Origin of the sequence: Clostridium sp. 1001271st1 H5 (assembly GCF_005845215.1) — a bacterium.
Lineage (GTDB): Bacteria > Bacillota > Clostridia > Lachnospirales > Lachnospiraceae > Enterocloster.
Window position 1 is genome coordinate 1 of sequence record NZ_SPHO01000023.1, and the last position, 57671, is coordinate 57671.

Sequence of the window (57671 nt, forward strand, 5' to 3'; positions counted from 1 at the left end):
GCTTCCAGTCTACACCATGGGTTCTTTCTTTACAAGTTAGCCTCTGAACAGTAACCTTTTGCATGGCGCTTTTATCAGGCTGCAGGGATTTTAGGAGGATATTGCTGCATCTGTATTGCATCGCCAGGTAATATCTGGTATAATGAAAAACAGTTGAATGTGAACGCGATAACATTAAAGGGGACATTTGTCCCCCATATAAGTATGAAGGAGGTATTTCAGATGAATATTCTTAGCACTGACAAGGCGCCGGGCGCCATTGGACCTTATTCCCAGGGATACGAGGTAAATGGGGTAATTTATACGTCAGGACAGATTCCTGTGAATCCGGCGGACGGAACCGTTGCAGAGGGAATCGCTGCTCAGGCCGAGCAGAGCTGCAAGAACGTGGGGGCAATCCTGGAAGCAGCCGGCAGCGGTTTTGACAAGGTGTTCAAAACCACTTGTTTCCTGGCTGATATGAATGATTTTGGAACGTTTAATGAGGTGTATGCAAAGTATTTTATGTCCAAGCCAGCCAGAAGCTGCGTGGCAGTCAAGACACTTCCAAAGGGTGTGCTCTGCGAGATTGAGGCAATTGCTGTAAAATAAGTGATGAGGAAAGCCGGGAGGTTCCGGGTTTCTGTAATATCTTAAATGAATTGTGTAAGGCCGCCGGATGTTTTCCGGCGGCCTTAATGCTGTCAGTTATCTGATTTTTTATCTGTTATGCAATGGCACGGAAGTTGGTACTGTCACCCAGGCGGACGACGGTAAGGGATGCATCCTCAAAGGAGAATCCTGCGTCGCTGGCCACAACCTCCAGGGTTCCTGCGCCGGTTACCGGGAACGGTGCATTGAAGGAAAGGGTTACCTCCTCATTGGAAGCAGTGAAGGTGTGGCGTGCAATTGCTCCGGTTATGGGAGTTCCGTTCAGCGTAAGCTGGACTGTAAGCGTGGAGGGTATGGTGGTTCCTGCATCAATCAGGGCTGTGCCGGTAAAGAACGCCTGATAGATACCGGGCTGGGTAATCTGCACGTCGGGAGAACCGGCCGTATGGGTAATGGAAGTGCCGGATACCAGTGGGGTTTCAGTGAAAATCAGGGCGCCGTTAGCCGAAGTGGGCTGTGTGGTGGTGTCCACGGTTGCCAGAACTTCCGGTGCTCCTCCTCCTCCGGGTTCCCCGCGGGGAATGACGAAATTAAAGACTGCGTCTTCTGCGGTACCGGAATTGGTTACGGATGCTTCTGTGCCAGGGTCGCCTGTAGTAACGGTTCCTATTGTGATGGTTGCAGCGGCGCCGGTAGGCCCTGTTTCACCGGTTGGTCCGGTAGGCCCTTCTGTTCCGGTGGCCCCGGTTGCGCCTGTTTCACCGTCAGCGCCTGTGGCGCCGGCAGGTCCCTCCGGCCCCGTGGCCCCAGCAGCCCCGTCCGCGCCTGTCGGTCCGGCAGGGCCTTCTATTCCTGTGGCTCCGGTAGGTCCGGTGTTTCCGGTAGGCCCGGTGGCTCCGGTTGGTCCGGTTGGCCCAGTCGGGCCAGTGGCCCCTGTGGCGCCGGTAGTGCCTTGGGAGCCTGCGGGGCCGGTTGCCCCACGGGGTATGGTAAAATCAAGCACATGATTGGGTCCGCCGGTTACATCTGTGACGCTGGCAGCAGTACCGGGTTCACCTGTGGTGGTATTGCGGATGGTTATGGTTGGGGATTCTCCGGTGGCTCCGGTTGCGCCAGTGGCCCCGGTAGCTCCTGTGGCGCCAGTAGCTCCAGTTGCGCCAGTGGCCCCTGCCGGTCCAATGGGTCCGGTTGCCCCGGTAGTGCCGGTGGGTCCCTGTGGTCCGGCAGCGCCCGTAGCGCCGGTTGCCCCGTTCGTCCCTGCAGTTCCTGTGGCCCCAGTGGCGCCGACAGGTCCTTGCGGCCCGGTTGGTCCGGTGGGCCCGGTGGGTCCAGTGATTCCCTGGGAGCCGGAGGCGCCTGCAGGTCCGGTAGCTCCAGTTGCGCCGGTAGCGCCGGTAGCTCCGCGCGGAAGATAGAAATCCAGAATATGGTCGGGGGAACCGGTTATGTCTACAACTACGGCCGGAGAACCGGGTTCGCTTGTAGTGGTGTTGCGGATGGTGATGGTTTCAGAGGCGCCGGTGGGGCCGGTGGGTCCCTGCGGTCCGGTGGGCCCGGGTATGCCCTGGGCTCCCTGTGGTCCGGTAGGTCCGGCAGTGCCGGTTGCCCCGGTTATGCCCGGAATTCCTTGCGGTCCAGTGGGTCCTATGGGCCCGGTGGGGCCTACATAACCCTGAGGTCCCATGGCTCCGGTGGGCCCGGTAGGGCCAGGTACTCCGGGGCAGCCTCTGGGCCCCATTGGTCCCTGAGGTCCTTGAGGCCCCATAGGTCCTGTGGGCCCGGTCTGCGGGCAGCAGCTGGGGGGCTGGCATGGGCTGCATGGGCCGCACCAGCATCTGTCCCTGTGTCCGCCGCAGTTATCCGGGCGGAAGCCTGTTTGGGGTGGTGCACAGCTGGATTGCTGCGGATTTATATTATCTGGATAATCATAATACATAATGGTCTCTCCTTATGATTTTGATGGATATACAGGTCCGGCATTATGCCAGCCGGATGACGACAAGTGAGGCTCCTGTGCCGGCCTGAAGGACAGCAGTGCCCAGCAGACCAAAGAGCTGAAGCTCCAGTGTATCTCCTGCGGTAAGGGTGTTGATTCGTGTTGCTGAGAATTGGCCGGTAGCAACTGCCGGAGCATCGATGGTACCTGCCATGGGTGCATTATTCAAAAGAACACGCGAGGACATGAGCAGGGCGGCTGTTGTCTTAATGGTATAGGTGATAAGGTAAGTGCCGGTTACCGGCACCGTAAATATGGTATTGGCAGCATTTACAGTGAAACGGTTGAGTATCTGGTCATTTGGGAGCGGGACCGCTGTTCCGCCTACAATAACAGCGATGGCGGCTGCAGCTGTATTCTGGGCGTTCATGTTGTCAGCAGTGACAGCGAGCCCTGTGGCCCCTGTGGCACCAGTGACGCCGGTAGCTCCGGTAGCGCCTGTGGCTCCGGTAGCCCCAGTTGCCCCTGTAGGCCCGGTGGCTCCGGTAGGGCCCTGAATTCCGGCAGTTCCGGCAGCCCCGGTAGCTCCGGTAGCCCCAGTTGCTCCGGTAGCCCCGGTGGCTCCTGTTGTTCCGGCAGGCCCCTGAATGCCGGCAGCACCCGTGGCTCCGGCAGGTCCCATTGGTCCGGTAGGCCCGGTTACGCCGGCGGGTCCCTGAACGCCTGCAGCGCCCGCAGCTCCGGTAGGTCCAGAAGGTCCCATGGGCCCGGTCATGCCGGTAGGCCCGGTTACGCCGGCCAGTCCCTGAGGTCCTGTGGCTCCAGTGCTGCCCTGAGGTCCTGTGGCTCCAGTGCTGCCCTGAGGTCCCTGGGGCCCCTGACTGCCCTGAATGCCCTGCGGTCCGGCAGGTCCTGTGGCTCCCTGAGGCCCTTGAGGTCCCTGGCTTCCGGCAGCACCTGTATTTCCAGCTGTTCCCTGAGGTCCCGGAATTCCCTGAGGCCCCCGGGGGCCTTGGGCGCCTGTATCACCGGTAAAACCTCTGGGTCCCATTGGCCCTGTGGGCCCTGTGGGGCCTACATAGCCCTGAGGTCCCATTGCTCCGGTCGGTCCGGCAGGTCCCTGTGCTCCTGGGCAGCCTCTGGGTCCCATTGGTCCCTGTGCTCCGGTTGGTCCGGCAGGTCCCTGGGGACCTCTGGGTCCGGGACAGCCGCCTGGGAAGCAACTGCCCGGGAAGCCCCCGCCGGGATTGCCGCAGCCAGGATTACAGCTGCCGGGATTGCCGCCCGGAAAGCCCCCTCCTGGATTGCCGCAGCCGGAAGTATTTACGCCGGAAAAGCCGTTGTTTCCCGGCCAGCCATTGTCGTCTGCTGCTATATTACTGTCCGGGCAGCCGTCGTCAACCGGAAACACATCGTCTTCCGGGCATCTTCCCTGACCCGGGAAACCATTGCCCCCGGGGCAGCCTCCATTACCCGGAAAACCGTTGTTTCTGGGGCACCCACATGGTCTGCGTTGTTCCATATTATCATTTCGATTCATTCCGTTTGGAAAATTAAAATACATAATAACCTCTCCTTATTTTATTGTGCGGAAGGCTGCCCCTCCGCCGGCTGTTTCAGTATGTGCTCAAAGTAGGTCTGGTTCTGCCTGACAGAAGGGTGCTCAGGCTTAAGCTTTTGTGATTTCAGGTGATAATGCCATGCCCTGCGGTGGTCTCCCAGGCGGTCGTAGCACACGCACAGCTGGATGGCGGGCAGGAAACCATAACAGTCTTTTTGTATAAAGGCGCCTGTCTGTTCCGGCGGCTGCGACGACAATGCCTGCGTATACCAATAAGCAGCCTCCTTGTATTTTCCTTCCGTCATTTTCATCCGTCCCAGTTCACAGCAGGCTTCACCCCGGGGCCTGTCATACAGGAAGCTTTTAAAAAGTGCCTCCATGGCTTCTTCCGCATTTTCAAGCTGCTCCTCACACAGTGCCAGATGGAGGCAGGCATCTATTTTGTTTTCCGTCCAGCCCTCCGGTTCCAGGAGAAATGCCCTGAAAGCTCGTACCGCATCTTCATAGCGCCTATGATAATACAGCTCCCTGGCATAATAGAACTGGTGCCTGGGTTCCAGAAGTTCCCCTTCCTTCAGCATGGTTTCGTATATCCGCAGGTTGCGGTCCTTATCTCCGGCGCCTTCCTTCCGGTGCTGAATCTCGATATCAGTGTAGAGGATGCTGCCGGAAGGGGACACTGCCTCATGGACCCGGCCCTGCCACTGGAAGCCCTTGCGGTTCTTTAAGAGGCGTTCCCTGTAATAGGAAAAGGAGGTCCTTCCGTTTGCGTCAAAACCAGTGAGATATTTCATCATCACCACATCCACAGAGGGGTCCAGGGTTTCCTTCAGTTTCTTTAAACGGGCAGCGTGTTCCGGTTCCATCACATCGTCAGCATCCATCCACATCCAGTAGTCCATCACCGCCTTACGGCAGGCAGCGTTTCTGGCAGCGGCAAAATCATCCTTCCATGGGAAATCGTAGACTTCATCCGTGTAACGGGCAGCGATTTCTTTTGTCCGGTCCGTGGAGCCGGTATCCATGATTACTATCTGGTCGGCCACCTCGGACATGGTCTTAAGGAGCCGTTCCAGCACGGCCTCCTCATTCTTTACTATCATACAAAGACTAATGGTTATCAAAAGCAATCCCCCTGTATCTGTTTCTTTATAGGCCGGATGTCCATTCACATCCCCGGCATACTATACTATATGAAAATGGAACAAGTTTGGTGTGCAGGAGGATGGCAGAAGACTGTGATATGTGCTATAATAGGGAAACAGACAAAAGCGGGAAGGAGGAGGTTCAAATGAGAAAAAGAGGGGCATGTGCCGTGCTGGCAGGGGCAGCTCTGATTATGACCTGCGCACTGTCCTTTACAGCCTTTGCAAAGGAGGAAAGGACCCCGGTGGGGAAAATCAAGCTGAATTTCACATCAGATATCCAGGCAGGAGAAATCGGAGGCAGCGTGGACGTGACACTGGAGGATGGGGAGTGTTCCATTGAGAGCGTGGATATTATTAACGAGGGCGATAACTGGGTAGGCGGGGATAAGCCTAAGGTTGAGATATGGCTTTCCGCTGACAGTGATTACTACTTTAAGAAATCAGGAAAGAGCGCATTTTCATTTTCCGGCGATACGGTCAAGTATGTATCCAGCTCCACCAAGAGCGACAAGGAAGAAATGGTTCTGGTGGTAAGGCTGGATAAGCTGGATGAGGATGATGAGGACCTGGATGTAAGCGGCCTGTTGTGGGATGAAGACAATGGGGTGGCTCACTGGGACCATATGAGCCTGGCGAAGAATTACAAGGTCCGTCTGTGCCGCAGAGGCGGCAATTCCTATGAGGACGGCATTGGCGCCACCTATACGGTAAAGGAAAACAGCTATGATTTTTCCGGCAAGTTTCCAAAGGCAGGCACTTACTATTTTAAGGTAAGGGCCATGGATTCCAGGAATAATGCCGGAGACTGGCAGGAATCGCCTTATATCGAGATAACAGAAGAAGATTTGGCCAGGGTGAACGGCCAGTGGCTCAGGGATGACCGGGGCTGGTGGTACCAGAAAGGTGACGGCACCTACACGGCAAACGGATGGCAGTACATTAATTATAAGTGGTATTTTTTTGACCAGGACGGATATATGAAGACCGGCTGGATATCCTGGGGTGATAAGCTCTATTACTGTGACCCGTCGGGAGCCATGCTGGTATCCGCTGTTACGCCTGATGGATTTACCGTGGGTGCGGACGGGGCCAGGACGAATTAAAAGTGCAAAGACTTTCCATACATAAAATGTTAAAAAATGGCTATCCTTATATCAATGATAAGATTGATATGAGGAGGTCATTTTTTTATGGTAAACGAATTGGAGATAGAGGCTGTAACCGGCAGGGAGATACTGGATTCCAGGGGGAATCCCACGGTGGAAGTGGAAGTGTGCCTGACAGGAGGAGCTGCAGGCAGGGCTGCTGTCCCCTCCGGGGCTTCCACCGGTAAATTTGAGGCAGTGGAGCTTCGGGACGGCGGGGACCGGTACAACGGACTGGGAGTACGGAAAGCCGTGGAACATGTGAATACAGTGCTCAGCGAGGCAGTGCTCTTTGAAAGCGCTCTGGACCAGCGGCGCATAGACCGTCTGCTTCTGGATGCGGACGGTACGGAGAACAAGGGAAAGATGGGGGCCAATGCCATACTGGGCGTGTCCATGGCAGTGGCCAGGGCCGCAGCCAATGAGCTTAGGATGCCTCTCTACAGGTATCTGGGCGGAATCCATGCATCCACTCTTCCCATTCCCATGATGAATATTCTCAACGGAGGAAAACACGCTGACAACACAGTGGATTTGCAGGAATTCATGATTATGCCCTACGGGGCCTGCTGCTTTGCGGAGCGTCTGAGGATGTGCGCAGAGGTCTATCACACATTAAAGAAGCTTCTGAAGGAAGAAGGGTACAGCACCGGAGTAGGAGATGAAGGAGGCTTTGCGCCGGACCTTAAGGACTCCGAGGCGGTCCTTGAATTTCTGGTAAGGGCCATGGAAAAGAGCGGGCTGAAGCCGGGCACGGACATGAAGATTGCCATTGACGCTGCGTCCAGCGAGCTCTACGACGAAGCCAGCGGCATGTACCTGTTTCCGGGGGAAAGCCGTATGGCGGGAAAGGAAATCCGCCGCAGCGCACAGGAGATGGTGGATTACTACAGACGCCTTGTGGATGCGTTTCCCATTTGCTCCATTGAGGACGGACTCCAGGAGGAGGACTGGGTGGGCTGGAAAATGCTTACCAGGGAGCTGGGTGACCGCATCCAGCTGGTAGGGGATGACCTGTTTGTCACCAATACAAAGCGGCTGTCAAAGGGCATTGAGCTGGGAGCAGGAAATGCCATCCTGGTGAAGGTAAATCAGATAGGTACGCTGACAGAGAGCTTTGAGGCCATTGAGATGGCTAAGAGGGCTGGTTTCGGCACCATCATATCCCACCGCTCCGGCGAGACAGAGGATTCCATCATTGCGGATATTGCAGTTGCAGTCAATGCAGGGCAGATTAAGACCGGCGCTCCCTGCCGTTCTGACCGCGTGGCCAAATACAACCAGCTGCTGCGCATTGAGGAAAACCTGGAAGGCTGATTGCACCTGAGGAAAAGCGGGGAGGCTGGTACGGACAAAAATTCCCGCTGGTGAAAGGCAGAGGGGAGGGAATGTATCCGGGCGCTGTTTTGCCCGGAAAATCCCCTCCCTGTCCCATTTAATTCTTGACAACCGGAAAAAGCAGGGTATGATGTAAGAAGATGCATTGATTGCATCAAAAGGGGAAAAATAAGGAGAGAGACATGAGAGAATTACTGTTTATGGAACCTGTTTTTAAGGAAGCCATCTGGGGCGGCACCCGTCTTAAGGACGTGTTCGGTTATGATATCCCCAGCAGCAGCACAGGCGAGTGCTGGGCCATAAGCGCCCATAAGAACGGGGATTGCCGTATTGCCGGCGGGACATGGAAAGGACAGAGCTTAAGCTCCCTGTGGGAGAGCCACCCTGAGTGGTTTGGGGCTGCGGCAGGCTGTCATAAGGAATTTCCGCTGCTGGTTAAAATCATTGACGCCAAAAGCGATTTAAGCATACAGGTCCATCCGGACAATGCCTATGCTGCGGAGCATGAAAACGGCTCCCTGGGTAAGACTGAATGCTGGTATATCCTGGACTGCGACCCGGATGCAACCATTGTGATTGGACACCATGCAGGAAACAGGAATGAAGTTAAGCAGATGATTGAGGAGAAGCGCTGGAAGGATTTTATACGGGAAATACCTGTCAGGAAGGGCGACTTTTTCCAGATTAATCCCGGATGCGTCCACGCCATAAAGGGCGGCACCCTGGTGCTGGAGACGCAGCAGAGCAGCGATATTACATACCGCGTCTATGACTACGACAGGCTGTCCGGCGGAAAACCCAGGCAGCTCCATGTAAAGGAAAGCATTGATGTGATAGAAGCGCCTTTTAAGGAGGACCCGGACGCCAAACCGGCAGTTGTGAAGGAAACGGACAGCGGTAAAAAAGTACATCTTGTAACCTGTGCTTACTATACTGCAGATAAGATAGACATAACAGGCCGCTGGACGGAGAATTACGGGGACAGCTTTGCAAATGTGAGTATCCTGGACGGAGAGGGAAGCGTCAACGGTATCCCGGTTTCAAAGGGGCAGCATTTTATTGTCCCCGCGGGATTTGGGGATGTGATTTTCGAGGGAACCCTTTCCCTCATTTGTTCCCAGGCAGTCTGAACCCGGTTGGCGCAATGGGCTGCGCGGCGTCTTACCTATAAAAATATGGGAAAACAGGTTGTGTTTTAGGACAAAGTATGATAAAATACCTTTGTTTGACTATAAGAAAATGGAGAGGTGCAGGCGGATGTCAGTAATACACGTTATTTTGTCAATCATATATGTAATTCTTGGTGTTGCAATATCAGTGGTTATCCTGATGCAGGAAGGTAAGTCCAACGGACTGGGGAGCGCAATTGGCGGTATCTCCACAGACAGTTACTGGAGTAAGAACAGAGGCCGTTCCATGGAAGGTGCGCTGGAGCACTTTACCAGGTATGGAGCCATTGCATTCATGCTCATTACCATTGCCCTGAACGTGCTTCTTAAGGTCCTGGGGTAATTAAGATAACAGAAGGATAAGTGACAAAAACACCCTTGTATTCATATAAGGGTGTTTTATTTCATTCAGGCGGATTTTGGCCTGTTTCAGGACAGGCCGGATATTTTTAAGAAAGAGGTCATATGGAAAAAGAAATATTGGAACAGCGGGGAAAGATGCTGGAGGAAGTGATGAGTGACAAGTCCTATGTGCCAATGAAGGCAAAGGAGCTGGCCATGCTTCTGGGGATTCCCAAATCACAGAGAGATGAACTGACCCAGGTACTGGATTATCTGGTGTCAGAGGGAAGAATCGGAATTTCCAAGAAGGGGAAATATGGAAAACCGGAGGTGTTTTCCATTAACGGCATATTTTCCGGACATCCCAAGGGCTTTGGCTTTGTGGCTGTGGAAGGCATGGAGCAGGATGTGTTCATCCCTGAGGACAGGACAGGCGCGGCCCTTCACGGGGACAAAGTCCAGATTGTGGTGGAATCCCAGGGACCGGGAAACGGACGCAGGGCTGAAGGCTCTGTGCTTAAAGTGCTGGAGCATGCCAACAAAGAGGTGGTTGGGTATTACCAGAAGAGCAAGGGCTTTGGATTTGTGATTCCGGATAACCAGAAGATTTCCAAGGATATTTTCATTCCCCAGGGCTGCGATATGGGAGCTGTCACCGGACATAAGGTGGTGGCCCGGATTAAAGATTTCGGGGATGCATCTCATAAGCCTGAGGGCGTTGTGACCGAGATTCTGGGCCATGTCAATGACCCGGGAACAGACATCCTTTCCATTGTCAGGGCCTATGGACTGCCGGAGGAGTTTCCGCCGGAGGTCATGGACGAGGTGGAGGGCTGCCCGGATGAAGTGGCGGTGCCTGGCCCTTCCGGGGACGAGAAGACCTGGGACGGACCTTACGGCATTGGGGATTTGACTTCACCCCAAGACTGGACCGGCGATTTGGCGGGCCGTCTGGATTTAAGGGGACTGCGCACAGTCACCATAGACGGAGAGGACGCCAAAGACCTGGACGATGCAGTGACCCTGTGCAGAGGCAGACAGGGCGGGTATATCCTGGGAGTCCACATTGCGGATGTAAGCCATTATGTAAAGGAAGGCCGCCCGCTGGACAAGGAGGCGTTAAAAAGGGGTACCAGCGTCTATCTGGTGGACCGGGTGATTCCCATGCTTCCCCATAAGCTGTCCAATGGAATCTGTTCCCTCAATGCAGGAACGGACCGCCTGGCTTTAAGCTGCATCATGGAACTGGATGAACAGGGGAATGTGCTGGACCACAAAATTGCGGAAACCGTGATTCACGTGGACCGGCGGATGACTTATACGGCAGTGAATGCCGTTGTCACGGATGAGGACGAGGCGGTCATGGCTGAATATGAGGGATTTGTGCCCATGTTCAGGCTGATGAAGGAGGTATCCGATATCCTCAGGGAAAAGAGGAGAAAAAGGGGGGCCATTGATTTTGATTTCCCGGAGAGCAAAATTCTTCTGGATGCCCAGGGAAAGCCGCTGGAAATCAAGCCCTATGAGCGCAACGCCGCCACAAAAATCATCGAGGATTTCATGCTGGCAGCCAATGAGACAGTGGCAGAGGATTATTTCTGGCAGTCTCTTCCATTCCTCTACCGGACCCATGATAATCCGGACCCGGAGAAAATGAAGCAGCTGGGGACCTTTATCCATAATTTTGGATATTTCATCCGGCTTCAGCAGGGGGAGATTCATCCCAAGGAACTGCAGAAGCTTCTGGACAAGATAGAGGGCACGCCTGAGGAGGTGCTTCTCTCCAGGCTGACCCTGCGTTCCATGAAACAGGCAAAGTATACCACCCTGTGCTCCGGCCATTTTGGCCTGGCTGCCAGGTACTATACACATTTTACTTCGCCTATCCGAAGATATCCGGACCTACAGATTCACCGCATTATTAAGGAAAGCCTGAAGGGCGGGCTGGGGGATAAGCGGGCCAGCCATTATGAGGCCATTCTGCCGGGCGTTGCCATGCAGACGTCAGCTCTGGAGCGCCGGGCGGAGGAAGCGGAGCGGGAGACGGACAAGCTTAAGAAATGCGAGTATATGTCCGGGTTTATCGGTCAGGAGTTTGACGGCGTTATATCAGGCGTCACCAACTGGGGCCTGTATGTGGAGCTGCCCAACACGGTGGAAGGGCTGGTGCGCATAAGCGAGCTGCGGGATGATTATTATATATTTGATGAACAGCATTACGAACTGGTGGGAGAGATGACCAGGAAAACATTTAAGCTGGGCCAGCCCATACGGGTCCAGGTGGCGTCCACGGACCGTCTGCTCCGGACAGTGGACTTTATCCTGTCCAGGGACTGGGATATAAGCCCGGGCAAGGGTGCTTCCGTGTAAGGCTGTAAGTCATACAGGCAATCATGACTAGAAAGAAAGGGAAATACCATGGGGAAGGAAAGTATTAAACTGGTTGCGAACAATAAGAAGGCATACCATGATTATTTCATTGACGAGAAATACGAGGCTGGAATCGAGCTCTTTGGCACAGAGGTAAAATCCATCCGGATGGGGAAATGCAGCGTAAAGGAAGCCTTTGTGAAGATTGACAGAGGCGAGGTGTATGTGTGCGGTATGCACATCAGCCCTTATGAGAAGGGAAACATATTCAATAAGGACCCGCTGCGCGTCAGAAGGCTGCTGCTGCATAAATACGAAATCATGAAGCTGAACGGTAAGATTGCGGAAAAGGGCTATACCCTGGTTCCTCTCCAGGTGTACTTCAAGGGCAGCCTGGTAAAGGTGGAGGTGGGCCTGGCCCGCGGTAAGAAGCTCTATGACAAACGGGCAGACATTGCCAAGAAGGACCAGAGAAGGGAACTGGAGAAGGAATTCAAGGTGAAAAACCTATATTAAGGATTGGAATGAGAAGGTGCTATGAGAAGCTGCGGCGAGGGATGTTTCGAGGGAAAGGCATATACGGATTTCATAAAGGAGGCTGAGGGACTTAAGTCCACTTTGCGCACAGCCTGGACAGCAGAGGGGCGGCAGGAGAGCACAGCAGAGCATTCCTGGCGTCTGGCTCTGTTTGCCGGGGTGCTGTGCAGGGAATTCCCGGAACTGGACCGGGAAAAGGTGCTGATGATGTGCCTTGTCCATGACCTGGGGGAACGGTACAGCGGAGATATATCAGCTGTACTGAGGCCGGATGCAGAAGATAAGCTGAACCAGGAACGGGCCGATGTACAGCGCATATGCAGGTTCCTGCCGGAAGGAGGAGCCGGGGACGAGGTGGCCGGGCTGTGGGAGGAATACAGCCGGGGCATTACCCCGGAAGCCAGGTTTGTAAAGGCCCTTGATAAAGCGGAAACCATCATCCAGCACAGCCAGGGAAGAAATCCGGCCGGATTTGATTATGGATTCAATCTGAACTACGGAACGGAATACTTTGACCGGGACCAGCGTCTGGAAACCCTGCGCGGACTGGTTGATGCGGAAACACGGAAACGGATGGAAACAGAGGGAAAACAAAACAACGGTTGTGCGAAGGACAGATAGCAAAACACAACAAAAAAACAAGCAGTTCATTCTGCTTGTTTTTTCATGACCTGACCGGGAATCGAACCCGGGTTTACGCCGTGAGAGGGCGTCGTCTTAGCCGCTTGACCATCAGGCCTTGTCTGCATATCTCAGCGACAGCTTGTTTATCATACCATATAGTTTTTAGTTTGTCCAGTACTTTTTTGAAAAAAATTAAACTATTTCTGAATATTCGTGGATTGTGGAAAAACAAAAAGCAAGCAGTAAAAATCTGCTTGCTTTCATGACCTGACCGGGAATCGAACCCGGGTTTACGCCGTGAGAGGGCGTCGTCTTAGCCGCTTGACCATCAGGCCTTATCTGTGCATCTCAGCGACAGCTTGTTTATAATATCATATAGTTCTTAGTTTGTCCAGTATTTTTTGAAAAAAATTATACCGGGCAAACATATGCCGGAAAATAAAAATCAGCAAAGTAAAATGACCAGTCGGGGAACTGGTCATTTTAGGAGAAGGTATTTCGTTTCTTATGGGGTGTAACAAAAACTATATAATGTATTGGGGGGGTTTACGTTAATTATAATAGCATATGCCATGAAAAAAGTGTGCACAAAGTTTGAAGAATGGAAAAAAGTATTTTATGCATTCTTACAAGGCTCTTGTGAAAATGAAATAAAAAGGCTCTTTACAGGCTGCCGGACATAGCACTATGAACACAGCACGATAACCCGGTTGGGAGCTGTCTGTGGCGGTATGCTCTTAGTGGCAGCCGCATAATATACCAGCAGGAAATGATTTGCCGGGAAACAGAAATAGGGCTGACCGTTTAGGGTTGACAATACAGTGGACTGATACAGGTTCAGCTTCAGCGATTGGTCGGATGCAGTGAGGGTTTCATCAAACCAGGAAAGGTTTACATCCTCCTCCGGCCTGACAACGGCAATTAATTCAGCCTGGTATTGCGGCGGATAGATAAGGGGAACAGGCAGGGTGCTGTCATAAAATGCAGCCACACGCATGCCCGGCATCAGCCGCATGGTGTCCACCACAAAGGTTTCATTGGATAAAATCATATTGACGGGCTGGCCTTCCACACCCAGTGTTATGACCTGGGTACAGCAGTCCCCTTCCTGAGTAGAGATGTTGGTAATGACTCCGACTATGGGAGTCAGATTTTCATAGTTCATAAAAAATATCCTTTTTTAATTATCATATGCCGGGAACGTAAAAAGAATCCAGAAAGTTGAATAAAAAGGAGGAGGCCGGAAGGACTTCATCCCTCCGGCCGAGTATTATGAAAAAAAGTTTTATTAGCATTAGCTCTTTACATAAATTAGTATATCCATAAAATGTGAGGAAAATTTTATGATTCTGTAACGGAATTATGAACATTATGTGAGAAGTTTGTGAATGACCGGACAGGGGAAGGACAGCGTTATATGTAATTATATGGAATCATATGGAATCCGAAGCTGCTATGTTATTGTTAATTTTCCGCCATTGTATTGTAATAAGGCTAAATTGTGATAGACTGGATTTAGACAATACATAGAAGGAGGTATAATATGAAATTTTATATTTGCAATCACTGCGGCAACATAATTGCCTATGTGAAGAGCAGCGGCGTACCGGTTGTCTGTTGTGGGGAAAAGATGCAGGAGCTGGTTCCAAACACCACAGACGCGGCAGTTGAAAAGCATGTGCCTGTCATCCGCACAGATGGGGCCAAGGTGACTGTCACAGTCGGGTCAGCCGAGCATCCTATGATTCCGGAACACTACATCCAGTGGATTGCTCTGGCTACCAGGCAGGGGAACCAGAGAAAAGAACTGCAGCCAGGACAGAAGCCCCAGGCAGAGTTCATGCTCTGTGAGGGAGATGCGGTTGAGGCTGTATACGCATATTGCAACCTGCATGGTTTATGGAAGGCAGAGCCGTAATCTGCCCGGCATGATATCCGGGTGAGGTGTATCCGGCTTTATAAGATGCAGCAGGATATGATATGCAATCAGACATAATCAAAGGAAACAAACAGCATTTCGGCCGTTGGGGTACGAAATGCTGTTTTTTAGTTGCAAAACAGTGTGGCAGGATAATTAGCAGGATTTTTTTATTGGATGCAACTTTTATGAAAGCTCTCCCGTCTAATCATATGAAACCGTATGGAATATGAAAGAATTAAGATGAAAAGGAGATTTACCATGAAAAAACATTTAGCTGCTGTTACCATCTGTACCCTGGCTCTGACCAATGCCATTCCTGCCGTGCCTGTTTACGCTGCCGCCGGAAAACCGGCTGCCGCTTATTCCGCGAGGCAGAGGCGTGAGGGACAGAAAAAAGTTAAGGATGCGGCATCCAGGGTCAAATCAGCTTTTAAGAAACAGGACCTGAATGCATTGGCAGATTTATGCAACTATCCGCTCACCATATCATACGCATCCGGCGAATTGGTTGAGATCAAAAACAAGCAGGAGCTGCTGGCCCTGGGTTCCGGTCCTGTTTTTACGGCTGGAATGAAGTCCGCCATTGCATCCACGGATGTCTCCAAGCTGAAAGAGGTAGGGGATGCAGGGGTGCAGATGGGCGGCGATGCAGGTCTGAGTCTGTATAAGTTTGGAAAGCAATGGAAGGTTAACAACATTTACAGTGATTACGGCAGCCAGTCAGGCAGCGCCTCAGGGGCGCTCAATATCGGCAATCTGGAGGAAGCAGCCACCACGGTCCAGAAATGCTTTTCTTATAAGGATATAGAGACTCTTTCCAGGATTTGCAATTATCCGGTGAATGTAATCTATGCAGATGGAACATCCGCAGAATATAGCGATGCAGCCACTTTTATAGCCAAATGCGGCGACAGGCTGTTTACGGACCGTCTGTGCAATTCCGTCACTGCCACGGATGCATCCCGGCTTCAGGCAGTAGGCAACGCCGGAGCACAGCTGGGAGCGGATTCCGGGCTGGCCATGTACCAGTTTGGAGGTTCCTGGAAGGTGAATAATATCTATCAGTAAAGTTTCCGGAAGTTTCTGGCTGGATAGTCCGGCCCCCTGCCGCCGTTACCACAGAATCTGACCGCGGCAGAGGAAGTCAGGAAATCCAATGTATCCCTGGAAAATAGCGGAACAATGCCCTGGCCGTGATATCCTCTTCCGGGACAAAGGGGTCTGGCCATTCCCGGGCGTCACTGGAATGGTTCCGGTTATCTCCCAGCATCAGATAACAGCCTTCCGGCACTTCGAAGTGGTAGTCCTCTGATTCCATGGGCTCCGGCAGATAGGGTTCATTCAAGGGTGTTTCCGATTGGTTGATGTATATTTGGTTATCCCGGATATCCACGGTCTCTCCGGGCAGCCCAATAATCCGTTTGACCAGCCTGGTCTTGTCCCTGCCGGGTTCCGCCTTATGGTTGAAGAGGACGATATCCCCTCTTTGGGGTTGGGCGCCGAACGCGTATGAAAGTCTGGAGCCGATGATTCGGTCCCCTGTCATGATGGTATTTTCCATGGAACCGGATGGTATATAGCTGTTGGCAATGACAAAGGTGTTGAGGACAAAGGCAATGGCAATGGCGGCCAGCAGTATCCTGACCCATTCCAGCAACTCTTTTTTTAGGCCGGAGCTCCCGGATGATTTATTATTAAGTGATTTGTTCATGAAATTCTCCTTTAGGATGCAAATTGAATTTGGAAAAGAACGTATGCTGTGTATCAGTTTAGCATTTACAACTTATAAAGTCTTTATTATTTGTTAATATGTAAGAATAATTAATAGTTTATTTATTAAAAAATTCTTCCCGTGATGTTATTCTATGAATAAGAATGAAGCAAGGGAGTGGAATATGAAACGAATCATACGTACAATAAGCATCATACTGGCTATTCTGTTAGCCGCAGCCGGCGGCTACTATGGGGGAAGAAGGAGCGTCAGACCCATGGTTGGAATCACATTTTACGCTGTCATAGAAGAGATAAGGGAGAACCGTATCCTGGTTCAGGGATTGGAGATAAATGATATCAACGGGCGGGGCGCCTTTGAGCTGACCGTGGGGGATAAAACAGAATTTATTTGGAGAGGGGTGCCCATTACAGCGGAAGATTTGAAGGTTGGAAATACCATATCAGTCACATACACAGGGGAAGTGCTGGAGTCGTATCCGGCCCAGGTCAGGGATGTGCTCCGGATTCAGTTGCTGGACGATGAGACACCCTACTAGGTAATGCCTGACGGACAAAGTAAAATGACCAGTCGGGGAACTGGTCATTTTAGGAGAAGGTATTTCGTTTTTTATGGGGTGTAGCAAAAACTATATAATGTAATGGGGGGTTACGTCTATTATAGTATCACCTGATGCGGAAAAAGTGTGCACAAACTTTTTTAGGGATAAAAGTTTGTTTTGTATACTTTTTTTAGAAGTAATCATGTTTCACATCTGATGGGGGACAATGGGCCTCCGGGTTGGGCAGTATGTTGCGGGAGGAGGATGAAAACGCTGTTCCGGTACCGTGTTTCGATGTAAGAGGATATGATATGCATGAAAGGAGATTTATATGAGTGAAAAAAGATTTTCCATACCAGTCATGTTAGCTGCCGTTATATTGACGGCTTTCTTCACTGCAATTGCCTCCCGATGGTATTTTATCAATCAGAAGGCAGACGGATACAAATCACAGCTTACGGTATGTGTCCCCTCATACTGAATGGAGGGATTTATTTGCATTGGAAGAAAGCCAGAACATACCCGATGTATTGGCAATTGCCAGGCTTGAGGACGGCGAGTCCGGAAAACCCATTGATTTTTTCGACCCCAGCCTTACGGCAACTCCATAAGATAGGCTAAGGGGCTTAATAACTGAATAAGATAATTCAGGCTGGAGCGTGCATTGTATTGGATTCTCCGGCCTTTTTATGTATACTATTTTGTATTTTTCCAAATTTTCATAAAATCCTATTTTGTTACCTGGTTGTAACCAAAATTTGATAGACTGGAACCAGTTGGTAATTCACTTAGTCCGTTAATATGGGCTATGGAGGTAATGAGAGGAGTGACTGTATGAGCAGCAAAAAAAGGTTTGGTATAAGAAAGAAAAAATTATATGATTTACAGAAACGTTGGATTGCAATTTTGCTGGCGGCAGCTATGGTACTAACCAATGCAGGTGCTGGGATGACTACTGTTTATGCAGCAGATTCAGCAGATACTGTTGTATTTACAATGGACGGTATTCAGTTGCTGGAGTCAATCCAAGAATCCATTGCCAGCAACAACGAAGTGACAATTGGTGACCTTGATTTTACAAATGGTAAAGTTACGGACTTTGAACGTCTGTTTTTTGGAGAAGGAAAACTAATGGAAGTATTCCCGGAACCAGAAGGCGGAAGTGTGGACGCGGAGTTAAGAGTGTTCATACGATTGCCGGAAGATGCCGATGATATGTATATGGTAACTGGTGATGAAGAGATTATTTTCTTATATGTGAATAACGGGGACGATACCATTAGCTGTACCACGAATATCATAAAGATGGATGACGGAGAAGAGAAGGTCAAAAAAACCAAACGGATTAACGTTAAAAACTTTGATGCAGCATATGGGGATGAAGAGGTAAATTATATTTCAAAGCCAGTTGAAGAGACTGCGGAATTCATACCGGACGATGGAAAAGGAACAGATAATAAGGAAACCGCGGCACCGGAAACATTGGCTCCAACGGAAGAAGGGACTATTGAGGAAGCAACCTCGGTTAACCCGGACAAGGATGATGCAGCCAATGATTCTACAGAAGTATCAATAGAAACTTCTGTAGAAAACCAGAAGGATGCTGAGGATACAGAGAAGGAAAAAACAGAGACAGCAGAGACGGAGAAAGAAGCAGAGACAGAGCAGGAAGCCCAGCCGGAGAAAGAAACGGAGCAGGAAGCCCAGCCGGAAAAGGCAGCAGAGCCGGAGCAGGAAGTCCAGCCGGAAAATACAGCAGAGCCCGATAGAGGAGCCGATGGCCAGGTGGCATCTATTATCCGTCATTACGCGCCGGTGGTTGGTGACATGGAAGACAGGGATGTTCCGGAACTGCCGAAGGCAGAATCAGTAAGAGAACCGGAGACAGAGCCTGCAATAGATAAGGAAACAGAATCTGTTGACAAAATAGAAGAAACCGCAGATAAAGCAGAGGAACCGGTTATCAAGGAAGAAACTGGACATACAACAGAAGAAACAACAAATGGGACACCGGATGAGACACCGGCAGTCCAGGATGAAACTACAGATGAAGCCGCTGATACCACAGAAGAAACAACGGCGGTTCCTGAAGAAAGTGGCGGCAGTGAAACGGAAGAAGAAATTACCAGGGAAACAGAAGCACCGGAAAAACTGCCGGTCGCATCGCCATCCAATGGCACTGAAAATGAGATAAAAAATGATGCAGGAAAAACAGGTTCCAGTGGTTTGGTAGGCATTGGAAACTGCGCTACGGCAAAAGCATATATTACAACGCTCAGTAAACTGAATATTATGGAAGAAAGAGTAATGGTTTCCACGACGGCAGACGACGGAGCTGTTATAGCGGTATCTGGTTCTGAAAAGGCTATGAAGAATATTGTGGATGTCAAAGCGGAAGCCATGAGCGATATAGACAGCTTTGTGGAAAGGCTAAACACTGAATTGGCCGGCAACGGTGAAAAGGTTGACCGAATTGCTGTGTATGATGTAACTGTAATAGATAACGATGGAAATGAAACGCAGCCAAATGCCGAGGTTAAAATTTCTATTGAAGCGCCTGAGATAGTAGACAATGAAAGCGAGGTCAGTGCATTCCACGTAAAAGAATTTAAAGAGGGCAGCCAGGAATATGAGATTGAGATAAAGGATGCGGTTGTAAACGAGTCACAGGGAATGGTCGTGATGGGGACGGACAGCTTCTCTCCTGTAGGCGCTTTCTCTGTGGTGCCGGCTGCAGATACAGGCTCTGCCTATAAATCATGGGAAGACGGCAGCTGGAAGACCGAACCGATTATACTTGGGCCCACATCAGACGGAATTGATTTCTCCTATGAAATATTAAATTCAAATTATAAGAACTTTGAGGCAGTCATAGAGGTCACTATAGGGGAAGATGTGGATGCCGATGAACTGAATATTAATCTAGATGATTACATTATGGAAGAAATCATACCTAATATAGATGATTACATGTGGAATCAGACACAGGGCGGTGATAAGTACCAATTTAATGTAAAAATCATAAATAAGTCCCAGGTTGATTATCAGTATAAAGATAACAGCTTTGTTTATACGATTCTCAATAATGGTGAGAACACTGGCTTCTATTCATATACTGGTCAGGCCATTCCAAAAGGTACTGTGATATGGAATATGGGGAATACGGCCATGGCATCTCTGTTTAACTGTATGGTAGACAGGGTTCCTTCCTACAGCAAATGGAACCTGAATGAATTCCGTTTTACGGATTCAAAAGGAATGACCCATGATTATAATGGAACTGGTGATTTGGTTCAGTATTACCTTGACTTTTACAATGACAGGTATGATTTGCAGGCAAAACAGCTTGACCAGTTTCCGGATTATGTCATAGCTGAGATTATAGGATTCAATCCGAATCCTAACTGGGATACAGGGTTTCAGGGCCAGACATTGGGTGGACGCGCATCGGATTTTGAATTAGCTGAAGCGGCATATAACTTTTTCTATAATTCATGTCTGCGGTTATTTGTCAATACAGACAGCTATAACAGGGACGGATTGGACCAGTATTATAAAGACAGCGTGGATTCTGCAACCTATTCTCTTGGAAGCCATATGCGCAGCTACAATGAGAATGGCACAACGGTTATGGAGCCATACTTTTCAAGTGCATTTTCCACCATTAAATCCGGGTCTTCCAATGCACTGGAGAATAATATAGTCATGGCTTTGGATGGCGACTATACGACTGATGCATATCAGGTCAGCTTTTTTGGATTTACATTTGGTTTCCAATTGCAAAAACCAGCGCCGGCAACAGGAACCGTTCTATTTAATGGTGAGAAAGTATTATCCGGCCGTGAGTTTACGGCGGAGGATGAATTTACCTTTTCCTTGAAAAAGAATGGTTCTGAGGTTGACAGAATTACCATTAAGCCGTTAGAAAGCGCCAGGTTTAGATTGACGGATAACCTTGCAGCGGACGAATTGGGAACACAAGCAGTGTACTCTATCTCAGAAGTGGGCGGCGGTACCACGGTCAAAGAGGTTTCTTACGATAATACGGTTTACCAGGGGACGTATGATATTACTCTGGATGAATCAAATAACAGATTGATTGCCGTGCATGTTGGCGGAAGTAATCTGGACCAGGGAGTGGTTTTTACAAATGTTTACAGCCATAATTCCACGCCGGACACCCCTGGGGGAGGCGGAAGCAGCGGCGGCGGAGGCGGCGGCAACTCAGGCGGTCACCGTACCACTCCGGAAACCGGCGGCCCGGGAATAACCATTAATCCGGAGGAAGTGCCGCTGGCATCCCTTCCAGATACACCTGTTTTCATTGACGAAGAAGAAGTGCCGCTGGCTCCATTGCCGAAAACCGGTCAGGGTTCTGCGGTAACCACATTTACCATGTTGTTGTCTGGTTTGCTCCTGGTTCTGACAGCTTTAGGTAAGAAAAGAAAAGAAGAATCGGTCTGATGTCTTGGCAAAGGCGGTGGAGTAGGTGGTTTCAAGCCAGGAGCGGTACTAAGTGCGTAAAGAAATGTCTGTAAATGCGAATCTTTTAAGATAATAACTGGGCTGAAAGTTCCTTTTTGGGCTTTCAGCCCTTGCTTTATATATAACACCAACTACAGTTGCATGTTAAGGGACAATAGACGGGCTTTCCTTTGCCAGCTCCATCATATTATCTGTAATACGCTCCATCAAAGTATAGCGTTCAAATTCGGCAACCACTGCAAATAAATGACCTAAAAGAAATATTTCCGACGTGGAAATAATATTGAAAACTTCAGACCTAAATTGAGGTTCATGATTGCATATGATATACTGAGCGTAACATGTGTAATGGATTTTGCTGCAACAAAAGAGAGAAGATATGCCTTACGTTTGGGTGCACAATAGACGATATTATGGAAATCACACCAAGCATAGAAGATAGATGAAATTTTTATTGAGCTGTAACGACATAAATTTCAGGAGATACAAGGAATGGAATTAGGATGGATTGATTTTTCAAAAACAGAGTGAAGTAAAGTTTTTGATTATGTGAAATCCACTCCATATCTTATGTCATTTATGCGTGATTATCAGTTAAAACGCTATATTGAAAAATACTTTGCTTAACATCCTGATGAAATCAACAAAGTTAATAAAGATACTTTTTGGCTTAAGAGAAGAACACTTGACCGATATGATAAAGTATCGAATAACAATGCCCGGCTTGAAAGAGTTATGTCACATATATTTAAAGATAATGCAGAGCTTCTTTTGTGGGTTCCTCCGGCACGTCCGTATTATCAGCCGCAGGGTGTATTTAATGGGGGACCCTTAAAGGCCCCTCATTTATTAACTTTTTGTTAGATTTCATATTGTGGTTCGTGTTGTGCCTTATCATAAAAACGCACATTTTTCATTAGATTTGCAACATAATATATGTGATTAAATAAATGAAAAAAGTACGTATTTACGTTGTTTTCCGCAAATACGTACTTCTCAAAAAATGGAGCTGAGGGGAATCGAACCCCTGTCCGAAAATCAATTCCCTGTTCTTCTACTATCATAGTCCTTTATTTGACATTCCCTCTGCCATCAGAGAAAGGACACCCGGATGGTTTCAGTAGCTTCATGATACGCCCATATGCTCAAAGCTTTGCATACGTCGTTTCCCACATAGTCGATGCCAGGGTCTTAAAGTGCGGGTGCTCTAAGTCTGACAGCTGCCATTAGGCAGCGATTGCTAATTCGTCGTTAGCGTTTATATTTATTTTTGCCATTTAACCCATCGCATGGGGATAGCTTCACCAGCTGCATGACCCCCGTCGAAACCAGTACAACCCCTGAATACTCAGTGCTGCGCTTACCTGGTATGCTAACGAAATCCTGCGCTCACTCTATATTAGCAGTTTCCGGCGCCGCTGTCAAGGGCAGTGATGAAATATGATAGATATGGACAGTCTGGATAACAATGGCTGCCTCAGGACAGATATGGCCGGAGCTCCGGATGGGGCCGGACATAAATTCGTATAAACTTTGTAATGAAACATACCCCTATAATTAAGAGAAAAGAAATACCAGAATCCCCTCTTTCTGGTAATATAAGGATAGGGCATATTTGTATGCTCCGCATCATATGAATAGATTCCGGTGATAACGGAAAAGAGGGAGGCAATCATGAAACATAATATGAAGAAGACAGTATACGCAGCAGGACTCAGTGCGGCAGTGGCGGCCGCAGCCTTAGGGCTTGGCGGCTGTGCGGCCGGGACACAGATTCCGGACACCCTGAAGGTGCAGAATATTGGCGCGGCGGAGAATGTAATTACAGTAACAGGCCGCGAGGAGGTAAAGGTGGTGCCGGATATGGCACAGATTGAGTACGCTGTCTATACCAGGGAAGATACGGCTGCTGCATGCCAGGAGAAGAACGCCCAGGACCTGAACGCAGCCATTGAGACATTGAAGGGACTTGGGGTTGAGGAGACTTCCATACAGACATCCTCCTATGGTCTGAGCCCCATCCGTAACTGGAATTCCGATAGACAGGAGATAACCGGCTATGAGATGACCACCAGCCTGACTGTGTCCGACATTCCCATTGACAATGCAGGTACCATTATCACAAAATCAGTGGCAGCAGGCGTCAATGGCATTAATTCCGTCAGCTATTTTTCCAGCAGCTATGATGCCAGCTACCAGGAGGCGCTGAAGGGAGCCATGGCTGTTGCCCAGGCCAAAGCACAGGCCCTGGCAGAGGCCAGCGGGAAGACACTGGCAGGCGTGGTTCACGCAGAGGAATTTGGCTATCGGCCGGAGACACGATATGCCTCCTATAATTCAGGCGGCTCTGCCAAAATGGCGGCGGCAGTGGAAGATGCAGCTGCTCCTGTTATGCCGGGCCAGGTCAGCGTGGAAGCCCAGGTAACGGTTTCCTATGAGCTGAACGAATAGATTATATTGAATCTGCCGGATGAAAAATAAATAAAGTGTTGCAGCGGATATACCCCGGAATCAGTATCATATAACATGATGCGGTACTGTTTCCGGGGATATTTGTCATTGATATTTAGGCATAAATATATTATTATTATTTTATAGTCTAATGAAGACAGGGGTACTATGAGATGACAACTGCAGATTGCAGAGGAAATGGCCGCAGGGATACGCTGCTTCCTATCATACTGTGTTTATGTTTTATTGCCAGCAGTATTATTTTTCTTGTACAGATGATTCTGAAAAGCCAGAAGGAGAACGTGGCATACCTGTATGATGCCGCGAATCAGACAAGGACATCCATTATAAAACAGATTGAGGGAGACTGGCAGACACTGGAGGGACTGGCTGTAAGTCTGAGGGATTTGGTAATCCTGGATGAGAACCAGATTATGACCATATTAAAGGATATAAATGAGGAGAATGCTTTTATCCGGATGGGCTACGCGGATGTCCGCGGCAATGCGCGCATGGTGGACATGAACGGCAATGTCCAGGAGGTTAATCTCAGCGGAATGGAGTTCTTTGAGAAGGCTCTGCAGGGGGAAAAGAGCATATCCGATACATTTGCGGACCCGCAGGATGCCAGTGGATATATCAATTACTTTGGTGTCAGGATTAATGACAGTAAAGGTAATGTCAGAGGCATACTCTGTGCGGTCCATTCAGCTGTCATACTGAGGGAGATTATCGACGCGCCGGTTCTTAAGGGGGCTGGTTATTCCAATATCCTGGATGACGATGGTAATTATGTGCTTAAGACCATTAAGACATATGAGGGAGACATCCTTCCTGAAAATAGAACAAAGATTGCAGAAGTCATAAAGAAAGAGGGCAGCGGTGATTTTATTCTTACAGACAGGCAGGGAATCAGGCAGATGCTGGTTATCCTTCCCATTATTGAGGGGCAGTGGTACCAGGTAAGCATGGTGCCTGTGGATGTGCTGCGTTCCAGCTACATCCAGACAGCAGGAGGTATCATGACCATTATCGTGGTGGCCTGCGGCCTGTTTATATGGCTGATGAGCAGACAGCAGAGGATGGCTGTGAATAACCAGAAGATGCTGATGAAGCTGGCTTACAGCGATTCCCTTACAGGTCTGCGCAATTTTGCGGGCTTTAAGCGGGAGGCGGAGATACTCCTTAACCGTCCTGAACTGGCCCGTTCTGAGCTGCCCGCCTATGTGCTCTGGTATGGTGACCTGAGGAATTTCAAACTGATTAATGATGTGCTTGGGTATGAGGAAGGGGACCGGCTGCTCAGGCTGGTGGCGGAATTCCTCAGAACAGTGGAAAGCCCCGACCGTATCAGCTGCCGCATAGCAGCTGATAACTTTGCCGGCATAACCCGGTGCGTGGATATGGAAGCGCTGGACAGAGGGCTTTGTCAGCTTAAGGAGTATATGAGAAATTCGGGTATGGACGAGCAGCCCTTCATGGAGATTCCCGTGGGCGTCTACCGCTTCCGTCCGGGAGATGAGAAACAGTCCCTGGATGTGCTGGTGAATTATGCCAACATGGCCCATAAGATAGCAAAGGAAAGACCGGGAACCTCCTATGTGTTCTATGATGACGGCATCCGCAGGCGCATGCTGGAGGATTCCGCCCTGGAGTCTGAGGCTGAGGCAGCTATGGAGAACCAGGAATTCATGCTCTATATGCAGCCCAAGATTGATATACAGAACGGGAACCGGATTACCGGTGCAGAAGTGCTGGTCCGCTGGCTCAGTCCAAGACGGGGGCTGATACCGCCCGGTGATTTCATCCCATTGTTTGAAAAAAGTGAGCTTATTGTAAAACTGGACCGCTATATGTTCGAACATGCATGCCGCTGGTACCGGATTTATCTGGAACAGGGCAAAAGGCCAGTGAGCCTGGCAATTAATGTATCAAAGGCCGGTCTGTTCCAGAACGACTTTGTGGATTACTACACGGGCATCAAGGACAAATATTCTATACCGGATGGTTTTCTGGAACTGGAGTTTACGGAAAGTATCCTGGCTGCTGACACGGAATTATTTGCGGAACTGGTGGTTAACCTGAATGCGCACGGTTTCATCTGCTCGCTGGATGATTTTGGCTCGGGATACAGTTCCCTTAACCTGCTGAAGAACCTGCCTATCGACGTGCTGAAGCTGGACATCCTGTTTTTCCACAAGAGCCGGGATATCAGGCGGGAGCGTATTGTTGTGTCCAATGTCATTAACATGGCCAGAGAATTGAATATAAAGACCATTGCAGAGGGCGTGGAGGATATGGACACCGTGGAATTCCTCAGGGATGCAGGCTGCAATGTGATTCAGGGGTATGTTTTTGCAAAGCCCATGCCGCAGGAGGATTTTGAACACCTGCTGACGAAATACCAGGACGGGCCTTTTGGAGGCATGGATGATAAATAGATAGGATAAATCAAATGAAAAACGGACCATCCCGCCAGGGGACAGTCCGTTTTTCATTTATACCATTACAATAGCAGGATTAATTCTTTTTTACTTTACCGGTATCCTTCGGAAGGGTGACATTCAACAGGATAGCCACCAGCGTAGCGATGACAACCGGAGATTTTCCGAAGATTGTGGTAACCCATGTGGGGAATGCGGACAGGGATGCGGATGCCTGTGACACGCCCATTCCCAGGGCAGCTGCAAGACCTACAATGGAGGTATTGCGGTAGTTCATATCTTCCGTCATAACCAGCTTCATACCGGTCATGGCAATGGAAGCGAATACAGATACAGTCGCGCCGCCTAAGACCGCATAGGGAATCGTGGTCAGCAGGGCGGAGAATTTGGGGAACAGTCCGGCAACCAGTATAATCAGTGCGGAAAGCCCTAAGGTCACGCGGTTAACAACCTTGGTGGTAGCCACGATACCTACGTTCTGGCTGTAGGTGGCGGTTGGCAGACATCCCAGGAATGCACCTATGATGTTTGAGAAGCCATAGCCCAGGATAGCGCCGTGAAGCTCATTTGTGGTGGGCTCCCGGTCCAGACCTCCTGCCGTGGTGGCGGAGAAGTCACCGATGGCCTGCACGGAGTTGATGACAAACAGCAGTCCCAGGGCCACGCAGGCAGACGCCTCAAAGCTGATGCCGAAATGCATGACCTGAGGGAGCTGGAACATGCCGGATTCAGCCACATTGCCAAAGCTTACCATGCCAAAGAACATGGAAAAGATATAACCTGCAATCATGCCCATAAGGATGGACGCCAGTTTCAGGAATCCCTTGGCAAAATGGTTCAGCACAGTAACTACCACCAGAGTGAAGATGGCAACCACCCAGTTCTGCCATGCGCCGTAGGTGGGCTGGCCCGCGCCGCCTGCCATGTAGTTGATGGCAGTGGGGTAGAGGGACAGACCGATGGTGAACACAACCGTGCCTGCAATCAGAGGCGGGAAGAACTTTCGTATCTTCTTGATGGTAAGGCCTACGAGAATGGCGCAGACACCGCCTACAATCTGGGCTCCCAATATGGCCGGGATGCCGGACTGCTCCGCAATGGCCTGCATACTGGGAACATAGGCAAAGCTTACGCCCAGGATAACAGGAAGGCCGGCGCCCAGATGGAAACTGTTCTTATTGCCTATGGGAAAGAGCTGCAGCAGGGTGGCAAGGGCGGATACAACCAGGGAAGCCTGAATCAACAGAACCCTGTCTGCCGTGTCAATGCCTGCTGCGCCGGAAATTATGATGGCCGGCGTTACACAGCCCACAATCATGGCTACTACGTGCTGCAGGGCCAGGGGAATTGCCTGGCTCATTTTTGGCACACCATCCAAATCAAACAGGGATGCGTGCTGTTTCACTGTATTGTCTGTATTCATATATCATTGCCTCCTTTACGCTAAATGGATATGAGTACCGGTTTTTCCCTGGATACCGTCTTTTGCTTTTTCCAACAGCGTAATGAGGGCAGTGCGTCCTGGTTTTGATTCAGCAAATTTAACAGCAGCCTGAACTTTGGGAAGCATGGAACCAGGGGCAAAATGTCCCTCTTTGATATATTCTCTTGCTTCTTCTGTGTCCAGGTCATCCAGCCACTTTTCTTCCGGCTTTCCGAAGTTAATAGCAACCTTTTCAACTGCAGTGAGAATAATCAGGAAATCAGCATTCAGATTCTCAGCTAACAGTTCACTGGCGAAGTCCTTGTCGATAACAGCGCTTGCGCCCTTTAAGTGGTTTCCCTGACGGGTAACCGGGATACCGCCGCCGCCGCAGGCAATTACCAGCTGTCCTGAGTCTACCAGGGAGCGGATAGCGCCGATTTCAACGATTTCAGCAGGCTTTGGAGATGCCACCACACGGCGGTAGCCGCGTCCGGAATCTTCCTTCATAATGTATCCGTACTTTTCCTCTGCAATCCTGGCCTGTTCTTCTGTCATGAAGTGGCCGATTGGTTTGGAAGGAGCCTCAAAGGCAGGGTCGTCTGCATCCACGCGGACCTGGGTAATCATGGTTGCAACCGGAATATCATACATTTCGCGGTTATAGAGTTCCTCTCTCAAGGCATTCTGCAGGTCGTAGCCAATATAGGCCTGGCTCATAGCCACACAGACGGAGAGAGGGGTGTTTGGCTGGTTTGCGTCCTCGCGGCTCAGTGCAGCCATTGCATTGTTAATCATACCCACCTGAGGGCCGTTGCCATGGGCAACGATGACCTCGCAGCCTTCTTCAATAAGGTCTACGATGGCCTTGGCCGTAATCTTGACTGCTTTCATCTGCTCAGGAAGGGTATTGCCCAGTGCATTGCCGCCAAGGGCGATGACAATACGTTTTTTCTTGTTTTCCATAGTGATTTTCCCCTTTATAGGACGGGATATGAGGGTATCCCGCCGAGTTTTTGCATAATTTGAGACAAAAAGGGCTGCAGGACTCAGTCCGGCAGCCCTTACATTGTATTACATGGTAAGATGAATGGTTTATTTGAATACTCTGGGTGTTCCTTTTTCTTCCAGCTTCTTTAAGATATCAGCCGGGTCAGCGAACTTAGCCAGCATAATCATAGCAGCAATTACGTATGGCTTGTAGCTTGCTTCTTTGTACAGAGGGTCACGGTAGCGGTCAAATACAGTTGCCTCAACCTCGCCGTCCTTGCAGCTTACATCGTTGATGTCAGCCGGTAAGCAGTGCAGGTACAGAGCCTTGCCGTCCTTGGTGGTCTTCATCAGTTCCTCTGTACAGCACCAGTCTTTGTGCTCTGCGTTCTGAGCCAGCAGTTCTTTCTCCAGAGCCTTGATGCCCTCGGAATCGCCTTCTGCGTACAGGTTGGTTCTCTTTTCCATAGCTGCAAATGGAGCCCAGCTCTTTGGATATACAATGTCGGCATCCTTGAATGCGTCTGCCATGTCATGGGATACGCGGAAGGAACCGCCGGTCTTCTCAGCGTTCTTTCTGGCAACTTCCTCAACCTCAGGCATGATTTCGTAGCCTTCCGGATGAGCCAGGACAACTTCCATACCCATACGTGTCATCAGGCCAACAACGCCCTGGGGAACGGAGAGAGGCTTGCCGTAGGAAGGAGAGTAAGCCCATGTCATGGCTAACTTCTTGCCCTTTAAATTCTCTACGCCGCCGAACTCATGGATGATGTGCAGCATATCAGCCATACACTGGGTTGGGTGGTCGATGTCGCACTGTAAGTTAACCAGGGTTGGCTTCTGCTCCAGGATGCCGTCCTTGTGGCCCTGTGTAACAGCGTCAACAACTTCGTGCATGTAAGCATTGCCCTTGCCGATGTACATGTCATCGCGGATACCGATAACGTCAGCCATGAAGGAAATCATGTTAGCTGTCTCACGAACAGTCTCGCCGTGAGCAACCTGGCTCTTGCCCTCGTCCAAATCCTGAACTTCCAGACCTAACAGGTTGCAGGCAGAAGCAAAGGAGAAACGGGTACGGGTGGAGTTGTCGCGGAATAAGGAGATGCCAAGGCCGCTCTCAAATACCTTTGTGGAGATGTTGTTCTCTCTCATGTAGCGGAGAGCATCAGCCATGGTCCAGACTGCTTCCAGTTCTTCGTCTGTTTTCTCCCAGGTCAGGAAGAAATCGTTCTCGTACATTTCCTTGAAGTTGAGGCTGTTTAACTTATCAATGTAATCCTGTAATGTTTTCATTTGATTGACTCCTTTAATATATTTAATTTTTAATTTGGGTATCGTTGTTAGAAGTTACAAAATAATAGGGACATCCATTCCACCAGTACCTTGGGCCTGAGCCGTTCCGGCGGCCTTCAGCATAGACCGCCGGAACCAAACAGGTCACTTAGGACTTCATGGAAAATGGTTTACGAATGAGCAGTGCGAAAATAAAATGTAAGTGCAGCTGTAAAGAGTTTTCTCTTATAAGGATGCAGTTATATTTTATTTTTCATAGGGCGTATGCCCTATGTTTCCTGGCCGCCCCCCAGGCCAAGAAGACGGCACTGCGGGCCAGCGGGCCGCGGCCACAACTGTATGGCAGCCAAGAAATCACCCCGCGGACAATAAACGAATTAAAACAAACACCTGCTGCAAAATTACTTACAGTACACGCTAGGCAGAGCAGCATAAACAGCCGCACAGGTAACCAAATCCTGCTTCCATGTAATCTCATTGGGAGCATGGGCCTGAGCTTCAGCGCCAGGACCAAATCCGATACAAGGAATGCCGTTGCGTCCCATGATGGAAACGCCGTTGGTTGAGAAGGTCCACTTATCGGTGAGAGGACGTGCCTTTCTCATCTCTGCTGTGGCATCAACGCCGATACGCTCGTCGCCGAACAGGTTCTTATAAGCTTCCTCCAGGGACTTGGTAACTTTGTGGTCCTCCGGGATAACCCAGGTTGGGAAGTAGCACTCGATTGGATATGTAAGGCCCTTATAGGAAGGACGGGAATACTCATACATGGATACGGTAACGTCGTCGCCGTATTTCTTAACTGCAGGAAGAGCACGAATCTCATCCAGGCAGCTCTCCCAGGTCTCGCCTGCTGTCATACGGCGGTCAAGGGATACGGAGCAGGAATCAGCAACTGCGCAGCGGCTTGGAGAGGTGAAGAAAATCTCGGAAACAGTAACCGTGCCGCGGCCTAAGAAGTTAGCCTCCTTATACTCCGGATTGTACTTCTCATCCAGCATCTTCACAAGGCCCTTAACTTCCTTGTCATCAGCTGCATCGTTTTCGTTCAGTGCGCGTACATCCTGAAGGATGTCAGCCATCTTATAGATAGCATTGTCGCCGCGCTCAGGAGCGGAACCATGGCAGGAAACGCCCTTAACGTCAACGCGGATTTCCATACGGCCTCTCTGTCCGCGGTAGATACCGCCGTCTGTAGGCTCTGTGGATACTACGAAATCGGGACGGACCTTATCCTCGTTGATGATATACTGCCAGCACAGACCGTCGCAGTCCTCTTCCTGAACCGTACCGGTTACAAGAACCGTATACTTGTCGCTTAACATTCCTAAATCCTTCATGATTTTAGCGCCGTATACAGCAGATACAATACCGCCGCACTGGTCAGACACGCCGCGTCCGCCAATCTCGGTGTCATTCTCATAGCCCTCGTAGGGGTCGAAATTCCAGTTGCTCTTGTTGCCGATGCCAACTGTGTCGATGTGGGCGTCAAAGCCAATGAGGGTTTCGCCGGTTCCCATGTATCCCAGAACATTGCCCATTGGGTCGATTTCAACTTTGTTGAAGCCCAGCTTTGTCATCTCCTCAGCAATGCGGTCGATGTGAGCCTTCTCATCGCAGCTCTCGCCTGGGAACTTAACAATGTCGCGTAAGAACTTGGTCATGTCTTTCTCATAGTTCTGTGCTGCTTCTTTGATTTTTGCGTAATCCAGATTCATTTCTTCGTTTCCTCCATTATACATTGATATTTGGTTAAGGTGTGATATAGGTGATTGTTTGTGCTTTATTTGTCCAGACCCTTCCAGACAATGTTCTTGTAGCGCTCAGGGTCTGTATCGCCTTCGGTGGAGAAGAGCAGTACCCTGGAATTCTCATCCAGGCCAATGTCTTTCCTTAAGTCTGCGTATTCATCCATGGACATGACGGCTGCCAGTGCGCCGAATGGAGCTGCGCCGGATTCTCCGGAGGTAACAGGTGCGTCGCCCTTGATGGGAGCGCCTAACATACGCATACCGGTTGCGGCTACCCAGTCAGGAGCAGCGATGAATACTTTGACATGGTTCTTTAAGATATCCCATGAAATGGTGTTGGGCTCGCCGCAGGCAAGACCGGCCATAATGGTTTCCATGTCGCCGTCCACAATGCGGATTTGTCCGTCACCGGCAGCAGCGCCCTTGTACAGGCAGGCAGCCGCCTCAGCTTCCACAACTACAAATGTAGGAGGATTATCAGCATAGAGATTGGAGAAGTAGCCTACCACAGCGCCTGCCAGTGAACCAACGCCTGCCTGGACAAAGATGTGGGTAGGACGCTGGCAGCCGTAGTCTCTCAGCTGTTCGCCGGCCTCCATGGCCATGGTTCCGTAACCCTGCATAATCCAGGATGGAATCTCCTCGTAGCCGTCCCAGGCTGTATCCTGTACCATAACGCCCCTTGGCGTCTCGTCGGCTTCCTTGGCTGCCAGACGTACGCAGTCATCGTAGTTCATCTCCTGGATGTCTACTGCAGCGCCTTCCTTGGCAATGTTCTGCAGACGTGTCTGGGTGGAACCCTTAGGCATATGTACCACTGCCTTCTGTCCAAGACGGTTGGCTGCCCATGCAACGCCGCGTCCGTGGTTGCCGTCTGTGGCGGTAAAGAAGGTAGCCTGGCCGAATTCTTCTCTTAACTGGTCAGAAGTGAGGACTGAGTAGGGAAGTTCGGATACGTCCCTGCCTGTCTCCTTGGCAATGTAGCGGGCCATGGAGAAGGAACCTCCCAGAACCTTGAACGCATTGAGGCCAAAACGGTAGGACTCATCCTTTAAGTAGATTTCCTTTACTCCCAGGTAAGCTGCCATATTGTCCAGCTTGGTGAGTGGTGTTTTGGTGTACTGGGGGAAGCTTTCGTGGAATGTCCTTGCCTTCGCAATCTCCTCCAGTCCCATAATCGGCAGGTTCTTGTCATCTGTCTTAGGCATATGATTGACCGCCCATAGAATCTTCTGGTCCATGTTACATAATCCTCCTTATAATCATCACGCTTTTTTATCTTCCGACTTGCGGCTGTTTACATCAATGTAGCTGTACAAAGTAAATTTGGAGATTCCGAAGTACTTGGAAACCTTGTCCCCTGATTTTGTTATAAGGAAGGCGCCTGCATCGTTCAGGAACTGGATGGCAGTCACTTTTTCCTCCTTGTTCATCAGGGCGGCCGGCTTGCCGATGAGGGCCACCGACTGCTCTATCAGGGTATCCAGCAGGTCGTTGACGTTGTGGACAATCTGTTCGGGCTGCTGCTTCACGTCCGATTGGGGTTCGGTGTCGATGAGAGCTTTAATGGAACGGTCCACGGTCATCAGGCCTGTGATGTCGTAATTAATGGACAGGAGGTAGTCAATGGAATCCCCTTCCTCATTACGGATGTAAATGGTGCTGGACTTCAGTATCTTGCCGTTGGATGTACGGGTCAGGTATCCGAGATGGTCTTTCAATGAAGCCGGGTCCTTGTGAAGGGTTTCCAGGACTACTTTTGAAGGTCCGTCCCCCTCCTGGCGGTTTGTCACATGACCATTGTTGATGTGTACGATGGAATGCTCCAGGTCGTGTTTCTCAAGGTCGTGTATGACAATCTCACAGTCAGGTCCGAACTGTCTTGCAAGGCCATCAGCAAGCTGTTTCAGTAAATCTAGTGTGTATGACATGGCTTTAACCTCCTTTTCCTCGGACTCTTCAAACCTTTCCCCGGCTGCTGCCGGGGACTTACCGTTTATGGTGACTTTGTACAATAAACATTTCGCAAAGTTGTGATGCGTTGTTTATGATTCCATCATAGCACAAAAAAAAGGAATTGCAAGAGGTTTTTACAAAAAAATTTTGAATATCTAAAAATTTTTGCATTTTCTGCTTGCAAATGGATTTGTATGGTGTTAGTATAGGGGTACAGGAAGTCCTGTTCTATCTTATTAGAGTTTATGAATTCCGGATGGTGTTTAGGACAAAATCCAAGAGCAGGTACATAAAATCATAAAATGAAAGAAAGAAAAGGAGAGAGGTTATGTTAGTGATTGGGAACGGTCGTCTGGTTACCAGAGACCCAGAACAGCCATTTTTTGAAAATGGGGCAGTGGCAATGGACGGTACCGCAATAAAGAAGGTGGGTACGCTGGAAGAGATTAAAAAAGAGTTCCCTGACGCCGAATATGTGGACGCAAAGGGGGGCGTCATCATGCCGGCCTTCATCAACACACATGAGCACATCTACAGCGCCATGGCAAGAGGTCTTTCCATAAAAGGATATGACCCCAAGGGATTTCTGGATATTCTGGACGGCATGTGGTGGACCATTGACCGCCATCTGACGTGCGAGCAGACCCGCCAGAGCGCAAGGGCCACTTACCTGGATTCCATTAAGAACGGAGTCACCACTGTATTTGACCATCACGCCAGCTTTGGCGAGATAAAGGATTCCTTATTTGCCATTGAGGACGCTGCAAAGGAAATGGGCGTCAGGACCTGTCTCTGCTATGAGGTTTCCGACAGGGACGGCATGGATAAGGCAAGGGCGGCTGTGATGGAGAATGCGTCCTGGATTAAACATGCGCTGGCAGATGATACGGATATGATTGCCGGTATGATGGGTATGCATGCGCAGTTCACCATCTCAGATGAGACGATGGAGCTGGCGGCAGCCAATAAGCCGGCTGAGGTGGGATACCACATCCACGTTGCAGAGGGCATTGAGGACCTTCATGACTGCCTTAAGAAGTACGGCAAGAGAATCGTGGACCGTCTTATGGACTGCGGTATTCTTGGGGAAAAGACATTGCTGGCACACTGTATTTACGTGAATCCCCATGAGATGCAGCTGATTAAGGATACGGACACCATGGTGGTGCATAACCCTGAGTCCAATATGGGCAATGCATGCGGATGCCCTCCAACCATGGAAATCGTCCACAGAGGCATTCTCACCGGTCTGGGAACCGACGGCTACACCCACGACATGACAGAGTCCTTTAAGGTGGCCAATGTTCTTCACAAGCATCACCTCTGCGATGCCAATGCAGCCTGGGGCGAGGTTCCGCAGATGCTCTTTGAGGGCAATGCAAAGATTGCGAACCGCTATTTCAGAAAGCAGTTAGGCGTATTGAAGGAAGGGGCTGCGGCTGATGTGATTGTCACGGACTACATCCCGCTGACGCCCATGGACGCCTCCAATGTCAACGGCCACATCCTGTTCGGCATGACCGGAAGAAGCGTGGTGACCACGGTGTGCAACGGAAAGGTTCTGATGAAGGACAGGGAGCTTGTGGGAATGGACGAGGAGAAGATTCTTTACGAGGTAAGGGAAGAGGCAAAGAAGCTGGCCCATTCCATCAACGGTTAATTGCCGGGGCAGCAGCCGGCAGAAGCAGGAAAAGCCTTCCAGGGATGGCTGGCTTTTCCTATATATAAGCAATACAGGCACAATGTATAATTTATAAGTGATATCCGATTGCAGGGCGGCGGGATTTGGCACCCCGGGATGATAGTATCTCCCGGGCGGCTGAGCCGGATGGAGGACCTGCGGACATGGTCCGCGGTATCCGGTGCTGGGACCTGGTCTGGTTATAAAGGAGGATAAGAATAATATGAGCGACATTATGACCCCGATTCCATTTGGAAAACTGATGAACTGGATTCTCGAAGAGAACAAAAAGGGTGCTGTATTCGGCATCAGGAGGCCATTCATTGCAGACCCGGACAAAACCTACGAGATTTTTGGCCGTAAGCTGGAAACTCCCTTTGGACCCGCAGCAGGACCCCATACCCAGCTGACCCAGAATATCGTGGCTTCCTACGTTGCAGGCAGCCGTTTCTTCGAACTTAAGACCGTACAGAAGCTGGACGGCGAGGACCTTCCCGTATCCAAGCCATGTATCAAGGCTGACGACGAGTGCTACAACTGCGAGTGGTCCACAGAGCTTTATGTGCCCCAGGCATTTGACGAGTATGTGAAGGCATGGTTTGCCTGCAAGGTGCTGGCGAAGGAATACGGCCTGGGCAGTCCTGACGGCTTCCAGTTCAACATGTCCGTCGGATACGACCTGGAGGGAATCAAAACAGAGAAGATTGACCGCTTCATCGAGGGCATGAAGGATGCCTCTGATACCGCCATTTTCAAAGAGTGCAGGCAGTGGCTTTTAGACAATCTGGACCGCTTTGAAAAGGTATCAAAGGAGGATGTGGAAGCCATTTCACCAGAGGTGTGCAACTGCGCAACCCTTTCCACCCTTCACGGATGTCCTCCGCAGGAGATTGAGCGCATCGCCAGATACCTGATTGAGGAGAAGAAAGTACATACATTCATTAAATGCAACCCAACCCTTCTTGGATATGAGTATGCAAGGAAAATCATGGACGATATGGGCTATGATTATGTTGCCTTTGGCGATTTCCACTTTAAGGATGACTTACAGTACTCAGACGCTGTTCCCATGCTCCAGAGGCTGCAGGCCCTGGCAGATGAGAAGGGCCTGGAATTCGGCGTAAAGATTACCAACACCTTCCCGGTGGATGTAAAGCAGAACGAGCTGCCCAGCGAAGAGATGTACATGTCCGGAAAGTCCCTTTATCCCCTGTCCATGTCCGTTGCCGGGAAACTGGCTGAGGACTTTGGCGGGAAGCTGCGTATTTCCTATTCCGGCGGTGCTGATTACTTCAATATCACGGATATCGTGGACGCAGGTATCTGGCCGGTGACCATGGCTACCACCATGTTAAAGCCGGGCGGCTATGAGAGACTGGAGCAGATTGGACAGCTGTTTGCAGCCAGGGAAGCAGCTGCCTTTGACGGCGTGGATGCAGGCAAAGTAACCGGTCTGGTGGAGGCGGTGAAGTCCGACAAGCATCACGTTAAGGCAGTGAAGCCTCTTCCTTCCAGGAAAATCAGGAAGCCGGTTCCGCTGACAGACTGCTTTATCGCTCCCTGCCAGGAAGGATGCCCCATCCATCAGGATATCACCAGATACCTGCAGCTGGCCGGAGCAGGCGAGTTTGAGAAGGCACTGGAGGTCATTCTCAATAAGAACCCGCTTCCATTTATTACCGGAACCATTTGCGCCCATAACTGTATGAGCAAGTGTACCAGAAATTTCTACGAGTCCCCGGTGGATATCCGCAGGACCAAGCTGGAGGCGGCAGAAGGCGGATTTGATGCTGTCATGGCAAAGCTCAAGGCTCCCGCAGTCACCTCTGACAAGAAGGCAGCCGTAGTGGGCGGCGGCCCTGCAGGACTGGCGGCAGCTTATTTCCTGGCCAGGGGAGGCGTGAAGGTGACCCTGTTTGAGAAGGAAGATAAGATGGGCGGCGTTGTCCGCAATGTGATTCCCGGTTTCCGTATCAGCGACAGCGCCATTGACAATGACGTGAAGCTGGTGGCGGCCATGGGAGTGGAAATGGTAAACGGCAGGGAAATCACGGACATAGAGGCGCTTAAGAAGGATTACGATTATGTTGTCCTGGCAGTGGGCGCATCCGAGCAGGGAAGGCTTAAGCTGGAGGCAGGGGATACCATGAACGCCCTGGATTTCCTGGCCCGGTTCAAGGCAACGGACGGAAAGGTGGAATTAGGAAAGAACGTGGTTGTCATCGGCGGCGGCAACACAGCCATGGATACAGCCAGGGCTGCCAAGAGAAATGCCGGTGTGGAAAAGGTTTCCCTGGTATACAGAAGAACCAGGCGCTACATGCCTGCGGACGAGGAAGAACTGGTCATGGCTGTGGAGGACGGCGTGGAATTTGCTGAACTGCTGGCCCCCGTGAAACTGGAGCAGGGAGTCCTGTACTGTAAGAGGATGGTGCTGGGCGACCTTGACGACAGCGGACGCCGCAGCGTGGTGGAGACAGACCAGGTGGTGGAGGTGCCTGCCGACACTGTGATTGCAGCTGTGGGTGAAAAGGTGCCGGGCGCATTTTACGAGAACTGCGGCATTGCCCTGGACAGCAGAAGGCGTCCCCAGGTGAACCAGGAGACACTGGAAACCTCTGTGAAGGGCGTATATGTTGCCGGCGACGGTCTCTACGGTCCTGCCACGGTAGTGGAAGGAATCAGGGACGGCAAGATGGCGGCGGAGGCTATAGTTGGAAAGGCTCTGGCAGAGGACCTGTTCAGGCTCTCTGACGCTGACGCCATCTACGGACGCAAGGGCAGGCTGGCTGAAGAGAATGACCAGATTGTTGACAGCACACGCTGCTTATCCTGCAACAGCTACTGCGAGAACTGTGTGGAGGTATGCCCCAACAGAGCAAATATTTCCCTGGTGGTTCCGGGCATGGAGAAGCATCAGATTATCCATGTGGACTATATGTGTAATGAGTGCGGCAACTGTAAGAGCTTCTGTCCGTGGGACAGCGCTCCTTATCTTGACAAGTTCACCCTGTTTGCCAATGAGGCAGACATGGAAAACAGCAAAAACCAGGGCTTTACGGTACTGGATGCAGCTGCCGGCGCCTGCAAGGTAAGGCTTCAGGGCAAAGTCATGGATTACACGGTTGGTTCCGAAAACCAGGATGTGCCGGACGGCATCCGTAAAATCATCAAGACAGTTATCAGCGACTATTCATATATGCTGTAGATAAATGTGCGAATTGCCGTACAAAGGAGTCCTCAATGAAAATGTGGGGACTCCTTTAGCAAAGGTTTGTTAAAAAAGTAACGTTATTCTTTTTGGAGAATAATGAAAGGAGAAGAACAAAATGGCACAAAAGCGCAATAAAAAAGTAGCTGTGGTGCAATGCTTTGGGGGCTGTCATGCAGAGGCAGACATTTTGCGGGAGGACCTGACAGGGGATTGCCGGCAGGTTATGGCAGAGCATCCGGAAGGCATACTGAAATGTAAATGGGGATGTCTGGGTATGGGCAGCTGTGTGGCGGCCTGTAAGCTGGATGCCATCCATATAAACGGCTTTGGGGTTGCAGAGGTGGACCGGGGCAAATGTGTGGGCTGCGGGCTGTGCGTAAAAGCCTGTCCCCAGAGCCTGATACGCATTACCACGCCGGAATATCCGGTTTACCCGGCATGTGTGAACCAGGATGCAGGGGTGCAGACAAAGAAGGAATGTTCCGTGGGCTGCATTGCCTGCGGTATCTGCGTGAAGAACTGTCCGGCGGATGCAATCAGGATAGAAAATAACCACGCGGTCATCGATGAAGCAAAGTGTATCGCCTGCGGTATGTGTGCAGTCAAATGTCCAAGGGGAATCATACTGGATGCCGACGGCATTTTCACAGTAAAGGCGTAGAGGCAGGAGGCATAAAATGGGAGAGAACTATTGTTTTACAGTGAATGGAGTGGAACGCTGTACCAGCGAGGACAAACCGCTTCTGCGTTATCTGAGGGACGACCTTCACCTTCATTCCGTCAAGGACGGATGCAGTGAGGGAGCCTGCGGAACATGTACCATTGTGGTGGATGGAAAGGCAGTCAAGTCCTGTGTCCTGACCACCAGAAGGGCGGTGGGAAAGAACATTATTACCACGGAGGGATTAAGCGACGCTGAAAAGGAGGCCTTTGTGTACGCCTTTGGGGCAATGGGCTCCGTGCAGTGCGGATTCTGTACACCGGGCATGGTGATGGCCGGAAAGGCATTGATTGACCGTGTGCCGGACCCCACTGAGGAGGAAATCAAGGTTGCCCTGAAGGGAAATATCTGCCGCTGTACCGGATATAAAAAAATCATTGAAGGCATCCAGCTTACAGCAGCCATCCTGCGGGGGGATGCCAAAATTGAGGAGTCCCTTGAAAAGGGAGATGAGTACGGCGTAGGGAAGCGGGCATTCCGCCTGGATGTGCGGGAAAAGGTGCTGGGCTACGGCGAGTACCCGGATGACGTGGAGATGGAGGGAATGGTATATGCATCGGCTGTCCGTTCCAAATATCCCAGGGCGCGGGTGCTGGATATCAATTATGAGAAGGCCGCGGCACTTCCGGGGGTGCTGGCCGTGCTCACGGCCCAGGATGTCCCCAACAACAAGGTAGGCCATCTCCAGCAGGACTGGGATGTAATGATTGCAAAAGGGGAGATTACCCGCTGTGTGGGCGATGCCGTCTGCCTGGTGGTTGCCGAGTCCAGGGACATCCTGGAGAAGGCAAAGAGGATGGTGAAGATAGACTATGAGGAGCTGACGCCTGTGTGCTCCATCCGGGAGGCCATGGCAGAGGATGCGCCCAAGGTCCATGAGAAGGGCAATTTGTGCCAGAGCCGCCATGTTACCCGCGGGGATGCGAAGAAGGCCCTGGAGAACTCCAAATACGTGGTGACACAGTCTTACCGCACGCCCTTTACCGAGCACGCTTTCCTGGAACCGGAATGCGCAGTTGCATTTCCTTACAAGGATGGAGTGAAAATATATTCCACGGACCAGGGGGTCTACGATACCAGGAAGGAAATTTCCATCATGCTGGGCTGGGACCCGGACCGTGTGGTGGTGGAGAACAAGCTGGTAGGCGGCGGCTTCGGCGGCAAGGAGGACGTTTCCACGCAGCACATAGCAGCTCTTGCAGCCCTTAAGGTGGGAAGGCCGGTAAAGGTGGTATTCTCCAGGGAGGAATCCTTAAATTTCCATCCCAAACGCCATGCCATGGAGGGCACCTTTACCCTTGGATGCGATGAGAACGGTATCTTTACAGGATTGGATTGTGAGATTTATTTTGATACAGGCGCCTATGCGTCCCTGTGCGGACCGGTGCTTGAGAGGGCGTGCACCCACTCCGTAGGACCTTACTGCTATCAGAATACGGATATCCGGGGATTTGGTTACTATACCAATAATCCGCCGGCAGGCGCGTTCCGCGGCTTTGGTGTATGCCAGAGTGAGTTCGCTCTGGAATCCAACATCAACCTTCTGGCGGAGAAGGTGGGTATTTCCCCATGGGAAATCCGCTACCGCAATGCCATTGAACCGGGAAAGGTGCTTCCCAACGGACAGATTGCAGACTGCTCCACAGCCCTAAAGGAAACCCTTCTGGCTGTAAAGGACGCCTATGAGAGCAATCCCGGCAGGGCCGGAATCGCCTGCGCCATGAAGAACGCAGGCGTGGGCGTGGGCCTCCCTGACAAGGGCCGGGCAAAGCTGGCTGTCCATGACGGAAAGATTGAATTGTACAGCGCTGCCTCCGATATCGGTCAGGGATGCGCCACCGTATTTGTGCAGATGGTTGCCGAGGCAACCGGCCTTGGGAGGGAACTGGTCAGGAATATGGGAGCCAATTCCGAGGTGGCCCCTGATTCAGGAACCACATCCGGTTCCCGTCAGACCCTGATTACAGGCGAGGCAATCAGGATGGCTGCGGCTGATCTGAATGAAGCGCTGCAGGAAGCAGGTGGGGACTTAAGCCAGCTGGAAGGCCGTGAGTTCTTTGCGGAGTTCTTTGACCCCACCGATAAGCTGGGCGCGGATGTACCCAATCCAAAGAGCCATGTGGCCTACGGATTTGCAACCCATGTGGTGGTGTTGGACGACGACGGAAGGGTAAAGGAAGTGTATGCTGCCCATGACTCCGGAAAGGTAGTGAACCCCATTTCCATCCAGGGCCAGATTGAGGGCGGCGTGCTCATGGGACTGGGCTATGCCCTGACCGAGGACTTCCCGTTAAAGAACGGCGTTCCCCAGGCAAAATACGGCACCCTGGGACTGATGCGCTCCACCCAGATTCCGGATATCCATGCAATTTATGTGGAGAAGGAAGAACTGCTGCCCTTTGCCTACGGTGCAAAGGGAATCGGGGAGATTGCCACCATACCAACTGCCCCGGCGGCACAGGGAGCTTATTACGCAAAGGACCATGTGCTGAGGACAACGCTCCCCATGGACGACACGTATTATTCAAAGAAAAAATAAACATAACACTGGAAATGAACGGCGAAAGGCAGTCCACCTGCTTTTCGCTTGTTCCACATAAGGAGATGACATCATGGACAACACCCTTGGCGGAACAGGGCGTGGGATGAAACATGAAGGTACGGACAGGGCCATTGAATTCCGGTTTGCAGCGCCTCAGGATATACCCATGATTCTCAGGTTTATAAAGGAACTGGCTGATTACGAGGGAATGCTTAACCAGGTGGTGGCTACAGAGGAGCTGCTGAACCAGTGGCTGTTTGAGAAGGAAAAGGCAGAGGTGATTCTGGGAATGAAGGACGGGGAGACAGTTGGATTTGCGCTGTTCTTCCATAATTTCTCCACCTTTTTGGGAAGGGCCGGCATTTATCTGGAGGACCTGTATGTGCGCCCCGGGTACAGGGGCCGCGGCTTCGGCACCGCCTTTTTAAACCAGCTGGCAGCCATTGCGGTTAAACGGGGCTGCGGACGTCTGGAGTGGTGGTGCCTGGACTGGAATAAACCCAGCATTGACTTTTATCTGGGAATGGGAGCCCAGGCCATGAGCGACTGGACCGTGTACCGGATTGACGGGGAACGGCTGGAGGCTATGGCGGCGGATGCCCACAGGTGACAGGGAAAAAGGGAAATAGGCCGGAACATATGGTTAGATTGACAGAGAGAAACAGAACAGGAGAGTGATATATATGAAGAAGGTATTAAAAGGCGGAACCGTTGTTGGCGGAAGCGGCAGTGTCCGGGCGGATGTGCTCATTGACGGGGAAAAGGTGGCGGCAGTGGGAACCAGTGGGGAAATGGAGCGCCTGGCGGATGAGGATACACAGATTGTGGATGTGGAGGGCTGCCTGCTCTTTCCGGGCTTCATCGACGCCCACACCCATTTTGACCTCCATGTGGCCGGAACGGTTACGGCAGATGATTTTGCCACGGGAACCAGGGCGGCTGTCAGGGGAGGCACCACCACCATCGTGGACTTCGGGACCCAGTATGAAGGGGAGAGCCTGGCGGACGGACTCAGGAACTGGCATGAAAAGGCGGACGGCAAGTGTTCCTGTGATTATGGATTTCACATGTCCATATCGGACTGGAACCCATCGGTCAGCAGGGAGCTTAACGACATGATGGAAGAGGGAATCACCTCCTTTAAGCTGTACATGACATACGATACCCAGGTAGACGACAAGACTATCTTTGAAATCCTGCGCAGGCTTAAGGAGGTAGGTGGAATCACCGGGGTCCACTGTGAGAACAGCGGCATGATAGCCGCCCTTCAGGCAGAGGCAAAGGCTGCCGGAAGGATGGGCGTGGAGAGCCACCCAGCCACCCGGCCCGCTGCGGCCGAGGCCGAGGCCATTGACAGGCTGCTGAGGCTGGCTGAGGTGGTGGATATCCCTGTGATTGTGGTGCATCTTACCTGCCGTGAGGGCTATGACGTAATCATGGAAGCCAGGAAAAGGGGCCAGAAGGTATATGCGGAGACCTGTCCCCAGTACCTGCTTATGGATGACAGCCTGTACGGCCTTCCCGGCATGGAAGGGGCCAAGTATGTATGCGCTCCGCCTCTGAGGAAAAAGGAGGACAGCGCCTGCCTGTGGAAGGCCCTGGCGGACGGAACCATCCAGACCGTGTCCACGGACCACTGCAGCTTTACCACTGAGCAGAAGGCACTGGGGAAGGATGATTTTACCAGGATTCCGGGAGGCATGCCCGGAGTTGAGACAAGGGGAACGCTTCTCTACACCTATGGCGTGGACGCGGGAAGGATTACCAGGGAAAAGATGTGCCAGCTGCTGTCGGAAAATCCTGCCAAGCTCTATGGAATGTATCCTGAAAAGGGAGTTATTGCCCCGGGAAGCGACGCGGATATCGTTGTTATGCGAACCGGCGTGGAGGACAGGGTTGCGGCAGCGGACCAGGTGCAGAATGTGGACTATGCTCCATTTGAGGGAAGGAAGCTGACGGCCCGTATAGAGAGCGTGTTCCTGCGGGGTACCCAGGTGGTGAAGGACCATCAGGTGGTGGTGGAAAAGGCAGGGAAGTTTGTGAAGCGCGGGAAGTATGGGCTGTAGGCAGCAGATGATATTCTCCTGGTACAGATGAAAATATAAAAATCGGATGGTAAAGGACTTACAAATAAAACCAGCAGTCATGTTCTCTGATATGGGGCATGGCTGCTGGTTTATTTGTATTTTCTGTATATCTTTTGCGATTCCAAACAACCACTGCATTGTTTGGTCAGCGGGGGCGGAGTGTGTTTTGTGTTCATTTGCTCAGAAGAATCTCGCGGAATCCCTTTGCCAGCGGAGAAAGCGCTGCATCCCTGACCCATGTCAGATATATTCTCTGGATTAGGGGAACATTGGTAGCAAGGTGAAGCTCCGTAAAGCCTAAGCTTCTGAACTGCTTATAAAAAGTGCGGGAAACAATGGAGATGCATTGGTTGGAAATAACCTCATTAATCAATCCGTAATCATTATAAGCAGCTGTAAGGGTTTTCGGCCTGAAACCTGCTCCTTCGCATATTTCATAGAGCAGGCGGTTGGTGCCGTTGGTGCTTACGTTGTAGACAGCAAAGGGTTCGTTTTTCAGTTCCTTGGGCTCTACCAGTTTTCTGCATGCCAGGGGATGCACTCTGCTTATGACAAATTTTACTGGTTCCGTATAAAGAAGGATTTTTTCCAGGCTGGCATACTCGGATTCATTGTCAAACTCTCCGCATAAACCAAGGGTACTGGTATAATTGAGCACATCCTTGATGATGGCTGTGGTATATTTAAAGGTTATATTCAGGCTGCAATCGGGATAAGCAAGTTGGAATTGAGCGCTTTTCCTCGGCAGAAACGTGGTATTGATGGAGCATAGGGCAGATAGGTCAACCGTATTCAGGTCGCTGTTGACCTGATGCTTTACAGCGGATATTCCATGGTTGATTTCTTCCAGGGAACGTTTTGCATAATCAAAAAAGATACTTCCGTATTTTGTCAGTTCTATGTTCCGGCCCCGTTTCATGAATAGCGGGGCGCCAATCTCTTCTTCAATCCCAAGTATAGCCTTTGTAAGAGTAGGCTGTGTGATATGCAGATGTTCAGCGGCGCGCGTGTAGTGCTGGTATTCAGCGGCCTTTAGAAAGTATTCCAGATGTTGGTAATTCATACGCCCTCCCATTTCCAAAAGTTATTAATCGTTAAAAAAAAGTAATTAGTAATAATTGCATAAATATGGTTGAATTATATTAGATAAATCAGTAAATATACTCAAGTGTACCTTAATTATAGATTAAATTATGAATGGATTCAAGCAGGTGGGGGAGTGATTGGACAAATATTAGGAAACAGCAACGGGAATCACATTTTTATAAAAAAGGAGGAACAAGAATGAAAAAAACAATGAAGAAAGTGATTGCAGCCATGGTTTCAGCCGCAATGCTTCTGCCGTTAGCGGCTTGCGGAAACTCAAATGCCACAAGTGCCACGGCGCCAGCAGCAGCGGCTTCGTCTGACGGAGCTGCTGCCGAAAAGAAAGGCGGTGACGGGACCGGAAGCCCGGGCGGTGTGGACCACACCCAGGGGGCGTCTTTTAAAATCCGTTTTGCCACCAATTCATCGGCAGGGGACGTTGCCGGAGAGGGAATCAGCCAGACCGGAAAGGGAATGATTTATTTCTGCAAACAGATTGAAGAACGCAGCGGCGGCCGCATCACCACCCAGATATTCACGGACGGACAGCTGGCTTCGTCCACCCAGGAATACATTGGCGGCGCGCAGAACGGCGCATACGAGATGTTCATGCTGAACTGCGGTTCCTGGGCAGATTATACACCGGCCTATGCTGGGCTGAATATTCCATATCTGTATATGGATTACGACGATGCTTATGCGGTCCTGGATTCGCAGATACGTCAGGAATGGGACCAGCGTGCCCAGGCTGATACAAAATGCATACCCCTGGCCCATCTGGATATTGGCTTCCGCCAGCTCACGGCCAACAAGGAAATTCACGCTCCTGCAGACTTAAAAGGTGTGAAAATCCGCACCATGGTGGACCCAATCCAGATGAACTGCTGGGAAGCCTTTGGCGCCAGTGTTACTCCCGTTCCCTATGCGGAGCTGTATACCGCCCTTCAGCAGAAACTGGTGGATGCCCAGGAAAATCCGCCGTCCAATATCGTCTCCTCAAAACTTTATGAGATGCAGAGTTACTGCATGAAGACAAACCATAACTTTACAACTACCATCATGGCTGCCAGCCCGGTGTTTTGGGATACGTTGTCAGAGGAAGACAAGGTGTTCCTCCAGGAGCTCTGGAAAGAAACAGAAATGTATGTCCGCTCCCTGACAGAAAATTTGTCTGACGGATTCTTTGATGAAATGCAGTCAAAAGGTACAACGGTTGTGGAACTGACAACAGATGAGCTTAAGGTGTTCCAGGACGTAGCCAAGTCAGTATGGCCGCAGGTGGAGGAACAGATGGGTTCGGAGGCGTACAATAAACTGGTTGATTTTGTCATGGATTATCAGGCGAATAAATAAGCAGGATTAAACGGAGGGTATCGTATGAAAGATGGAAAGTTCCACTTGAAAACGTTTCTGGATAACATAGAACTGTACATATCTGCTGTTTTGTTCATAGGCCTTACAGTCCTGCTGTTTGCAAATGTATTCTGCCGCTATGCACTTAAGCATTCCTTTGCATGGGTGGAAGAGGTTGCCACCATTGCATTTGTCTGGATGATATGGTTTGCCATGTCGGCAGCTGTAACAAAGAGAAAGCATCTGTGCATTGATTTTGTGCTGGAGATGGTTCCGTTCAGAGTCAAAAAGGGAATGCTTGTTATCTCAAATGGGGTTTTTGCGGCTTTTGACATATACCTGCTGTATGTGGTGATGACAATCATCGGGAGACTTGGGAACAGCCAGACCACGCTTCTGAGACTTCCCCAGCAGATGGTGTATTCTATCATTCCCATAGGCCTGGTGCTGAGCGTGGTGAGAATTGTACAGGATACAGTTAAGCTTATACATGAAAACGAGGCCAATCTTGGCGCTTCCAAGCCTGCAATGGACCTGGATGAATGCGAACGGATTTATCTGGAAAAGAGGGCTGCAAAAGAGGCGTCTGCAGTGAAAGGAGGGATGCAATAGTGGCTACAGGTATTATGTTTCTTGTAATGTTCGGCCTCATGTTTCTGGGAGTGCCGATTGCGGTGGCCATGTTCATCAGTATGTTTGTACTGATTCATATTGACCCGGTTACCACCAGCTCCTTTATTGCGCAGACAACCTATGGCGGCGTTGCAAGCTTCACCAATCTGGCGCTTCCGTTCTTCATGATATCAGGAACCATTATGGAGACAGGCGGCCTGTCCAGACGGCTGGTGAATGCGGCCAATTCTATCATAGGCGGCGTCACGGGTTCCCTGGGTATGGTTACTGTCATAGCATGTATGTTCTTTGGCGCGGTTTCAGGTTCCGCACCGGCTACCGTGGCTGCCATTGGAGCCATCATGATACCCATGATGGTCCAGGAAGGTTATAACAAATATTATGCGACCGCCCTTGCCTGCTGTGCCGGCGGGCTCGGCGTTATCGTGCCGCCCAGCTATCCCCTGGTTCTGTATGGCGTTACCTGTAACCAGTCCGTGGGGGACCTGTTCATTGCGGGCCTTCTGCCGTCTTGTGTGGTGGGTGGAATCCTTATTCTTATCAATTACGGATACTGTAAAAAGCATAAGCTGAAGGGAGAGAAACGTTTCCGCATTAAGTCGGCACTCAGCGCCTGGTGGGATGCCAAATGGGCCTTAGTCATGCCGGTCATCATACTGGGAGGAATCTACGGCGGATTCTTTACCGCAACCGAGGCAGCGGTAGTGGCTGTTGTATATGGTATCTTCATAGGCTTTGTGGTATACAGGGAGTTGAAAGTTGAGAAGCTTTGGGCCGTATTCCGGGACAATGCCGCATTCATAGCGGGCACCATGTTCATTATGTGTCCAGCGAAGGCCACGGGCTCTGTGTTTGCTTACCTGAATATCAACCAGACCATAGCGGATTTTATGTTCGGCATATCCAGCAATTATTATGTGGTCATGTTCATGATTTTTATCATCATGTTCCTTGTGGGAATGTTCATACAGACCACACCAGCCATTATCATTCTGGCTCCCACCCTTTTGTCGGTTGTTACCCAGGTGGGATGCGACCCGATTCACTTTGGCATTGTGCTGGATTTAGCCCTTGCCATCGCATTTGTGACGCCGCCTGTGGCCATCAACCTGTTCGTGGGTTCGTCCCTTACAGGCATCAGCATCGACAAGATTACCAAAGCAGAGATGCCCTTGCTGCTCGGTCTGATTGGCGCATTCTTCGTAGTGGCATTCGTGCCGGCGATTTCACTGCTCCTGCTTGGCCGGGTATGATGCCGGATATCCTGCCTTGACCGGAGAAACTAAACTAAGTATCAGGAGGGAACATGGATATCCTATATCTTTCCATTGTGTTTCTGGTAATTGTTGTAATCATATGGCTGAAGAAGCCCTTATTTGTAGCAATGACAGGGGGAATAGCAGCCACTATCATTTTATTCCGCGTAAATCTGAAGGATGCAGTCATGGTTCTGGGGCGGCAGACCGTGGCCTGGGATACCATAGACGTATTGCTGAGCTTTTATCTCATTATATTTCTCCAGCTCATGCTTGAGAAAAGAGGGAAGCTGGCAAATGCAAAGGATTCTTTCAGCCGTCTGCTCAGAAACCGGCGGATGAATACCATTGTATCACCTGCAATCATGGGACTTCTTCCGTCAGCAGCGGTTATGACCATCTGCGCAGATATGGTTGACAAGACATGCGGGGAATACATGGACGCTAAAAATAAGACCTTTGTATCATGCTATTACAGACATATACCGGAGATGTTCCTTCCAACCTTTCCGGCTGTGCTTCTGGGACTTACACTCAGCGGACAGAATGCTGGCCTGTTTGTACTGGCCATGGTTCCTATGGCAGTTGCAGCATGCGCCGTGGTATATGTGACACATTTAAAAAAACTGCCAAAGGAAATGCCGCAGATGGAGGATGCAGTTGACAAACGGGCGGAAATCGTCCATCTGGTAAAAAACCTGTGGACCCTGATTGCTGTGCTGTTCATCATCATTGCATTTAATTGGTCCGTGTGCATGGCAGCGCCTTTGGTCATCGCAGCGAATTATGTACTTGACCATTTCAGCATAAAAGAACTGCCGGACCTTATGGTACGGTCGGCGGAACCCATACTGCTGGGCAATATGTATCTCATCATGCTTTTTAAAGGCATATTGTCCCACACCGGCGTCATAGGACTTCTGCCTTCCTTTATAGGCCGGTTTCCTATTTCGCTGACCATGTCCTTCGGCCTGCTGTTTTTTATCGGCACGGTCATAAGCGGCTCCCAGACAATCATTGCACTCTGTATGCCAATGGCGTTTCTGGCATTTCCCCAGGGAGGGATTCCTCTCCTTGTCATGCTCATGAGCATTGCATGGGCCGCAATGCAGATATCGCCCACTCATGTCTGCTCCTTTGTTGCAGCGGATTATTATCACACCACACTGGGAGACATTGTTGTGAGGGCATTTATTCCGGTTATTGTATTTTCCATTATCTCGTATGGATACGGAGCATTGCTTGGAAGGATTTTTTATTGAAGGAAGCCGCCGGAAAAAACTATGCCATTGAGATATGTATATAAGGCACAGTGAAACCCGTCAACAGTTATATATGGATAAGGAGAAAGATTTATGAAGATAGCAAGCGCAAAATTATTTCTGACTGAGTATAACCGCTCCAATACGCCCGAATTTCCAAAGAAAAGCAAGGTGGTGGGAATCCGCATTTACACGGATGAAGGTATTTACGGGGACGGCGAGGTGGCAGGAATCCATGCAACCTTCGGGGCCTTCGGCGTCATAAAGGATATGTGGCCTTTTATTGCAGGGAGGGACCCCTTTGAGAATGAGGTACTGTGGGACCAGCTGATGCTCAGAACCTTCTGGGGACAAAACGGCGGCGCGTTCTGGTACAGTGCAATCAGCGCCATTGATATTGCACTTTGGGACATCAAAAGCAAGGCCCTGAATGTACCGTTATATAAACTTCTGGGCGGTAAGCGGCGGGATAAGGTGCGCTGCTATGCCTCGCAGCTGCAGTTCGGATGGGGGCCTGCTGATTCACCGGCCATAACCGTACAGGACTATGTGGACAGGGCCAGGCTTGCCCTTGCGGATGGCTATGACGCCATTAAAATTGACTTCCTGAACTGGGATGAAAAGGGAAACATTTTAAATGAAACCAACCGTCTGGGCCTGCTTGCGCCGGAGCTCGTACAGGTTTTCTCAGACCGCGTTCACGCTGTCAGGGAGGCAATCGGGCCAAAGACAGACCTTATTATTGAGAATCATGCGGGTACCAATTCCAATTCCGCAATCCAGCTGGCGGCAGCTGTCCAGGACTGCAATATTTACTATTTTGAGGAACCCAACACACCTGTATTTTACAATAACAAGTATGTAAAGGATAATGTGAAGATGCCGCTGGCCCATGGGGAGCGCGTGTTTGGCCGTTGGGAATACATAAGGTATTTCCTGGACAATTCCATCCAGGTCATCCAGCCTGATATCGGCAATGCGGGCGGCATCACGGAAACCAAGAGAATCTGCGATATGGCGTATACCTTTGATGTGGGGGTCCAGATTCATACGTGCGCATCCCATCTGCTGACGCCGCCGTCCGTGCAGCTGGAGGCTTGTATACCCAATTTTGTTATTCACGAACAGCATATGCGCAGTATGAATCCTTCCAACATGGAACTCACAACAAAGATTGTGCTGCCAAAGAACGGGTATCTGGACGTGACCGATGAGATTGGCATTGGAAACCAGTGGTCTGAAAAGGCGCTTGCATCCGAAGACCAGATAACGCTTAATTAAAGGGGGAATCATAAGATGAAGATTACAAGTGTGGAATGCTACAAAGGGGCGTTTATTACAATTAAGGTGAATACGGACGAGGGTATCAGCGGTTTTGGTGAAGCAGGGCTTTCTTACGGCAGCTGCCAGAATGCAGCGTGGGGAAACTGCCAGGATTTCGCCAAAATGGTCATTGGCATGGACCCCTTTGACACGGAGAAGATTTATGAACATCTCCACCGGCATACGTTCTGGGGCATGAATGGAGGCGTCACGGTATCCGCCGCCATGGCCGCCATTGACATTGCCTGCTGGGATATCAAGGGCAAGGCCCTGGGGCTGCCTGTTTATAAGCTTCTGGGGGGCAGGACCCATGATTCGCTCCGGGCATACGCATCCCAGCTCCAGATGGGGTGGAGGACCCTTATCACAAAACTGGACCGGTCCGAGCTCCAGTTTGAGCCAAAGGATTACTATGACGCTGTAAAGGACGCCATGGCGGACGGATATGACGCTGTTAAGATTGACCCCTGCTTTGCCGGGCTTTCCAGGGAGGATTTTAACCAGGCTTATTTAAAAAGAGGTGATAACCTTAAGGGGGCTTACCCGGAGGCACTGAGAAAGATTGCAGTGGAGCGTATTGCGGCTGCCCGCGAGGCGGGAGGGGACGAGCTTGACATTATCATAGAGATTCATTCCACCCTTGACGCCAACACGGCTGTGGTTTTAGGCAAATCCCTGGAGCCTTACCGCATCATGTACTATGAGGAACCCACCATGCCTTCCAATCCGGAGGTCTTCAAGCATATCAAACAGAAATGCGACATCCCCCTTGCAACCGGAGAAAGGAGCTACACACGCTGGGGATTCAGACAGTTTTTTGAGGACAGGACGCTCAGCATTGCACAGCCCGACCTGTGCAATACAGGGGGGATTACAGAGGTCAAGAAAATCTGCGACATGGCGAATGTTTATGACATCGGCATCCAGCTTCATGTGTGCGGCGGTCCCATTGCAACGGCTGCAGCCCTTCATGTGGAAACCGTCATACCTAATTTTGTTATTCATGAGGAACACTGTGCGAATTTCAAGACGGATTACCAGAAGGCAGGCAAATATGCCTGGGCTCCGGTGAACGGCAGCTATGTGATGAACGACCGGCCGGGAATCGGACAGGAGATGAGCGAGGAGGCAATGGAGTCCTATGCCAGGGTAGTGGTTGACTAGATTTGGGAAAGCAGGCGGTAAAATGCCTGCTTTTCCTTGTGGGGGACAGGAATGAATTCTGCTTTTCAGAGGGTGCTTTTCTGTGAGGAATGTGATAAAATAACTAGAATATCAGATTAACATACAAAATTCCGGAGGTAACAGCATGAATAAGATGGAACAGATAACCGTTGTATATTTCAGCCCCACGGGCGGCACCAGGAAAGCCTGTCTCAACCTGGCCATGGAGATGGGGAAGAAGGTCAAGGATGTGGACCTCTGCAGCCTGGACGGAGCGTATTCCTTTGGGCCGGAGGATACCGTGATTGTGGGCGTGCCTGTGTTCGGCGGCAGGATACCCGGGTATGCGGCAGAGAAGCTTACATATCTGAAGGGCAACGGGGCAGTGGCTGTAACGGCTGCTGTCTACGGCAACAGGGCTTTTGAGGATGCCCTTCTGGAACTGGACGACTGTTTAAAGGAGCAGGGATTTAAGATTGGAGCAGGGGCAGCGCTGCTGGCAGAACACTCCATGGTCCGGGATATTGCGGCCGGAAGGCCGGATGGCAAGGACCAGAAGGAAATGGCATCCTTTGCAGCAGGGATTCTTGAAAAGCTGGAAGGGGACGGCTGGCAGGAGCCTCAGGTGCCCGGAAACAGGCCCTACCGCGACTGGAAGCAGATGCCGGTGATTCCGCTTACCAATGCATCCTGCATATCCTGCGGGCTGTGTGCTGCCAGATGTCCTGTGCAGGCGATTCCTGTGAGCAATCCTTCTTCCACGGACCCGTCACGCTGCATTCTGTGCATGCGCTGTATCTCTGTCTGTCCGGTAAAGGCCAGAAGCCTGCCTGAGCAGGCATGCGCCATGCTGGAGCAGAAGCTTTCTCCTGTCAGGGATATCAGACGGGAAAATGAGCTGTTTTTATAATCCCCCTATTGAATCCCGGTGCATTTCGGATTATAATCTTAAGATGTACTTGTAAAAGGATGGAAATATATGATGGGTGATGGAACGGACAGGCTGGCTGTTATTGGCATGGGATGGATTGGGGAGTATATGGTTCCCTGTTACAGAAGCCTGCTGGGGGAAGGATATGAAAGGCGGATGTTTGCAGTAAAGGCCAGTCCGCGGGGACTGGAGCAGCTGAGGGACAGATACGGCTTTGAAATCATGGCAGGCGGTTGTCTGGATAAGCTGAAGGAATATAGGCCCGCCACGGTGGTGCTTTCCGTCAGGCCCCATGAGGTGGCGGGGGTGGCGGAGGATACCATAAAGCCTTATGCAGAGTACCGCAGGGAACTGGGGCTGGGCGGTCTGCTGCTGCTTTCTTTTGCACCCAGTCCCCGCCCGGAATGGTATACCAGGACTCTGGGAAAGGGCGTGAAAACCGTGTGCATTCTGCCTGCCATGGAGACTGTTATCGGCGGGCTGGATGTGTATTCGCTGGCGTTCAATAAGATTACATATGACCCTGCCTGTCCTCCCGGCCGGAAACAGCTGGATGATGTCAGGCGTTTCCTCAATCCTCTTGGGCAGGTATTTGAATGTACGCCGGATGAATCCCTGCGCCTGCTGTCCATGAGCATTACCTATCATATGCTGTACCTTTTATGCTTTGGCCTGGAACCGTATTATGGGGATAAGGGCGGCAAAGACGGTACAAGCAGTAAAAACGGCTGTGCCCTGGCTGCTGCTGTCCTGTATGCGCTGAACCGCCGGAGACTGGGCCTGCCCGGTCTTATTACGCCCGGTCCGGCGCCGGACCTGCAGCAGATGGATGAACTGGCCTGGCTGGAAAAAGGATGGTATGAAGGCGCTCTGGCATTTGCCTGCGGGGAAACAGGTGAAGGAGCCGGAACCAGGGCCCGGGGGGAATGCGGTGGGAGAGCCGGGAATGCAGACATCATTGCCCCCAGATCCTTTGAGCTGCACCTTCTCTCGCTGCAGCTGGAGACCAGGGAATTCCTGGAGAACAAGCTGAAGGACCACGCCACGCCGGGAGGCATGACAGAGGAAGCGGTCAATGGGTTCAGGCAGCTCTGGGCAGAAAAAGGCTGGCTGGAAAAGGACTGGCCGGGAAAAGACGGGCCAGGGAAGGACTGGCGGTATGGGGATGAGTCCATAGCCTATGAGATATCCTGCAGGCTGGCGGAACGGGTTTACAAAAAAGGGAAGGCATTGGAGAAAAGAAGATGAAGACAAAGAAGACCCTGAAAGAAACCGTGGTGGAGGGAATCTACCGGGAGATAGAAGAAGGCATTTATAAGCCCAACGATATCATCCATGAAGGGGAAATCATGGAGAAGTATGCCATGAGCAAATCACCGGTGCGGGAGGCCCTTATTGAGCTGTGCAAGGACAATGTCCTGAAAAGTATACCAAGGGTGGGGTACCAGGTGGTACCGGTGACCCTGAAGGAGATACTGGACCTTCTGGAATTCAGGATTGATGTGGAAACCGCCAATCTGAGGCGGCTGAGCCAGAGGATTAGCCCTGAGGAGATAGAGCGGTTAAGACAGCTGGATACCATCACAAAGGATAACCATGAGAGGATGGTGGCCATCCACTGGAACCGCAACACGGATTTCCACTTAAAGCTCTGTGAGATGGGAGGTAACGGCTATATCTGCGATGTGATTGCCGCTGCCCTTCAAAAATCCTGTTCGTATATTTCCCAATATTTTCAGACAGCCTGGAAAAAGAACGCCGAATCCAACAGCTTTTACCACAGGGAAATCATTGAGGCCCTGGAGAACCGCGATACGGAGCGGGCCGTGGAAATGCTCCAGAAGGATATACTGAATGTGAAGGAGCAGATTCAGGAGAATTATTCCCTCTAAGGAACATGGTCCGGGGATATGGATGAAAATGCATAAATACTAAGGATGTAAGATTGATACTGTCAATTTTACATCCTTTTTTTGAATAATAATCGGATATGGTGTGAAAATAAACAAAAACAACGGGGGATAACAAAAATATTTTAGAAAAATGGTTAAAAATTATTTGACACGGCCTGCCAATGGTGCTATAATCGCTATTAGTAAGATTACTAATCACATCAGTAGTATGATTAATGGAGGAGACAGCCATGACAAAAAAAGAGAGAGTGATAGCAGCCATCCGGGGAGAAGAAGTTGATAAGATACCCAGCGGCTTTTCCCTGCATTTTCCAAAGGAAACAGCGTTTGGGGATGCAGCAGTAAAAGCTCATCTGAAATTTTTTGAGGAATCCGATACAGACATCCTTAAAATTATGAATGAGAACCTGGTACCCTATATGGGCGAGATTAACAAGGGTTCCGATTACAGCCTGGTAAAAGAGATGACCATGGAAGACGGCTTTATGCAGGACCAGGTGGAGCTGGTTAAGAAGATTCTGGCTGGATGCGACAGGGATGCATTTATTCTGGGCACCCTTCACGGCATCACGGCATCATCCATCCATCCGCTTGAGAAGATGGACCCCGGCTATACATATGACCAGGTAAGGGAAAAGCTTTGCCGCCTGTTGCATGAGGATACGGATACGGTCCTGGCAGGTATGAAGCGCATTGCGGATGTGATGTGTGAGCTGGCAAGGACATACATTGAACTGGGTGTGGACGGCGTATATTATGCGGCTCTGGGCGGAGAGACACGGTTCTTCACGGATGAGGAATTTGAGCAGTGGATTAAGCCCTTTGATTTGCAGATTATGAAGGCCATCAAGGACGCGGGCGGTTACTGCTTCCTCCACATCTGCAAGGACCAGCTGAACATGGACCGCTATAAGGATTACGGCCCTTATGCTGACGTGGTGAACTGGGGCGTGTACGAAGCTCCCTTCAGCCTGGAGGACGGCAGGAAGATGTTTGCAGGAAAGACCATCATGGGCGGCCTGCCAAACCGCCACGGCGTGCTGGTGGACGGACCGGCAGAGGCAGTGAAGGAAGAGACAAGAAAGGTTATCGGGGAATTCGGAAGGACCCATTTCATCCTGGGAGCCGACTGTACCCTGGCAACAGAGCAGGATATGAATCTTTTAAAGGCAGCCGTAGAGGCAGCCAGGGAATAAAGAAGCAGTGAATAGGAAAAGGAGGAACAGAGAATGATGAAAAGAAAGTTAGCAATGGCACTTGCAGTATCCATGGTGGTAGGCTCACTTGCGGCCTGCGGCAGCAAGACCGAGTCAGCAGGCACAACAGCAGCACCTAAGGCAGAGAATGCCCAGGGCGCGGAGAGCGGGGCGGCAGCCGGGGATTCAGAGGCAGCGGATGGTGAGAAGACCGTGTATCCCGCAGGAACCCTGGTGGTCTATGCCATGGGAAATCCCCAGTACAGGCAGCAGTGGTTTGAGACCTGGCTGGAGAACCACAGGGATATTGCGCCGGATGTAAAGATTGAATTTGTACAGACAGAGGGAACCGCAGACATCCGTGAAAAAATCACCATGACAGCCTTGTCGGGAGCCACCGAGGACCTTCCCGATGCAGCCATGCTAGACCCGGTAACCATCATGGATTTGGCCGGCGCAGGACTTCTGAAGGATGAGACAGACTATCTGACGCCCCTTCTGGATAAGATGGTGGACGGAGCAACCACTGACGCAACCATCGGCGGACGCATCTATGCGCTTCCGGATTCCGTAAGGCCCCAGGTACTGTTCTACAACCAGGAGATTTTTGACAAGTACGGCGTGGATGCAGAGCAGATGAAGACCATGGAGGGCTACATTGAGGCAGGACGCCAGTTAAAGGAAAAGAGCAACGGGGAAGTTTACCTCTCCTATATTGACCCAACCAGCAAGACCTGGAGATACTGGGGCCGCAGAGGTCTTATGCCGTCAGCAGGAGCTAAAATCTGGGATGAGAACGGCGAAGTCATAATCGGCAGCGACCAGGGCACACAGAAGGCATTGGGCGCTCTGGACACCATGAACTCCGAGGGCTTACTGTTAAAGACCACCATCATGGAGCCGGCCCTTTACGACGCCATCAACAAACAGCAGGTAGCCACCTTCTGCATCGGCGCTTTCTGGGATGAGTTTATGAGAAAGAACTGTGAGGCCACCAAGGGACAGTGGAGAGTTATGTCAGCTCCTGAGTTTGAAGGCGTTGGCAAGGCAGGCGCTCCTGTATCCCAGTACATGGCCATCATCGAAAAGGGCGACAATCCTTATTCCGAGCTGTTCCGCCAGATGTGGTATGATTTCACCTTTGACACCGAGGCAAAGGAAGTGTGGGTAAATTCCATGGAAGAGCAGAACGCACCGTATTCCAACCCTGTATCCAAGGAAATGCTGGAAGACCCATTCTGGAAAGAACCGTCTGATTTCTACGGCGGCCAGTCCTTCCGCGAGATGGAGGGCAAGTGCCTTGAGAACGGCGCAGCCAACCTGGTGGTAACACCTCAGGATGCAGAGGCGGATGAAATCATATCTGCTGAGCTGGAGAAATATGTGGCAGGCAACCAGTCCATGAACGACGCTATCGCCAACATGGATAAGAACTTAAAGGCTAAGATTGGCAAGGCTGAAATCAGCCAGTAATACATGAAAAGGCTCCCGCCCCGAGGAGGGAGCCTTTTATAAACCTTAAGGAGGAGGTAGCGAATGTTAAAAGCACTGAAAA

The 57671-nt window shown here is 50.7% G+C and carries 46 protein-coding genes, 2 tRNA genes and 1 other RNA gene (1 of these 49 running past the window's edge); 34 read left to right on the top strand and 15 right to left on the bottom strand.

Features of this window, described 5'->3' with window-relative positions; all coding sequences use genetic code 11:
• Nucleotides 1–222: 222 nt before the first annotated feature.
• The gene (locus FGS84_RS25220; protein ID WP_138311012.1) at nucleotides 223–591 is read left to right on the top strand and encodes a RidA family protein; all 369 of its coding nucleotides are present in this window, start codon (nucleotides 223–225) and stop codon (nucleotides 589–591) included.
• Between the two features lie 115 nt (nucleotides 592–706).
• Here FGS84_RS25220 and FGS84_RS25225 read toward each other — a convergent pair whose 3' ends face one another.
• Nucleotides 707–2275 carry a collagen-like protein gene (locus FGS84_RS25225; RefSeq protein WP_243277727.1) on the bottom strand — a complete coding sequence of 523 codons (1569 nt, stop codon included), beginning with the start codon at nucleotides 2273–2275 and terminating at the stop codon, nucleotides 707–709.
• A 125-nt stretch (nucleotides 2276–2400) separates the two neighbouring features.
• Here FGS84_RS25225 and FGS84_RS31865 point away from each other — a divergent pair, with 125 nt between their 5' ends.
• Nucleotides 2401–2529 (top strand): hypothetical protein, encoded by a 129-nt coding sequence (locus FGS84_RS31865; RefSeq protein WP_279232856.1) that lies wholly within the window; start codon nucleotides 2401–2403, stop codon nucleotides 2527–2529.
• A gap of 41 nt (nucleotides 2530–2570) precedes the next feature.
• Here FGS84_RS31865 and FGS84_RS25230 read toward each other — a convergent pair whose 3' ends face one another.
• Together FGS84_RS25230 and FGS84_RS25235 are read right to left on the bottom strand one after the other, a co-directional pair.
• On the bottom strand, nucleotides 2571–4067 hold the full coding sequence (locus tag FGS84_RS25230) for a collagen-like protein (protein ID WP_279232857.1): 1497 nt from the start codon (nucleotides 4065–4067) through the stop codon (nucleotides 2571–2573).
• Nucleotides 4068–4108: 41 nt separating this feature from the next.
• The gene (locus FGS84_RS25235) at nucleotides 4109–5191 is read right to left on the bottom strand and encodes a glycosyltransferase (protein ID WP_347563886.1); all 1083 of its coding nucleotides are present in this window, start codon (nucleotides 5189–5191) and stop codon (nucleotides 4109–4111) included.
• Between the two features lie 188 nt (nucleotides 5192–5379).
• On the opposite strand from FGS84_RS25235, the gene FGS84_RS25240 reads away from it, so the two are divergent.
• From FGS84_RS25240 to FGS84_RS25270, 7 genes are all read left to right on the top strand, one after another.
• Nucleotides 5380–6339: a hypothetical protein gene (locus tag FGS84_RS25240; RefSeq protein ID WP_138311016.1), complete on the top strand. Its 960-nt coding sequence runs from the start codon at nucleotides 5380–5382 to the stop codon at nucleotides 6337–6339.
• An 87-nt stretch (nucleotides 6340–6426) separates the two neighbouring features.
• A complete protein-coding gene (gene eno, locus FGS84_RS25245; protein ID WP_138311017.1) occupies nucleotides 6427–7698 on the top strand; it encodes a phosphopyruvate hydratase in 1272 nt (423 codons plus the stop codon).
• Nucleotides 7699–7901: 203 nt separating this feature from the next.
• Nucleotides 7902–8849: a type I phosphomannose isomerase catalytic subunit gene (locus FGS84_RS25250; protein ID WP_138311018.1), complete on the top strand. Its 948-nt coding sequence runs from the start codon at nucleotides 7902–7904 to the stop codon at nucleotides 8847–8849.
• A 148-nt stretch (nucleotides 8850–8997) separates the two neighbouring features.
• A complete protein-coding gene (gene secG, locus FGS84_RS25255; RefSeq protein WP_347563887.1) occupies nucleotides 8998–9231 on the top strand; it encodes a preprotein translocase subunit SecG in 234 nt (77 codons plus the stop codon).
• Between the two features lie 122 nt (nucleotides 9232–9353).
• Nucleotides 9354–11600, top strand: a complete 2247-nt coding sequence (rnr, locus tag FGS84_RS25260) for a ribonuclease R (RefSeq protein ID WP_347563888.1) — start codon at nucleotides 9354–9356, stop codon at nucleotides 11598–11600.
• 48 nt (nucleotides 11601–11648) lie between these two features.
• Nucleotides 11649–12116, top strand: a complete 468-nt coding sequence (smpB, locus tag FGS84_RS25265) for an SsrA-binding protein SmpB (RefSeq protein WP_002569629.1) — start codon at nucleotides 11649–11651, stop codon at nucleotides 12114–12116.
• 21 nt (nucleotides 12117–12137) lie between these two features.
• Nucleotides 12138–12758, top strand: a complete 621-nt coding sequence (locus FGS84_RS25270; RefSeq protein WP_138311020.1) for an HD domain-containing protein — start codon at nucleotides 12138–12140, stop codon at nucleotides 12756–12758.
• Between the two features lie 46 nt (nucleotides 12759–12804).
• Here FGS84_RS25270 and FGS84_RS25275 read toward each other — a convergent pair.
• The 3 genes from FGS84_RS25275 to FGS84_RS25285 form a co-directional block, all read right to left on the bottom strand.
• Nucleotides 12805–12876, bottom strand: a tRNA-Glu gene (locus tag FGS84_RS25275).
• Nucleotides 12877–13024: 148 nt separating this feature from the next.
• Nucleotides 13025–13096, bottom strand: a tRNA-Glu gene (locus FGS84_RS25280).
• A gap of 350 nt (nucleotides 13097–13446) precedes the next feature.
• Nucleotides 13447–13926, bottom strand: coding sequence for a hypothetical protein (locus tag FGS84_RS25285; RefSeq protein WP_138311021.1), 480 nt, complete (start codon nucleotides 13924–13926; stop codon nucleotides 13447–13449).
• 378 nt (nucleotides 13927–14304) lie between these two features.
• Between FGS84_RS25285 and FGS84_RS25290 the strand changes: the two genes are divergently transcribed.
• On the top strand, nucleotides 14305–14679 hold the full coding sequence (locus FGS84_RS25290; RefSeq protein ID WP_138311022.1) for a desulfoferrodoxin family protein: 375 nt from the start codon (nucleotides 14305–14307) through the stop codon (nucleotides 14677–14679).
• Nucleotides 14680–14940: 261 nt separating this feature from the next.
• Nucleotides 14941–15750, top strand: coding sequence for a hypothetical protein (locus FGS84_RS25295; protein WP_138311023.1), 810 nt, complete (start codon nucleotides 14941–14943; stop codon nucleotides 15748–15750).
• A 76-nt stretch (nucleotides 15751–15826) separates the two neighbouring features.
• Here the strand turns inward: FGS84_RS25295 and lepB are convergent, their stop codons facing one another.
• Nucleotides 15827–16393, bottom strand: a complete 567-nt coding sequence (lepB, locus tag FGS84_RS25300; protein ID WP_138311024.1) for a signal peptidase I — start codon at nucleotides 16391–16393, stop codon at nucleotides 15827–15829.
• Between the two features lie 154 nt (nucleotides 16394–16547).
• On the opposite strand from lepB, the gene FGS84_RS25305 reads away from it, so the two are divergent.
• From FGS84_RS25305 to FGS84_RS31665, 3 genes are all read left to right on the top strand, one after another.
• Nucleotides 16548–16952 (top strand): YobA family protein, encoded by a 405-nt coding sequence (locus FGS84_RS25305; protein ID WP_243130074.1) that lies wholly within the window; start codon nucleotides 16548–16550, stop codon nucleotides 16950–16952.
• 334 nt (nucleotides 16953–17286) lie between these two features.
• Nucleotides 17287–17436 carry a hypothetical protein gene (locus tag FGS84_RS31660; RefSeq protein ID WP_243130075.1) on the top strand — a complete coding sequence of 50 codons (150 nt, stop codon included), beginning with the start codon at nucleotides 17287–17289 and terminating at the stop codon, nucleotides 17434–17436.
• 353 nt (nucleotides 17437–17789) lie between these two features.
• Nucleotides 17790–21419, top strand: coding sequence for a doubled motif LPXTG anchor domain-containing protein (locus FGS84_RS31665; RefSeq protein ID WP_243130076.1), 3630 nt, complete (start codon nucleotides 17790–17792; stop codon nucleotides 21417–21419).
• A 1022-nt stretch (nucleotides 21420–22441) separates the two neighbouring features.
• Here the strand turns inward: FGS84_RS31665 and ssrA are convergent.
• Nucleotides 22442–22781: a transfer-messenger RNA gene (ssrA, locus tag FGS84_RS25330) on the bottom strand.
• A 333-nt stretch (nucleotides 22782–23114) separates the two neighbouring features.
• Here ssrA and FGS84_RS25335 point away from each other — a divergent pair.
• Together FGS84_RS25335 and FGS84_RS25340 are read left to right on the top strand one after the other, a co-directional pair.
• Nucleotides 23115–23891 carry an SIMPL domain-containing protein gene (locus tag FGS84_RS25335; RefSeq protein WP_138311026.1) on the top strand — a complete coding sequence of 259 codons (777 nt, stop codon included), beginning with the start codon at nucleotides 23115–23117 and terminating at the stop codon, nucleotides 23889–23891.
• 173 nt (nucleotides 23892–24064) lie between these two features.
• Nucleotides 24065–26332 (top strand): EAL domain-containing protein, encoded by a 2268-nt coding sequence (locus tag FGS84_RS25340; protein WP_138311027.1) that lies wholly within the window; start codon nucleotides 24065–24067, stop codon nucleotides 26330–26332.
• Between the two features lie 79 nt (nucleotides 26333–26411).
• Here FGS84_RS25340 and FGS84_RS25345 read toward each other — a convergent pair whose 3' ends face one another.
• The 6 genes from FGS84_RS25345 to FGS84_RS25370 all read right to left on the bottom strand — a co-directional run bounded on the left by FGS84_RS25345 (nucleotide 26412) and on the right by FGS84_RS25370 (nucleotide 33729).
• A complete protein-coding gene (locus FGS84_RS25345; protein ID WP_138311028.1) occupies nucleotides 26412–27758 on the bottom strand; it encodes a nucleobase:cation symporter-2 family protein in 1347 nt (448 codons plus the stop codon).
• A 15-nt stretch (nucleotides 27759–27773) separates the two neighbouring features.
• Nucleotides 27774–28724, bottom strand: a complete 951-nt coding sequence (arcC, locus tag FGS84_RS25350; RefSeq protein WP_138311029.1) for a carbamate kinase — start codon at nucleotides 28722–28724, stop codon at nucleotides 27774–27776.
• A gap of 129 nt (nucleotides 28725–28853) precedes the next feature.
• Nucleotides 28854–30047: a knotted carbamoyltransferase YgeW gene (ygeW, locus tag FGS84_RS25355; RefSeq protein WP_138311030.1), complete on the bottom strand. Its 1194-nt coding sequence runs from the start codon at nucleotides 30045–30047 to the stop codon at nucleotides 28854–28856.
• A 401-nt stretch (nucleotides 30048–30448) separates the two neighbouring features.
• Nucleotides 30449–31759 (bottom strand): YgeY family selenium metabolism-linked hydrolase, encoded by a 1311-nt coding sequence (locus FGS84_RS25360; protein WP_347563890.1) that lies wholly within the window; start codon nucleotides 31757–31759, stop codon nucleotides 30449–30451.
• Between the two features lie 71 nt (nucleotides 31760–31830).
• Complete coding sequence (gene dpaL / locus FGS84_RS25365) at nucleotides 31831–33039, bottom strand: diaminopropionate ammonia-lyase (RefSeq protein ID WP_138311032.1); 1209 nt, start codon at nucleotides 33037–33039, stop codon at nucleotides 31831–31833.
• Between the two features lie 24 nt (nucleotides 33040–33063).
• Nucleotides 33064–33729, bottom strand: coding sequence for a helix-turn-helix transcriptional regulator (locus tag FGS84_RS25370; protein WP_138311033.1), 666 nt, complete (start codon nucleotides 33727–33729; stop codon nucleotides 33064–33066).
• Nucleotides 33730–34082: 353 nt separating this feature from the next.
• Here FGS84_RS25370 and ssnA point away from each other — a divergent pair, with 353 nt between their 5' ends.
• From ssnA to hydA, 6 genes are all read left to right on the top strand, one after another.
• Nucleotides 34083–35414 carry a putative aminohydrolase SsnA gene (gene ssnA / locus FGS84_RS25375; RefSeq protein ID WP_138311034.1) on the top strand — a complete coding sequence of 444 codons (1332 nt, stop codon included), beginning with the start codon at nucleotides 34083–34085 and terminating at the stop codon, nucleotides 35412–35414.
• A gap of 244 nt (nucleotides 35415–35658) precedes the next feature.
• On the top strand, nucleotides 35659–38643 hold the full coding sequence (gene ygfK / locus FGS84_RS25380; protein WP_138311035.1) for a putative selenate reductase subunit YgfK: 2985 nt from the start codon (nucleotides 35659–35661) through the stop codon (nucleotides 38641–38643).
• Nucleotides 38644–38764: 121 nt separating this feature from the next.
• Complete coding sequence (locus FGS84_RS25385; protein WP_138311036.1) at nucleotides 38765–39310, top strand: 4Fe-4S binding protein; 546 nt, start codon at nucleotides 38765–38767, stop codon at nucleotides 39308–39310.
• 16 nt (nucleotides 39311–39326) lie between these two features.
• On the top strand, nucleotides 39327–41909 hold the full coding sequence (gene xdh, locus FGS84_RS25390; protein WP_138311037.1) for a selenium-dependent xanthine dehydrogenase: 2583 nt from the start codon (nucleotides 39327–39329) through the stop codon (nucleotides 41907–41909).
• A gap of 73 nt (nucleotides 41910–41982) precedes the next feature.
• Entirely contained in the window at nucleotides 41983–42522 is a 540-nt protein-coding gene (locus FGS84_RS25395; protein WP_138311038.1) for a GNAT family N-acetyltransferase, read from the top strand.
• 73 nt (nucleotides 42523–42595) lie between these two features.
• Nucleotides 42596–43978 carry a dihydropyrimidinase gene (gene hydA, locus FGS84_RS25400; protein WP_138311039.1) on the top strand — a complete coding sequence of 461 codons (1383 nt, stop codon included), beginning with the start codon at nucleotides 42596–42598 and terminating at the stop codon, nucleotides 43976–43978.
• A 193-nt stretch (nucleotides 43979–44171) separates the two neighbouring features.
• Here the strand turns inward: hydA and FGS84_RS25405 are convergent, their stop codons facing one another.
• Nucleotides 44172–45062, bottom strand: a complete 891-nt coding sequence (locus FGS84_RS25405; protein WP_138311040.1) for a LysR family transcriptional regulator — start codon at nucleotides 45060–45062, stop codon at nucleotides 44172–44174.
• A 221-nt stretch (nucleotides 45063–45283) separates the two neighbouring features.
• Here FGS84_RS25405 and dctP point away from each other — a divergent pair, with 221 nt between their 5' ends.
• The 12 genes from dctP to FGS84_RS25465 all read left to right on the top strand — a co-directional run.
• Nucleotides 45284–46438 (top strand): TRAP transporter substrate-binding protein, encoded by a 1155-nt coding sequence (gene dctP, locus FGS84_RS25410; RefSeq protein WP_138311041.1) that lies wholly within the window; start codon nucleotides 45284–45286, stop codon nucleotides 46436–46438.
• Between the two features lie 24 nt (nucleotides 46439–46462).
• On the top strand, nucleotides 46463–47050 hold the full coding sequence (locus tag FGS84_RS25415; protein WP_138311042.1) for a TRAP transporter small permease: 588 nt from the start codon (nucleotides 46463–46465) through the stop codon (nucleotides 47048–47050).
• Entirely contained in the window at nucleotides 47050–48324 is a 1275-nt protein-coding gene (locus FGS84_RS25420) for a TRAP transporter large permease (protein WP_138311043.1), read from the top strand. The genes FGS84_RS25415 and FGS84_RS25420 overlap by 1 nt, the downstream gene beginning before the upstream one ends.
• Nucleotides 48325–48377: 53 nt before the next feature.
• Complete coding sequence (locus FGS84_RS25425; protein WP_138311044.1) at nucleotides 48378–49589, top strand: DUF401 family protein; 1212 nt, start codon at nucleotides 48378–48380, stop codon at nucleotides 49587–49589.
• A gap of 93 nt (nucleotides 49590–49682) precedes the next feature.
• Nucleotides 49683–50870, top strand: a complete 1188-nt coding sequence (locus FGS84_RS25430) for a mandelate racemase/muconate lactonizing enzyme family protein (RefSeq protein WP_138311045.1) — start codon at nucleotides 49683–49685, stop codon at nucleotides 50868–50870.
• 15 nt (nucleotides 50871–50885) lie between these two features.
• Nucleotides 50886–52076, top strand: coding sequence for a mandelate racemase/muconate lactonizing enzyme family protein (locus tag FGS84_RS25435; protein ID WP_138311046.1), 1191 nt, complete (start codon nucleotides 50886–50888; stop codon nucleotides 52074–52076).
• Between the two features lie 145 nt (nucleotides 52077–52221).
• Nucleotides 52222–52986: a 4Fe-4S binding protein gene (locus FGS84_RS25440; protein ID WP_138311047.1), complete on the top strand. Its 765-nt coding sequence runs from the start codon at nucleotides 52222–52224 to the stop codon at nucleotides 52984–52986.
• A gap of 69 nt (nucleotides 52987–53055) precedes the next feature.
• On the top strand, nucleotides 53056–54255 hold the full coding sequence (locus FGS84_RS25445; protein WP_138311048.1) for a hypothetical protein: 1200 nt from the start codon (nucleotides 53056–53058) through the stop codon (nucleotides 54253–54255).
• Nucleotides 54252–54899, top strand: coding sequence for a GntR family transcriptional regulator (locus tag FGS84_RS25450; protein ID WP_138311049.1), 648 nt, complete (start codon nucleotides 54252–54254; stop codon nucleotides 54897–54899). The genes FGS84_RS25445 and FGS84_RS25450 overlap by 4 nt, the downstream gene beginning before the upstream one ends.
• A 251-nt stretch (nucleotides 54900–55150) precedes the next feature.
• Nucleotides 55151–56116, top strand: coding sequence for a uroporphyrinogen decarboxylase family protein (locus FGS84_RS25455; protein WP_138311050.1), 966 nt, complete (start codon nucleotides 55151–55153; stop codon nucleotides 56114–56116).
• A gap of 33 nt (nucleotides 56117–56149) precedes the next feature.
• The gene (locus FGS84_RS25460; protein ID WP_138311051.1) at nucleotides 56150–57589 is read left to right on the top strand and encodes an extracellular solute-binding protein; all 1440 of its coding nucleotides are present in this window, start codon (nucleotides 56150–56152) and stop codon (nucleotides 57587–57589) included.
• Between the two features lie 63 nt (nucleotides 57590–57652).
• Nucleotides 57653–57671, top strand: the beginning of a protein-coding gene (locus FGS84_RS25465; RefSeq protein WP_138311052.1) for a sugar ABC transporter permease. Its footprint extends 860 nt past the window's final position; 19 of the gene's 879 nt are visible here — the first part of the coding sequence; it begins with the start codon at nucleotides 57653–57655; its stop codon lies beyond the right edge, outside the window.

Coding starts and splice junctions, on each gene's coding strand:
- FGS84_RS25345 (WP_138311028.1), bottom strand. CDS start 27,758: ATGAATACAGACAATACAGTGAAACAGCACGCATCCCTGTTTGATTTG.
- FGS84_RS25270 (WP_138311020.1), top strand. CDS start 12,138: ATGAGAAGCTGCGGCGAGGGATGTTTCGAGGGAAAGGCATATACGGAT.
- FGS84_RS31865 (WP_279232856.1), top strand. CDS start 2,401: ATGGGCTGCATGGGCCGCACCAGCATCTGTCCCTGTGTCCGCCGCAGT.
- FGS84_RS25460 (WP_138311051.1), top strand. CDS start 56,150: ATGATGAAAAGAAAGTTAGCAATGGCACTTGCAGTATCCATGGTGGTA.
- FGS84_RS25230 (WP_279232857.1), bottom strand. CDS start 4,067: ATGAATCGAAATGATAATATGGAACAACGCAGACCATGTGGGTGCCCC.
- FGS84_RS25290 (WP_138311022.1), top strand. CDS start 14,305: ATGAAATTTTATATTTGCAATCACTGCGGCAACATAATTGCCTATGTG.
- FGS84_RS31660 (WP_243130075.1), top strand. CDS start 17,287: ATGAGTGAAAAAAGATTTTCCATACCAGTCATGTTAGCTGCCGTTATA.
- FGS84_RS25235 (WP_347563886.1), bottom strand. CDS start 5,191: ATGATAGTAAAGAATGAGGAGGCCGTGCTGGAACGGCTCCTTAAGACC.
- FGS84_RS25425 (WP_138311044.1), top strand. CDS start 48,378: ATGGATATCCTATATCTTTCCATTGTGTTTCTGGTAATTGTTGTAATC.
- arcC (WP_138311029.1), bottom strand. CDS start 28,724: ATGGAAAACAAGAAAAAACGTATTGTCATCGCCCTTGGCGGCAATGCA.
- FGS84_RS25385 (WP_138311036.1), top strand. CDS start 38,765: ATGGCACAAAAGCGCAATAAAAAAGTAGCTGTGGTGCAATGCTTTGGG.
- FGS84_RS25395 (WP_138311038.1), top strand. CDS start 41,983: ATGGACAACACCCTTGGCGGAACAGGGCGTGGGATGAAACATGAAGGT.
- FGS84_RS25370 (WP_138311033.1), bottom strand. CDS start 33,729: ATGTCATACACACTAGATTTACTGAAACAGCTTGCTGATGGCCTTGCA.
- FGS84_RS25335 (WP_138311026.1), top strand. CDS start 23,115: ATGAAACATAATATGAAGAAGACAGTATACGCAGCAGGACTCAGTGCG.
- FGS84_RS25220 (WP_138311012.1), top strand. CDS start 223: ATGAATATTCTTAGCACTGACAAGGCGCCGGGCGCCATTGGACCTTAT.
- FGS84_RS25225 (WP_243277727.1), bottom strand. CDS start 2,275: ATGGGACCTCAGGGTTATGTAGGCCCCACCGGGCCCATAGGACCCACT.
- dctP (WP_138311041.1), top strand. CDS start 45,284: ATGAAAAAAACAATGAAGAAAGTGATTGCAGCCATGGTTTCAGCCGCA.
- FGS84_RS25440 (WP_138311047.1), top strand. CDS start 52,222: ATGAATAAGATGGAACAGATAACCGTTGTATATTTCAGCCCCACGGGC.
- rnr (WP_347563888.1), top strand. CDS start 9,354: ATGGAAAAAGAAATATTGGAACAGCGGGGAAAGATGCTGGAGGAAGTG.
- lepB (WP_138311024.1), bottom strand. CDS start 16,393: ATGAACAAATCACTTAATAATAAATCATCCGGGAGCTCCGGCCTAAAA.
- ygeW (WP_138311030.1), bottom strand. CDS start 30,047: ATGAAAACATTACAGGATTACATTGATAAGTTAAACAGCCTCAACTTC.
- FGS84_RS25430 (WP_138311045.1), top strand. CDS start 49,683: ATGAAGATAGCAAGCGCAAAATTATTTCTGACTGAGTATAACCGCTCC.
- FGS84_RS25250 (WP_138311018.1), top strand. CDS start 7,902: ATGAGAGAATTACTGTTTATGGAACCTGTTTTTAAGGAAGCCATCTGG.
- FGS84_RS25445 (WP_138311048.1), top strand. CDS start 53,056: ATGATGGGTGATGGAACGGACAGGCTGGCTGTTATTGGCATGGGATGG.
- ssnA (WP_138311034.1), top strand. CDS start 34,083: ATGTTAGTGATTGGGAACGGTCGTCTGGTTACCAGAGACCCAGAACAG.
- FGS84_RS25455 (WP_138311050.1), top strand. CDS start 55,151: ATGACAAAAAAAGAGAGAGTGATAGCAGCCATCCGGGGAGAAGAAGTT.
- xdh (WP_138311037.1), top strand. CDS start 39,327: ATGGGAGAGAACTATTGTTTTACAGTGAATGGAGTGGAACGCTGTACC.
- FGS84_RS25305 (WP_243130074.1), top strand. CDS start 16,548: ATGAATAAGAATGAAGCAAGGGAGTGGAATATGAAACGAATCATACGT.
- FGS84_RS25340 (WP_138311027.1), top strand. CDS start 24,065: ATGACAACTGCAGATTGCAGAGGAAATGGCCGCAGGGATACGCTGCTT.
- FGS84_RS25285 (WP_138311021.1), bottom strand. CDS start 13,926: ATGAACTATGAAAATCTGACTCCCATAGTCGGAGTCATTACCAACATC.
- eno (WP_138311017.1), top strand. CDS start 6,427: ATGGTAAACGAATTGGAGATAGAGGCTGTAACCGGCAGGGAGATACTG.
- hydA (WP_138311039.1), top strand. CDS start 42,596: ATGAAGAAGGTATTAAAAGGCGGAACCGTTGTTGGCGGAAGCGGCAGT.
- FGS84_RS25435 (WP_138311046.1), top strand. CDS start 50,886: ATGAAGATTACAAGTGTGGAATGCTACAAAGGGGCGTTTATTACAATT.
- FGS84_RS25295 (WP_138311023.1), top strand. CDS start 14,941: ATGAAAAAACATTTAGCTGCTGTTACCATCTGTACCCTGGCTCTGACC.
- FGS84_RS25415 (WP_138311042.1), top strand. CDS start 46,463: ATGAAAGATGGAAAGTTCCACTTGAAAACGTTTCTGGATAACATAGAA.
- FGS84_RS31665 (WP_243130076.1), top strand. CDS start 17,790: ATGAGCAGCAAAAAAAGGTTTGGTATAAGAAAGAAAAAATTATATGAT.
- FGS84_RS25450 (WP_138311049.1), top strand. CDS start 54,252: ATGAAGACAAAGAAGACCCTGAAAGAAACCGTGGTGGAGGGAATCTAC.
- FGS84_RS25405 (WP_138311040.1), bottom strand. CDS start 45,062: ATGAATTACCAACATCTGGAATACTTTCTAAAGGCCGCTGAATACCAG.
- ygfK (WP_138311035.1), top strand. CDS start 35,659: ATGAGCGACATTATGACCCCGATTCCATTTGGAAAACTGATGAACTGG.
- FGS84_RS25240 (WP_138311016.1), top strand. CDS start 5,380: ATGAGAAAAAGAGGGGCATGTGCCGTGCTGGCAGGGGCAGCTCTGATT.
- smpB (WP_002569629.1), top strand. CDS start 11,649: ATGGGGAAGGAAAGTATTAAACTGGTTGCGAACAATAAGAAGGCATAC.
- dpaL (WP_138311032.1), bottom strand. CDS start 33,039: ATGGACCAGAAGATTCTATGGGCGGTCAATCATATGCCTAAGACAGAT.